The organism is Streptomyces sp. NPDC052064 (assembly GCF_055585925.1).
In genome coordinates this window covers 687611-742683 of the sequence record NZ_JBVJJE010000002.1, presented here as the reverse complement: position 1 = coordinate 742683, position 55073 = coordinate 687611, and the positions used below count along the sequence as shown (strand labels likewise).

Below are 55073 nucleotides of genomic sequence, written 5' to 3'. Positions count from 1 at the left end.
GCGGGTGCGGGTGCTGTTCACGTTCCATCATGTGCTGCTGGACGGATGGAGTCTGGCCCGGGTGCTGTCCCTCGTCCTGGACCACCACACCGCCCAGGACGGCGAACGGCTTCCCCTCCCCACCGGCGGACTGCTGGCCGACCAGGCACGCTGGCACCTGCGCCAGGACGTTCCGGTCGCCGAGGAGTACTGGCGAGCCGCGCTGGCCGGCTTCGACGAGCCGGTGGCGCTGCCCGCGGACCACCCCGTCGAGCACTCCCGTCACACCCGCTCCTCCGAGCGCGTCGAAGTGGAGCTGAGCCCCGAACTGTCGGCGGGCATCGAGGCGTTCGCGCGGCGGCATCGGCTGACGGTGAACGCGGTCGTGCAGGGCGTGTGGGCGCTGATGCTGGCCGGGCGCAGCGGCCGCGAGGACGTCGTCTTCGGAGCCACGACCTCCGGCCGGCCCACCGATCTGCCGGGCGCGGAGGAGATGATCGGCCTGTTCATCAACTCCCTCCCGGTGCGCGTCCGCCTCGACCCCCGTGAGCGCGTCGTGGACTGGCTGCGCGCCCTCCAGGAGGAGCAGCTCCAGGCCCGCCGCTACGACTACCTGCCGCTGACCCGCATCCAGGCCCTGAGCGAACTCGACGCCGACCAACGCCTGTTCGACAGCCTCGTCATCTTCGCCAACTACCCCGTCGACACCGACGCGGCAGCCGGCCGGGGCCTGGCCGTCAGCGACGTCACTGCGGTCGAGGCCACCAACTACCCGCTCAACCTGGCCGCGTACACGGGGGACACGCTCAACCTGACCCTGCTCTATGATCCGGAGGTCTTCGACGAGGACACGGTGCGGGCGCTGCGCGACGACCTGCTGCTGCACGCCACCGCCGTCACCCAGGCCGGCCCCGAGCACACCCTCGGCAAGCTGCCCCTGGTCGACACCGACCGCCGCCGGCGCCTCCTCGACGACTGGGGCCGCGGCGCCCCCGGCGATGCCGGCACGACCCTCACCGCGGTCTTCGCCGACCAGGTCGCCCGGGTGCCCGAGCGCACCGCGCTCACCGTCGACGGCCGGGACATCAGCTACGCCGAACTCGACGCGAGGGCCAACCGTCTGGCCCACCGGCTCGTCGACGCCGGCGTCCGCCCCGACACCCGCGTGGGCGTCTGCCTCGGGCGCCGGGCCGAGCTGTTCGTGACCCTGCTGGCCGTGCTCAAGGCGGGCGGCGGTTATGTGCCGCTCGACCCTTCGTACCCGGCCGACCGCCTGGCGTTCATGGTCACGGACTCGGGAGCGGAACTCGTGGTCACCGACCACGAGTGCGTGTCGGCTCTGCCGCCCACCGACGCGCGGCTGCTGCTCCTCGACGACGCCGCTGAGGCCGCCGACATCGCGTCCCGGCCCTTGTCCGCGCCCGAGGTGAGGGTGCACCCCGACAACCTGGCCCACGTCATCTACACCTCCGGCTCCACGGGCCGCCCCAAGGGAGCCGTCCTCGCGCACCGAGGCGTGCTGCGGGTGGCCCGGGACCCCAAGCTCGCCCTGACCGAGCAGGACGTCGTCGGGCAGCTCGCCACCATCTCCTTCGACGCCGGGACCCTGGAGGTCTGGAGCGCCTGGCTCAACGGCGCCGCGCTGGCGGTCAGCCCCTCCCGCACGATGTCCGCCGTCGAACTCGGCAAGTTCCTCCAGGAAGCCGGGGTGTCCGCGGTCTGGATCACAGCCGGGTTGTTCCACGAGATCGTCGACACGGACGTACAGGTTCTGGCCGGGCTCCGGCTGGTGATGTCCGGCGGCGACACCCTCTCTCCGGCCCACTGCCTCAAGGTGGTGTCCGAACTCCCCGGCGTCCGAGTGATCAACGGATACGGCCCCACGGAAGGCACCGTCTTCACCACCCTGTTCGTGGTGAACGGCAACTACGGCGGTACCGGACCGATGCCGATCGGCACCCCCATCGCCGGCACCCGGCTGCGGGTGCTCGACCACGCGCTGCGCCCGGTGCCGCCCGGCGTGCCCGGCGAGCTGTACGTCTGCGGTGACGGCCTCGGACGCGGCTATGTGAACCGGCCCGGCATCACCGCTGAGCGGTTCGTGGCCGACCCGTTCGGCGGCCCCGGCGAGCGCATGTACCGCACCGGTGACCTCGTGCGCTGGCTGCCCGACGGCAGCCTGGACTTCGTCTCCCGCACCGACTTCCAGGTGAAGATCCGGGGACTGCGCATCGAACTCGGCGAGATCGAGGCGGCCCTGACCGCCCACCCGGAGGTGGCCCAGGCCCTGGTGCTGGCCCGCGAGGACCAGCCCGGCAGCAAGCGGCTGGTCGCCTACGTCGTATCGGACACCGAGGACCGGGCGCCGTCGCCGCAGGAACTGAAGGAGACCGTCGGCCGCCGACTGCCGGCCTACATGGTGCCGTCGGCCGTGGTCGTCCTGCCCGCCTTCCCCCTCAACCCCAACGGCAAGGTCGACCGGCGGGCGCTGCCCTCTCCGGAGGAGGCCCGGGGCGAGCGGCCGGAGACGGTCGCGCCCCGCACCCCGGCCGAGGAACTGCTCGCCGGCGTCTGGGGCGAGGTACTGGGTGTGGAGCGGTTCGGCGTCGAGGACAACTTCTTCGACCTCGGCGGCGACTCGATCCGCAGCATCCAGGTGATCTCACGCATCCGTGAGCTGTTCGTCATCGATCTGCCCGCCCGAGCACTGTTCGACAACCCCACCGTCGCCGACCTGGCGGCGGCCATCGAGGCACAGGTGATCGCCGAGGCCGAGGGCAGCGCCCCGTCCCCGGCCGGTCCCGGCGAGGGTTCCGGACCGACCGGCTGACCCAGCGTCACACCTCGTCATCGCCTGCCGGGCCACGACCCCCGGCAGGCCCACTTGGCAACCCCCGTGGAGGAGACACCCATGGACGCGGCGGCATCGCGCGAGAGCTGGATCGAGTCCCTGCCCGCGCATGTGCGAGACAGCCTGCGCGCACGCCTCGCAGGCGGCACCGCGCAGACACCCGGCGGACGGATCGAACCGGTGGGCCGGGACGGGAGACCGCCCCTCTCGTACGCGCAGCAACGCCTCTGGTTCCTCGACGAGTTCGACCCCGGCAGCGCCGAGTACAACTCCTGCCTCTCGCTGCGCCTGGTCGGCGGCCTCGATGTCGCCGCCCTCGCGGCGGCGCTGTCCGCCCTGGTCGCCCGGCACGAGTCGTTACGCACCACCTTCGACGCCGTCGACGGGGAGGGCTTCCAGGTCGTCGGGCAGCCGTTCACCGTTCCGGTGCCCGTGACCACGATCCCCGGGCCCGCCGACGCGGAACGGGACGCCGTCCTGGCCAACCTGCTGCGTGCGGAGGCGGCACGTCCCTTCGACCTGCGCCGAGGCCCCCTGCTGCGGCCCCTGCTGGTCCGGCTGTCCGCCCATGAGCACGTCCTGGCGATCACGATGCACCACATCATCACCGACGGCTGGTCGATGGGCGTCCTCGGCCGTGAGCTGGCCGCGCTGTACGACCGGGCCACCATGACCGGCACGTACGCCCCCGATCAGCTGCTCACCGAGAGCGGACTGCCGCCCCTGCCCGTGCAGTACGCCGACTTCGCCGCGTGGCAGCGCGCCACACTCACCGGGCCGGCGCTGGAGCGGCGGCTGTCGTACTGGACGTCGAAACTCGACGGCATCGTCCCCCTGGAGCTGCCGACGGACCGCCCTCGGCCCGCGGTACGCACCTCCGCGGGCGCCCAGCACCGCTTCACCCTGTCCGCCGATACCGCCCGCCGCCTCGCGGAGGTGGCCCGCGCCCACGGCGCCACGCTGTTCATGGCCGTGACCGCGCTCAGCCAGCTGGCCTTTTCGCGCTGGTCGGGGCAGAGCGACATCGCCGTCGGCACGACGGTGTCGGGACGGGACCGGGCCGAGACCGAGGGGCTGATCGGCTTCTTCGTCAACACTCTCGTGCTGCGCACGGAGGTCGACGAGACCCGCTCCTTCGGGCGGTTCCTGGAGTCGGTGAGGGAGACGGTGCTGGAGGCGTTCGCGCACGCGGACGTGCCGTTCGAGCGTGTGGTGGACGCCGTGGTCACCGAACGGGACCTGAGCCGGCCGCCCCTCGCCCAGGCCATGGTGTCCCTGCAGAACACGCCCTCCGAACCGATGGCCCTGCACGGCCTGCTGTCGGAGGAGTACATCTTCGAACGCGATCAGGCGCTGTGCGACATCGACATCGACTTCTGGGAGCGGGACGGTGCCCTGCTGGGAGCCGTCCAGTACAACACGGATCTGTTCGACGCGGCCACGGTCGAGCGGCTCTGCCGCCACATACGCGTCCTCGCCGAGCGTCTCACCCAGCAGCCCGACCGCCCCATGGCGGGCGTGTCCATGCTCACCGAGGAGGAGTACGACCTGGCCGTACGCGGCCTGGGCGGCGTCTCCCGCCCGATGACCGCGACAACCCTGCCCGAGGTGTTCGCCGCACAGGCCGCCCGCACCCCCGACGAGGTGGCGCTCGTCTGCGGCACCACCTCCCTCACCTTCGCCGAGCTGGAGGAGCGCGCGAACCGGCTGGCGCACCACCTCGCCGCCCGCTCCATCGGCCCGGAGGACCTCGTCGCGCTCGCCCTGCCGCGCACCGAGCACATGGTCGTCGGCATCCTCGCGGTCCTCAAGGCGGGCGCCGCCTACCTGCCGCTCGACCTCGACCTGCCCGCCGACCGCATCGCCTTCATGATCGATGACGCGGTGCCCGCCCTGGCGCTGGTCCACACGGACGCCACGGCCGGCCGGGCGGACGCGTTCGCCCGGGTACCGGTCCTCGACCTCGCCGCCCCGGACACCGGCGACCTCCTCGCCGCCTGCCCGGCCCACATCCCCACGGACGCCGATCGGGTGCGCCCGCTGCGCCCGGCCAACCCGGCGCACCTCATCTACACGTCAGGCTCCACCGGCCTGCCCAAGGGCGTGCTGACCGACCACGCCGGCCTGTTCAACCTCTACCGCAACCACCTGACGGAGTTCATTCAGCCGGAGGTCCGGGCGGCCGGCGGACGCCGCTTCCGGGTCGCCCTCACCGCGGTCTTCTCCTTCGACACCTCCTGGGAGGGCCTGCTGTGGATGGTCGCCGGACATGAACTCCACGTCCTGGACGACGAGATCCGCCGCGATCCCGAGGGGATCGTCGCCTACGTCGGCAAGGAACGCGTCGACCTGCTCGACCTGACGCCCACCTACGCCGAGCAGGTCGTCGCCGCCGGACTGCTCACCGGTGAGCACCGGCCGGCGGTGCTGATGCTCGGCGGCGAGGCCGTCGGCGAGACCCTGTGGCGTACCCTGCGCGAGGCCGGGGACAGCACCACGGGATACAACTTCTACGGCCCCACCGAGGCCACCGTCGACACTCTGTGGTGCCGGCTCGACGCCAGTGAGCGGCCCGTGATCGGCCGGCCCGTGCACAACACCGGGGTGTACGTCCTGGACCGGCTGCTGCGGCCGGTGCCCGCCGGAGTGCCCGGCGAACTCCACCTGGCCGGACCGCAGTTGGCGCGCGGCTATCTCAACCGGGTCGCACTGACCGCCGAGCGGTTCGTGGCCGACCCCTTCGGGCCTCCCGGCTCCCGCATGTACCGCACGGGTGACCTGGTGCGCCGTACCGCCGACGGAGTCGTCGAATACCTGGGGCGCACCGACGACCAGGTCAAGATCCGCGGCTTCCGCATCGAACTGGGCGAGGTGGAGTCGGCCCTCGCGGCGCATCCGGACGTCGCTCAGGCCGTCGCGGTCGCCCGGGAGGGCCGTACCGGCGGCATGCAGCTCGTCGGTTACGTCGTCCCGCGTCCCGGCGCCACCGCGCCCGGCACCGCCGAACTGCGTCAACTGCTGTCCCGCAGCCTGCCCGACTACATGGTGCCGACCGCTGTGGTCGCTCTGGACACACTGCCGATGACCAGCAGCCGCAAGGTCGACCGCAAGGCCCTGCCCGCCCCGGATCCCGCCGCCTTCGCCGCCGCCGCGACGCGGGTGCTGCCCCGCACCGCCGTGGAGGAGGTGCTGGCCGGCATCTGGACCCAGGTGCTCGGTCTCGACGGCGTCGGCGTCACCGACAACTTCTTCGAACTGGGCGGCAACTCGATCCTGAGCATCCAGGTGATCTCCCGGGTCCGGAAGACCTTCGGCATCGAGCTGTCCGCGCGGGCCCTCTTCGACCGGCCCACCATCGCCGGCCTCGCCCACCTGGTGTCCGAGGGCCGGGCCGCCGCGCACACCGGCCGTATCGTCCCGGCCGGCCGCGACCGGCGGCTGCCGCTGTCCTTCGCCCAGGCCCGGCTGTGGTTCCTCGACGAGTTCGAGCCCGGCAACGCCGCCTACAACGCCGGCGGCGTGCTGCGCCTCACGGGCGAGCTGGACACCGGCGCGCTGTCGGCCGCGCTGTCCGCCCTGGTGCTGCGCCACGAGGTGCTGCGCACGACCTTCGACGTCATCGACGGCGAAGCAGTGCAGGTCGTCGGCCAGCCGTACGAGGTGCGGCTGCGTGTCACCTTCGTGGCGGCCTCCGAGGGTGTGGAGCGGGAGGCACAACTCGACGACGTCCTCCGTACGGAGATCGCCGTCCCCTTCGACCTGCGGCGCGGACCCCTCCTGCGCACCCTGCTGGTCCGGCTGGCACCCGACGAGCACGTGCTGGCCCTGACCCTGCATCACATCGTGACCGACGGATGGTCCATGGGCGTCGTGGCCCGGGAACTCGGCGCGCTGTACGGCGCTGCCCACGAAACCGGCGCGCGCGACGCCCGCGACGTACTGGACCACGCGGGCCTGGAGCCGCTGCCGGTGCAGTACGCCGACTACGCGGTGTGGCAGCGCGAACGGCTCGCCGAGTCCGAGCTCGAACGCCAACTCGCCTTCTGGCGGAACCGCCTGGACGGCATCGCCCCCTTGGAGTTGCCCACCGACCGTCCCCGCCCCGCCGTGCGCGGTTACGCCGGCGCGCTGCACCCCTTCCGTCTGACGCCCGCAGCCACCGCGGCCCTGACCGGCGCCGCCCGCGCCCACGGCGCCTCCCTGTTCATGGCGGTGACGGCGCTGACCCGGCTGGTGCTCGCGCGTTGGTCCGGGCAGCGGGACATCGCGCTGGGCACGCTCAGCTCGGGCCGCGACCGGGCCGAGACGGAGGGGCTGATCGGCTTCTTCGTCAATACGCTGGTGCTGCGCGGCGAGGTCGACGAGTCCGCCACCTTCGGGCAGTCGCTCCAGGCGGTGCGCGAGACCGTGCTGGAGGCGTTCGCCCACGCGGACGTGCCGTTCGAGCGCGTGGTGGACGCCGTGGTCACCGAACGGGACCTGAGCCGTCCCCCGCTCGTCCAGGCGCTGATCGCCTTCCAGAACACCCCCGACGAGCCGATGGTCCTGCCCGGACTGAGGCTGTCCGAGCAGCCCATGTCACGGGACTTCTCCCTCTTCGACCTCACCTTCAACTTCTGGGAGGAGGGCGACACGCTGTGCGGCTCGGTGGAGTACAGCACCGAACTGTTCGACGAGAGCACCGTGCGGCGGCTGGCCGGCCATCTGGCCGGGCTGGCCGACGCACTCGACGGCGGCGTGGACGACCTGCCGATGTTCCGGCTGCCCATGCTCACCCCGGCGGAGCAGGAGCGGGCCGAACACGACCTGACCGGTGAGCGGCACCCCGCGCGCGCGGCGACGGCCGCCGAGCGCTTCGAGCGGCAGGCGGCCCGCACCCCCGACGCGCCCGCTGTGGTCTGGGACGGCGGCCGGCTCACCTACGCCGAACTCAACGAGCGCGCCAACCGGCTCGCCCGCCACCTGGTGTCGCTCGGCGTGGGCCCCGAGGACGTGGTGGCCGTCTCCCTGCCCCGGTCGAGCGAGCTGCTGACCGCCCTGTACGCGGTGCACAAGGCCGGAGCGGCGTACCTGCCGATCGACACCGCCTACCCGGCGGAACGCGTCGCCGCGCTGCTGGCCGACGCCCGCCCGGTGTGCCTGCTCACACACGGGGACCAGCCCGAACCGGTCATGACGGCGTCGGTGCCCACCGTGTCCCTGGACGCGCCCGGCACCGTCGACCGGCTTGCCGCGCTGCTCGGCACCGACCTCGGCGATCAGGACCGGCGGGCGGCGCCGCGCGGGGAGAACGCCGCGTACGTCATCTACACCTCCGGCTCCACGGGCCGCCCCAAGGGCGTCGTCGTCTCCCAGGGCAACCTCGCCCACTACGTGGACTGGTGCGTCGGCAACTACCCAGGGATCGCGGGCGGCGCCGTCCTGCACTCGTCCGTCTCCTTCGACCTGACGGTCACCACGCTGTTCGCCCCGCTCGCCGTCGGCGGCACCGTCTACGTCACCGCCCTGGACGAGGCCACGCCGGCCTTGTGGGCCGACCTCCCCGCCCCCACCTTCGTCAAGGCCACCCCGAGCCACCTCCCCCTGCTGGAGTCCCTCCCCAAGGAGGTGCTGGCCGACGGGGACCTGGTCGTCGGCGGTGAACAGCTGCTGGGCGAGACACTGGCCGCCTGGCGGTCCCACCACCCCCGAGCCCGCGTCGTGAACGAGTACGGCCCCACCGAGGCGACCGTCGGTTGTGTGGTCCATACCGTGTCTCCCGAGGACCCCGACACCCCGGGTGCCGTGCCCATCGGCGGACCGTCGTGGAACATGCGGGTCCATGTCCTCGACCGGCATCTGCGCCCCGTCCCGGCCGGTGTGCACGGCGAGCTCTACCTGGCCGGCGAGCAGCTGGCCCGCGGCTATCTGCGGCAGCCCGCGCTGACCGCCGACCGTTTCGTCGCCGACCCGTTCGGCACACCGGGCGCCCGCATGTACCGCACCGGCGACCTGGTACGCCGGCGTGCGGACGGCGTGCTCGAGTACCTGGGGCGTACCGACGACCAGGTCAAGATCCGCGCGCACCGCATCGAACCGGGCGAGGTGGAGGCTGCCCTGGCCGGCTGCCCCGGCCTCGGCCAGGTGTGCGTGGTGGCCGCCGACGGCCCCTCGGGCCGGCGGCTGGTCGCCTACGCCGCCCCGCGCGCCGACGGCCCCGGCTGTGACGCGGACGCTCTGCGGGCCTACGCCGCCCGGGTGCTGCCCGAGTACATGGTGCCGTCCGTCTTCGTCCTTCTCGAGGTGCTGCCGCTCACCGTCAACGGCAAGGTCGACCGCGCCGCGCTCCCGGACCCCGAGGCGGCCCGTGCCCCGCAGACGTCCTGGGCGCAGCCGCGCACAGAGACCGAGCGGATCATCGCCGACGTATTCGCCGAACTCCTGGGGCTGGAGCAGGTGTCCGTCGACGACAGCTTCTTCGAGCTGGGCGGCGACTCGATCCTGAGCATCCAGCTCCTTGCCCGCTGCCGGCGGGCCGGAGTGACTCTGACGTCCAAGGACGTCTTCCGCGGCGGCTCGGTGCGGGCGCTGGCCGAGCTGGTCGACGGCGCCGCACAGTCCGGCGAGACGCCGCGCCCGCGGGAGAAGGCCGGTGCCGAGGAGGGCCGCCCGGTGCCGCTGTCGCCCGTCCAGCGGTGGTTCTTCGACTCCTACGGAGCCGCCTCCTACTACAACATGTCCGTCCGGCTCGCCCTCGCCCCCGGCACCGACCTCGATGCCGTCACCGACGCGGCGGAGGCCGTCCTGGCCCACCACACCACCCTGCGGCTGCGGTTCGCCGGGCAGGGCGAGGAGCGGCGGCAGAGCGTGGCGCCGACGAGTGAGGCGGTCCGCGTGGAACGCGACGACCTGGGTGCGGTCGACCCCGAGCAGTGGGAGGACGTCGTCACCGCTCGGGTGGCGCGGGCCCAGGAGTCGCTCGACCTGGAGCGGGGCCCGGTCGCCCGCTGCGTCCTCCTCGACGGTGGGGAGCACAACCCGCCGACGCTGATCCTGGTGATGCATCACCTCGTCGTCGACGCCGTTTCGCTGCGCATTCTCGTGGACGATTTCGTCGCCGCCTGCGAACAGCGCGCGGGGGGTGCGGAAATACAACTCGATCCGGTCGGAACATCGTTCCCGGATTGGATCGATGAATTGTCCTCCCGTGCCGCAACCGGCGTATGGGACGCGGAAATTCCGTATTGGCGGGAGACGGTCTCCCGTGAATTCCCGGAAATACCTCTGGATAGGACCGGCGAGAATCTGGTAGCGTCCGAGGCGGAATACACGGTGGAACTCGACGCGGCGGAGACGGAATCCGTTCTCCGTACCGCTCCGGGCCGGTATCGGGTCCGGACCGAGGAAATACTGCTCACCGCGCTGGGCGCGGCTGTCCAGTCCTGGGCAGGCCCCGGCGGCCTCACCCTGGACCTGGAGGGCCACGGCCGCGACGAGGCCGTCGGCGAGACGGATCTGTCCCGCACCGTCGGCTGGTTCACCACGCTCCACCCGCTGCATCTGACCGTCCCGACCGAGGGCGACGCCCGCAGCAGACTGCGTGCGGTGGCCCGTCAGGTGCGCGCGGTCCCCGGCCGTGGCCTCGGCTACGGCGTGCTGCGCCACCTGCGGGGAGTCGGGGAGCTGTCCCCCGTGACACCGCCCCAGCTCCTGTTCAACTACCTCGGCCGGTTCGAGTCCGGCGACCGGACACCGGGCGGCTCGCTCGTCCGGTCGGTCGCCGCGGCGGACCGCCAGCACGACGGCTCCCTGCCGCGTCCCCACCTGCTCGACGTCACGGCGGCCGTGGCGGACGGCCGACTCCGTATCGCCGTGCGCTACTCCCGCGACCTCCACGACCCGCAGACCATCGCCCGGTTCGCCACCCGCCTCGCGGAGGAGCTGCGCACGCTCACCGCCGGCCGGTGACAGTGCCCCGCCTTCCCTGACCGACGAACACCCCGGAGAAGAAGAGACCCTCATGACGAACCCCTTCGAGAACGACGACGCCTCCTACCGCGTGCTGGTCAACGCCGAAGGCCAGCACTCCCTGTGGCCGGACTTCGCCGACGTGCCGGCCGGCTGGGACGCCGCCTTCGGCCCTGCCCCGCGGCAGGAGTGCCTGGAGTACGTCGAAGAGCACTGGACGGACATGCGGCCCAAGAGCCTGATCGAGGCCATGGGCTCCTGACTCCGCCCCTCCGCCGACTCCCTGAGCCCCACCCCCTGACGAAAGGCAGAACGGCATGAGCGGGCCCGTGCCCGAGCCGCCTGCCGTGCTCGGTGACTGCCGAGGACGGCTGGACGGCACCTCCCTGACCGCGCTCGCGGTCTACGAACCCGACACCGACGACCTGGACGTCGTGCGCTGGGTCACCGACCACCGCACCCGGCTGATGGAGATGCTCGCCGCCCACGGCGCCGTCCTCGTCCGGCGCGCCGTGTACGACGCGGAGACACTGAACGCGGTGGCCGCGCGCGTCGGCGGGGAACTGCTCACCTACACCGAGCGGTCCACCCCGCGCAGCCAGGTCAGCGGCAACGTGTACACGTCCACCGAGTACCCCGCGAACCAGACCATCGTCCAGCACAACGAGAGCGCCTACTCGGCCAGTTACCCCCAGTGGCTGTTCTTCGCCTCGACCCTGCCCGCCGAGACCGGCGGCGAGACCCCGCTGGCGGACAGCCGGTCGGTGGTGGAGCAGCTGCCCGCGGACCTGGTGGCCCGCTTCCGGGACAAGGGCGTCCGCTACACCCGCGCCTACCGCGAGGGAATGGGCCTGACCTGGCAGGAGTCCTTCCAGACGGAGGACCGGCGGCAGGTCGAGGAGTACTGCGCGGCGCGCGGCATCGAGTACACCTGGACCGACGACGGGCTGCGCACCCGGCACCACAGGCCCGCCCTGATCACCGACCCGGTCAGCGGCCGGGAGAGCTGGTTCAACCAGGCCCACCTCTTCCACACCAGTAACCTGCCGCCCGCCACCCGCGAGGCGCTCCTCGAGATGTTCGACGAGGAGGACATGCCGCGCGCTGCCTACTACGGCGACGGGACACCCATCGCCGACGAGGAGATGGAGCTGATCCGCGGAGCCCTGGAGAAGTGCGTCCACGCCTTCCCCTGGGAGCGGGGCGACCTGCTGATGGTCAACAACCTGCTCGTCTCGCACGGCCGTAGGCCCTACACCGGGCAGCGCCAGACCCTGGTGGCCATGGCCGGCAAGGGAGGTGTCGTCCAGTGACCACGGAGCCCCGCGAACCGGCGGGCGAGCGCGATGCCGTGGCCCGGGTGCGTGAGTACTACCGGCGGGTGGACGCGTCCGACGTGCCCGGTCTGGTAGGCCTCTTCGCCACCGACGCCGTCTACCGGCGCCCCGGCTACCCGCCGATCCGCGGCCATGCGGGCCTGGAGTCCTTCTACCGCGGCGAGCGCGTCATCGAGCGCGGGCGGCACACCCTCGACACCGTCGTGGCCGACGGCCTCAGGGTCGCCGTCACGGGTGCGTTCGAGGGCGACCTCAAGGACGGTCGCCATGTGTCGCTGGAGTTCGCCGACGTGTTCGTGCTCGACGCGGACCAGCGCTTCGTGCGCCGGGACACCTACTTCCACACCCCGCTGGTCTGAACGGTGCCGCGTCCGCGGCGTCATGACCCGCCACCGAGGAGTCCGTTGTGAAACTCGTCAGGAATCCGGCGGCCCTGCCGGTGCCGGCCGACGAACGGGCGCGGCGCACCGCCGCCCCCGCCTTCGGCACGGTGCTCACCGAGCACATGGTGTCCGCCCGCCATGACATCGAGCATGGCTGGCACGACGCGCGACTGGAGCCGTACGCCCCGCTGTCGCTCGACCCCGCCACCGTGGGGCTGCACTACGGACAGGTGGTGTTCGAGGGGCTCAAGGCCTTCCGCACGCAGGACGGCTCGCTGGCCGTCTTCCGCCCCGAGGCCCACGCTCGCAGGCTGCGGCAGTCCGCCCGCCGTCTGATGGTGCCGGAACTGCCCGAGGAACTGTTCCTCGCCAGTGTCGAAGCCCTCGTGGAGCAGGACCAGGCGTGGCTGCCGGACGACCCCGACATGAGCCTGTACCTGCGCCCCGTCGTCTTCGCGAGCGAGGCGACGCTGGCGCTGCGGCCGGCCCAGGAGTACCGCTATCTGCTTCTGGCCTGCGTCACCGAGGGTTACTTCGGCCGGGCGCAGCGGCCGGTCCGGGTGTGGGTCACCGAGGAGTTCAGCCGGGCCGCACCCGGCGGCACCGGGGCGGCCAAGTGCGCCGGTAACTACGCGGCCGGCCTGCTCGCCCAGGAGACCGCCCGCGAGCACGGCTGTGACCAGGTCGTCTGGCTCGACGCGGCCGAGCACCGCTGGGTCGAGGAAATGGGCGGCATGAACCTGTTCTTCGTGTTCGGTGAGGGCGGCGACGCCCGCCTGGTCACACCGCCGCTGGGCGGGACCATCCTGCCGGGCATCACCCGCGACAGCGTCCTGCGGCTCGCCCCGGAACTCGGCCTGCCCGTGGCCGAGGCGCAACTGAGCGTCGAGGAGTGGCGCAAGGGATGCGAGAGCGGCGAGATCACCGAGGTCTTCGCCTGCGGTACGGCCGCCCGCATCAGCCCGGTCAACGAGGTGTGCACGGCGGACACGACCTGGACCGTCGGCGACGGCACCATGGGAGCGGTGACGGCACAGCTGTCGCGCGAACTGTTCGCCATCCAGCGCGGATCCGTCCCGGACCGCCGGGGATGGCTGCATCCGGTGCCGGGCACCTCGGCCGCGCCGGCGGGTGCGGCGTGAGCGGTCCCACGGCCCCCGTCGCCACACCGTTGTCCGGACGGCTCCTCGGGCTGCTCGACGCTTCCGGCGTCCGCTACGAAGTGCTCGCGCACAAGGCCGAGGGCCGGACGGACCGGGCGAGCGAGCTGCGCGGGCACCACCTGGCGGCCGCCGCGAAGTCCATGGTCGTCACCGTGCTGGGCGGCGACCGCACCGAGCAGCACGTCCTCGTGGTCGTCCCCGGCGACCGGCGAGTGGACCTGACCCGCGTGGCCCTGCTCTACGGAGGGCGCAAGGCCCGGCTCACGGACCGAGCCCTGGCCGAGCGGCTGGCCGGCACCGTCAGCGGCAGCATCATCCCGCTCGCCCTGCACGAGGACATCGACGTGCTGGCCGACCCGGCCCTGTTCCGCGAACCCGTCCTCTACTTCAACGCCGCACGCCTCGACCTGTCCGTCGCCCTGCGCGTCGAGGACTACCGGGCGCTGGCGAACCCGACCGTCGTGGCGATCACCGAGTAGCGGCGGCACCCGGCACCGCGCGGTGCGTGTGCCGGACCACATCTGTCAGAAGAACCACCACATGAACGGCTCGCAGCGGAGGAAACCCGTGCTCTCAAATGTAGTGATCGTCGGCGGCGGCACATCCGGCTGGATGACGGCCGCGTATCTGCGGGCCGCTCTCGGCGACGGCATCAACGTCACCGTGGTCGAATCCCGGCGTATCAAAACCATCGGCGTCGGCGAGGCGACGTTCAGCACCGTACGCCACTTCTTCGACTACCTCGGGCTCCCCGAAACGGAGTGGATGCCCAAGTGCAACGCCACCTACAAGCTCGGCATTCGGTTCGAGAACTGGCGTGAGAAGGGCCACTATTTCTACCACCCCTTCGAGCGGCTGCGGGTCGTCGACGGATTCCCGCTCACCGACTGGTGGCTGGAGAAGAAGCCCAGTGACCGCTTCGACCGCGACGTCTTCCTGATGTCCGCGATCTGCGACGCCGAACGCTCTCCGCGCTACATGGACGGCAGGCTGTTCGAGCAGGACTTCGTCGAGCAGCGGGAGGGGCAGCTGGAGCGGACCACCCTCTCCGAGCAGAACACGCAGTTCCCCTACGCCTACCAGTTCGACGCCTCGCTGCTCGCCGACTTGCTCACCGAGTACGCCACCGAGCGCGGTGCCCGGCACATCGAGGACGACGTGCTGGAGGTCGTCCGCGACAACCGCGGATGGATCAGCCATCTCAGGACGCGTGAGCACGGCGACATAGCCGGCGACCTCTTCATCGACTGCACCGGGTTCCGCGGCCTGCTGCTCAACCAGGCGCTGGAGGAGCCGTTCATCTCCTATCAGGACACGCTGCCCAACGACAGCGCTGTCGCCCTGCGCGTACCGGTGGACATGAAGGTCAGGGGCCTGCGCCCGTGCACGACCGCCACCGCCCAGGAGGCCGGCTGGATCTGGACGATCCCGCTCTACGGCCGCGTCGGCACCGGCTATGTGTACGCCGGCGACTACATCACGCCGGACGAGGCCGAGCGCACGCTGCGCGAGTTCGTCGGACCCGAGGCCGACGACCTGGAGGCCAACCACATCCGTATGCGGGTCGGCCGCAGCCGCAACTCGTGGGTGAACAACTGCGTCGCCATCGGCCTGTCCAGCGGTTTCGTCGAGCCCCTGGAGTCCACCGGGATCTTCTTCATCCAGCACGGCATCGAGGAACTCGTCAAGCACTTCCCCGACGCCACCTGGGACCCCGGGCTGCGCGACACCTACAACCGTGCCGTGGCCAACGTCATGGACGGCGTACGCGAGTTCCTCGTCCTGCACTACCGGTGCGCCGGGCGCAGCGACAACGCCTACTGGCGCGACGCGAAGACCCGCGCGGTCCCCGACGGCCTGGCCGCCCGCATGGAGGAGTGGCAGAGCAAGCTCCCCACCCAGGAGACGGTCTTCCCGCACTACCACGGGTTCGAGTCCTACTCCTACCTGTCCATGCTGCTCGGCCTGGGCGGCCTCGACCTGAAGCCCCCGCGGGCGCTGGCGCTGATGGACGACACACGCGCCCTCAAGGAGTTCCAGCTCATCAAGGACCAGGCGCGCGAGCTCGTACAGCGTCTGCCCAGCCAGTACGAGTACCTCGCCCAGATGCACTGACCTGCCTGCGATCAGAACGCGGACGGCCCCCCGGCGGCGGACGCGCAACCGCGCACGTCGCGCTCCGCCGCCCCGCCGCGCCTTCGTCCGCACGGCGGGGACGGACGCCCACTCCACTCACCAGCCGAACGGGGCACGCCCTTGACCTCTCTGTCCTCCAGTGTCCAGCCCGGTACACCGACGGCCTTCCGCTCCCTCATGTCCGGATTCCCGACCGGCGTGGCCGTGATCACCGCCCTGGACGAGCACGACGCCCCCTGGGGCATGACGTGCTCCGCGTTGTGCAGTGTCACCGTGGACCCCCCCACCCTTGTCGTCGGCATGCGGGCCGAGAGCCCGACCCTGGCCGCCGCTCTGCACCGCGGCCGGTTCACCGTCAACCTGTTGCACACCGAGGGCCGCAGCAGCGCGGAACTGTTCGCCTCCGGCGACCCCGACCGCTTCGCCGCCGTCGACTGGGCCCTGCCCGAAGGCGCCGGCGGCCCTCACCTGACCCGGGCCGCGCACGCCGTCGCCGACTGCCGCGTCGTGCACTCCGTACGGATCGGCGGGCAGCGCATGGTCTTCGGCGAGGTGTTCCGCATCACCGAACAGGCCGAACCGCGCCCCCTGCTGTACGGGATGCGCACCTACGGTTCCTGGCCCGTCGACTGAGCGCCTCTCCCACCCCGCCGCCCGGGGAACCCCTGTCCACCCACCTCACCGTCTGGAGCGACATGTCCGCAGCCAGCGTGCACTCCGGCAGCAGCCGGCCCGCCACCAGAACGGCGCGGCCCCGGCGCTACCTGATGTGCCGGCCCAGTGCCTTCGACGTCACCTACGCGATCAACCCCTGGATGGACCCTGCCAAACCGGTCGACACCGCCCTCGCGGTCGCGCAGTGGGAGCGGCTGCGCTCCCTCTACCGCGATCTCGGGCACACGGTGGAGCTCATCGACCCGCTGCCGGGGCTGCCCGACATGGTCTACGCGGCCAACGGCGCCACCGTCGTCGACGGCAAGGTGCTCGGTGCCCGGTTCCGCAACACCGAACGCGTCCCCGAGGGTCCCGCCTACCTCGCCTGGTTCCGGGCGAACGGCTACCTGGACTGCCACGACCCCCGGTACGTCAACGAAGGCGAGGGCGACTTCCTCGTCACCGACAGCTGGGTCCTGGCCGGCCACGGGTTCCGCAGCTCCCGCGACGCCCACACGGAGGCACAGGAGTTCTTCGGCCGCCCGGTCGTCGGCCTGCGGCTCGTCGACCCCGCCTACTACCACCTCGACACCGCACTGGCGGTGCTCGACGGCGACGAGGTCATGTACAACCCGGCCGCGTTCTCGCCGGGCAGCAGGGAGGTGCTGCGGCGGATGTTCCCCGACGCCCTGCTCGTCTCCCCGGCCGACGCCGCGGTCTTCGGACTGAACGCGGTGAGCGACGGACGCCATGTCGTTCTGCCCGAGGCCGCCACCGGGCTGACGCACCAGCTTCGCGAGCGGGGCTTCGAACCCGTTGGCGTCGACCTGTCCGAACTCCTGAAGGGGGGCGGCAGCGTGAAGTGCTGCACCCTCGAACTCCGCGACTGACGGCCGAACCGTCCCCTGATCCGGAAGCGCCGTGCGGCTCCCTCTTGTCCCGCACGGCGCTTTTCGTTCCCCACGAAAGATCAACGGAAAGGTGGCACAGTGCACATGGACACCAGCGAACCAGCGAGAGACCGGGGAGTACAGCGCTCGAGTCCCATGCCGGTCGCCAAGTACCCGCCCTACCGGCCCATCGGCCTGCCGGACCGGACTTGGCCGGACCGGGTGGCCCAGCGGGCGCCGCTGTGGTGCAGCGTGGACCTGCGCGACGGCAACCAGGCACTCATCGACCCCATGGACGTCGACCGCAAGCGCAGGATGTTCGACCTCCTCGTGGCCATGGGGTTCAAGGAGATCGAGGTCGGCTATCCGACGGCGTCGCGCGACGACCACGACTTCGTGCGTCACCTCATCGAGGACGACGCCATCCCCGACGACGTCGTCATCCAGGTCATGGCGCCGATCCGGCAGGACTTCATCGAGCGCACCGCGCACTGTCTGCGAGGCGCCCGCAGGGCGGTGCTGCAGGTGTTCAACCCCACCTCGGAGGTGCAGCGCCGACTGGTGCTGCGGACCGGCCGCGAGGAGGTGCGCGCCCTCGCCCTCGACGGCGCGCAGCAGGCACTGCGCCTGCAGGACTCCCTGCCCGGTACCGAGCTGTACCTGCAGTACGCCCCCGAGTCCTACACCCAGACCGAACCCGACTACGCCCTGGACGTGTGCAACGACGTCCTGGACTTCTGGGTGCCCCGAGCGCGGTCCACGCTGCGTATCAACCTGCCCGCCACGGTCGAGGTCTTCCCGCCCCAGGAGTTCGCCGACCGTATCGAGTACATGCACCGCAACCTCGCCCACCGCGAGCGCGTCCTGCTCTCGGTCCATCCGCACAACGACCGGGGCAGCGGGGTCGCGGCGGCGGAGCTGGCGGTCCTCGCCGGCGCCGACCGCGTGGAGGGCACGCTCTTCGGCAACGGCGAGCGCACCGGCAACGTCTGTCTGATCACGCTCGCCATGAACCTCCTCACCCAGGGCGTCGACCCGATGCTCGACCTCCGGGAGATCGACCGGGTGCGCCGCATCGCGGAGGACTGCACCCACATGCCGGTCGGCCCCCGTCACCCCTGGGCCGGCGACTTCGTGTACACGTCCTTCGCCGGAACCCACCAGGACGCCATCAGCAAGGGCCTGCGGGCCAGACAGGAGGCAGGCGACGACCCCACCGCGATCTGGGACGTGCCGTATCTGCCGGTCGACCCGCGGGACATCGGGCGCGACTACCAGGCCCTCATCCGCATCAACACCCAGTCCGGCAAGGGTGGCATCGCCCATCTGCTGCGCTGTGAGCGCGGTCTCGACCTGCCGCGGCGCCTGCAGATCGACTTCGCCGCCGAGATGCAGCGGGTGTGCGAGCAGGTCGGCGGCGAGGTGTCGGCACATCAGCTCTGGATGCTCTTCCAAGAGACGTACGTCCTGCCCGGCCTGGCGGGCGCGGGCGGACCCGAGTCCGTCGCCGCTCTCCTGCCGGGCGCCGCGTCCGGCGACTGGTCCGAGTGGGCCCGGTGCGCGCTGGCCGAAGCCCACATGCAGGGCAGCGTACGGGACTTCGTGGTGTCCCCCGCGGGCCGACGGGGCGAGCAGTTCGCCGCATACTGCGAGCTCGCTCTCGGCGACCTGACCGTCTGGGGCGTGGGCGTCGACCCGAGCGTCGACGAGGCGGCCCGCCATGCCCTGGGCGCCGCCGTCCAGCGGGCCAGGCTCGGATGTCTCGAGGCGGAGCCGCGCCGCACGCCCCGGGCGACCGCTGTTCCGGCCGGAGGCTGACCGGGACGGTTCACCTCTCCCGCCCGGTACCGCCGCGGGGTTCCGGCCGAGTCGCAGTCGGCCGGAACTCCGCGGCGGAGTCTTTCCCGCACCATCGCCCACGGTGTCCCTCACCCGTACAGCGCGTACACGGCGAACCCGACGGACAGGGCGGCCATGACGGTACGCGCGGCGTGTGCCATGCCCGTCCAGGGCCGTTCGAAGCGTCGGGCGGCGAGCGTGATCAGGAGCAGCACCGCCGCGAACACCGGCAGCCACAGGAGCCGGGCCGAGATCCACCCCACCGTGTCCGGCGGGCTGATCAGCCCGGGGACCGCGCCGATCCGCGAGGCCGGCAGGGCGACCGCGAGCATCGCTGACTGGTGCCAGCACAGCACCGTCATGGCGCACAGGTTCACCACCGCCGTCACCGCCCACAGCCCCGGCCGGGCCAGCGCCCGCGCCAGCCGTTCGCGGACCAGGACCGCCGCACCGCACTGGGCGGCGGCCAGCGCGAGCACCAGCAGCGAGGGTGGATGGGAGTTGGTGCGCTCAGCGCCGGGCACGCCGACCATGCTGGCCGGATAACCGAACACCGTCAGCAGTGCGGCGAACACCCCGACCCCGCCCACAAGGAGCACGATCGCCTGGCGCCGGCCCAGTCCGCCCTCGGCCCAGCCGATGCCCAGTTGATAGGGGAAGAGCCAGCCCGGCAGCACGGTGAGCAGCCCGACCCAGCCGGGCACCGTGGCGGACCACGGTCCGTAGCGCAGGAAGTCCACCACCACGACCGCCGCGAACAGCACGGCCGTCGGCCGCAGCCCGAATCGCCGGGCCGCGCGCAGACACAGCGGGGTCAGGGCCGTCAGCACGAGGTACACCCCGACGAACCAGAGCGGCTGGACCACCAGGGTCGCCGCGCTGCGCAGCGTGTCGGCGGAGAACCCGGCCGCGTGCAACGCCATCAGCAGCGCGGCCCAGAACGCGGTGACCGCCACCACCGGACGGCCCAGCCGCGCCACCCGGCGGCCCAGCCACGCCCGGTCGCTCAGCCCGCGCTCCCGGGCCCGGCGCAGCGACAGCACGGAGGCATGGCCGCCGACCAGGAAGAAGATGCCGAGCATCTGCAGGATCCAGCTCACGGGGGCCAGGCCGCCGAACGTGGCGAGCGGGCTGGCGTTGCGCAGCGAGCCGGCCGCGTCCAGGGTGAAGCCGCCGAGCAGCCAGTGGCCGAGGGGCACCGCGAGCAGCGCCAGTGCGCGTAATCCGTCCAGGGCGCGGTCGCGGTGGGTGGGGGTGCGCTCTTCCACAGAGCGCACCGTGCGGCGCAGCATGTCGCGCTGCGTGGTGAGCACGGTGAACCGAGCACGGGTCATGGGATGACGTCCTTGGGGTGAAGGTCAGCAGGGGTGGACCGGGCGGCCGAGGACGATGGCGGAGAACGCGCGCAGCGCATCGCTGTCCGGCCTGAAGTAACCGCCGTGGTCATCCACGTTCCGGGCGCAGAAGAGGCGGGCGCCGAAGGAGGGATCCACCGGATCGGTGCCGTGCCCGAGGTCCAGGAAGCGCAGGCCCGCAACGCCACGCACCCAGTCGGAGGGCGCCCGGGCCGCCCAGACCGGGGCGGCCGTGCCCAGGTCCGCCGCCGAGTCGGCGCGTACCCCGGGCGAGCCGACCAGCACCAGGTCCGAGAAGGCGTCTCGGTCGGCCCGGGGGGCGGCCAGGCCGCACACCACGGAGCCGTAGCTGTGGCAGAGCACGGTCGGGGAGGGAGCGCCGATGGCGGCCAGGCCGGCCAGTAAGCGGTTCAGCCGTGGCGCACCGGCCTCGGCGAGACGGTCGGTCGCCGCGTCCACCCCCAGACCGACGGGCGTCGTGTAGCCCACCCACGCGACGACCGCCACGGGCGTGCCGGGTGCGTCGGCCGTCAGCCGCTCGTACAGCGACCGCGCCCGCCCGGACCAGCCGACGTACGGACCGGGGGCGTCGGCGTCCTCACCGTCGTACAACAACAGGTCGGAGTCAGAACCGGGGACGACGACGGCGACATGCCGGGCCCGCGTCAGGTCCCCGAAGACCTCGGCGATCTGGCCCCGGCCGCGCGGATCGAAGGCGAGAATGCGGCGTCCCCCGGCCAGCAACCTGTGGACGCGGTCGGCCCGCTCGGCGGCGAGCGTGCGCTCCCGCGCGAGCAGCGACATGTCGGTGGAGCGCCGCAGCTGTGCGGCGTACTCCGCGCGCAGTGCACGCTCGTTGGCCCGGTAGCGCAGTTCGACCGGAGCCCCGTCCAGGTTGCCCACGGTGAGCGGGTGGCGGCGCAGCAGTACCTCCCGCTCCGGTGCGTCGAGGCCGGCGAAGAACCGGGCGACGTCGGACGGCGCGGCCGTGGCCGGGTCGGGCATGGGCACGCCCGGCAGGCGGTCCGCGTGCCACGCCGCTGCCCCCGGCACCGGGCCGGTGACTGCGGTCTGCGGCACGCCCGCGGTCCAGCTTCCGACGCCGAGGACCGCGACGGCGCTCAGCACGACCGAGATCGCGGTGCGCCTCCAGCGTGCCGTACGCATCATTTTCGGTCCCCCGTCCCACGGACTTTCTCCGTCATGCCGCCATCGTGCCGACGGGAGCGGGGAAAAACAGTGAGGACAGAGCCCCGGTCCAGGTGACACAGAATGAACGTGAAGGCTGCGGCAAGCTGTACCGACCGTCCACGGAAGGCCCGTTGAGCAGCAATTTTCGAGCTGCGCTAAATATCCTCCCCGGGCATTCGCACCGATGTGAGGCTGAGAGGAATTCTCAAGTCCGGTGCGGAGGCAGAATGAACGCGGTGCAGGGGCCGAGAACGCTGGCCGAAAAGCTATGGGATAGCCATGCCGTGTACCAGGCGGACGACGAACCGGACCTTCTCTACGTGGATTTACATCTGACACACGAGGCGACCTCGCCGCAGGCGTTCGACGGCCTGCGGCTCGCCGGGCGGACGGTGCGCCGGGCCGACCTCACCCTGGCCCTGGAGGACCACAACGTGCCCACCGACTCCGACCGGCTCGACGACCCCGTCAGCCGACGGCAGTTGGAGGTGCTGCGCGCCAACTGCGCCCAGCACGGCATCGAGCTGTACTCGATGGGGCACGACCGTCAGGGCATCGTGCATGTCGTCGGCCCGCAACTGGGCCTGGTCCAGCCCGGGATGACCGTCGTCTGCGGCGACAGCCACACCTCGACGCACGGGGCGTTCGGTGCTCTCGCCTTCGGCGTGGGCACCAGCGACGTCGAGCACGTCCTGGCCACTCAGTGCCTCGCTATCGACCGGCCGCGGACGATGGCCGTGGAGTTCACCGGCCGGCTGCCGGCCGGCGTCGGGGCCAAGGACCTGGTGCTCGCGCTGATCGGGAAGATCGGCACCAACGGCGGCGAGGGCCATCTCGTGGAGTACCGCGGAGAGGTGGTGCGCGCCCTGTCCATGGAGGCGCGCATGACGCTGTGCAACATGACGATCGAGGCAGGCGCCCGGGCCGGAATGATCGCGCCGGACGACACCACCTTCGCCTATCTCGCCGGTCGGCCGCACGCGCCGTCCGGAGACCGGTGGGAGCGGGCCGTGGCGCACTGGCGCACCCTGCGCACCGACGACGGTGCCGTCTTCGACCGGACGGTGACGCTGGATGTGTCGGAGCTGACGCCCCTGGTGACGTGGGGCACGAACCCCAGCCAGGTGGTCCCGCTCGGGGGAGCGGTCCCCGACCCCGAGGCGATGGCCGACCCGGCGAGGCGGGTGGCGGCCCGGCGGGCGCTGGAGTACATGAAGCTCAGCCCCGGCACCCGGCTGCGGGACGTCCCCATCGACGTGGTCTTCCTCGGCTCGTGCACCAACGGGCGCATCGAGGACCTGCGCGCCGCCGCCGGAGTGCTGCGCGGCCGCTCCGTCGCCTCCGGGACCAGGCTGCTGGTGGTGCCGGGCTCGGCACAGGTGCGCCGCCAGGCCGAGGACGAGGGCCTGCACGAGGTGTTCCGGCGGGCCGGGGCCGAGTGGCGGCTGCCCGGCTGCTCGATGTGCCTCGGCATGAACGCCGACCGGCTCCGGGGCGCCGAACGCTGCGCCTCGACGTCCAACCGCAACTACGAGGGCCGGCAGGGAGCGGGAGCCCGTACCCACCTGGTCTCGCCCGAGGTGGCGGCGGCGACCGCCGTGGCAGGCCGCCTTGCCGCCCCGTCCGACATCGGCTGACGTCGTATCGATATCCGTTCAGGAGGAATTGTGGAGCCGTTCACCCTTCATGTGGGCCGTGCTGTGGCGTTGCCCCGGGACAACGTGGACACCGACCAGATCGTGCCGGGCGAGTTCTGCAAGCGCGTGACGAAGACGGGATACGAGGACGCGCTCTTCGCCCGATGGCGCAAGGAAGACGGCTTCGTGCTCGACCGGCCGGAGCACCGGGGGGCCAGCATCTTGCTGGCCGGCCGTGATTTCGGTATAGGAAGCTCCCGGGAACATGCCGTTTGGGCGCTGCGGGACGGTGGTATAGCGGTTGTCGTCGCGTCCGGTTTCGGCGATATCTTCCGACGTAACGCCACCAATAACGGGTTGCTTCTGGTCGATCTCCCCGAACCGGCGGTGCGGTCCCTCATGGAGCTGACCGAAAAGGACCCGGGGACGGAGGTCAGCGTGGACCTGCGGCAGTGCCGGATCGCGGCGGCCGGCCAGGACTGGCCCTTCGCAATCGAACCGCGGGCGCGGCAGCGGCTGCTGGCCGGGGAGGACCCGATCGCGGCGACCCTTCGGCATACCGAACGGATAGCGGCTTACGAGAGGGCCCGAGCCGACTGGTTGCCGCTGGTCAAGCGCACCGCTCGGGCCCGGTGACGATCATTTGCAGACCGACATGAAGGCGGCGCTGAACTGTCGGGGTACAGCCAGCTGTACCCCGACAGTGTCGCGGTCGGCACTGTACTCGTCCGGAAACGGGTGCATGATTAAGGACAGTAAAGACGTGAGCTATGTCCCGTGTTTCTCGCGTGGGATCGTGATAGCGTCCCGGACAATTGCGAGTAATTAAAGCGTCACCAAGGGTGCGTAGCGACTGCAGATTTACGGAAGTGTTCACGGGGGAGGTGGAGGTCGTGCGTCGCGTTCATCTCACGGTGGATGGTCTGGCGAGAGTCAGATTGCTCCCGGAGGTCAGCCTCAAGCGAGAAGCGCTCTTCGCGCTAGAAATGTTGAGTTTAGGCTCGGGCGGCCCGTCATTCAAGTTGTGGCGCCGTCGACTGGGTGGTTCGGAAGATGTCAAGGAACTCATCAGGTTGGCGCGAAGTGTGCGACCGCTGACCGATATCGGGCAGCTCGTCATGCAGGATGAGGACCCGGAGTCCGGAGCCGACGTCGACTTATTACGGAGTCGCTCCCATATCGCCCGAGATTTCGAACGGTTCTGCCGCGCCGCGGTACTGCCGTACTGGGAAGGAATCAGCCGTCGGCTGAGCGCCGACCGGACCGCACGTGGCCAGATCATGCTGGGCCACGGCGTCGGCAGGATGCTGGCCACCCTCCACCCGGCCGTCTGCTGGAAGCCGCCCCTGCTGGAGGTCCCGGGCCGCGGCCACGACGTGGGTTCGGGTATCACGCTCGTCCTGGCACCGTCCGTCTTCCTCGCCGGACGACCACCGATCCTGACCGGACTCGGAGCCGAGAGCCGCCAGTTGATCCTTTCTTACCCCGTCCCGATCGACCCGAAGTGGGCGGACTCGCTGTGGCAGACCTCCGAGGGTGCCGGCAGCGCGCTCAGCGCCCTGATGGGGCGCACCCGGGCGGCGGTCCTGCTGGCGCTGACCCGTAGCGGCACCACCACCGAGATAGGAGAACGCGCCGGCGTCTCCTCGGCGACCGTCAGCCAGCACACGTCGGTGCTGCGCACCGCGGGCCTCATCACCACCGTCCGGAACGCCAACAGCGTGCAGCACGCACTCACTCCGCTGGGTGACGCCCTGGTCCACAAGCGCCTGGACGGCCAGGAGCCCGACGTCCACCCCGGCTCCGCGCTGGTGCTCACCGACCGCGCCGGCTGACCCGCCGCCCCACGCACGACACGCCGGTCCCCTCTCTCCGGCGTGCCCCGCTGCCGTACGACGCACCGCGCACCGCGCCCCGCCCCCGTGGGCGGCCGCTGCCCCGACGCAGTCCCGTGTGCGTGTTTCCGCTGAGGCTTAAAGGCCTGGTCCGCGCCGCCGCCGCCGAGAAGGATGATGTTCGGTCCGGATTCGCGGGGCGCACCGGGTCGATCGGCCGCCCCGCACCGGACCGGGCTCTCGGGCAACTCCCCGGCCGGGGAGTGCCCGTGCCGACGCTCCGCGTCGCATCGCGGCACCGCCGCGTCGTTTCGCTGACGCGAGGCTACTCCCCTGCCGTGCGACCTGGGCCCGACCCCCGGGGCCCAGGTCGCCACCGCCCGGCCGTACGGACGCCGCGTCCGGCACGCTCCGTACCGAGAACGCACGAGTCCGTCGGCCGGGCGGCATCCCGAGAGAGGAAGGCCCGTGGACGGCCTCTCGTACGTTCCCGCCGCGGCGACGCTCGCGCTGCTCGTCCCCACGGCCCTGCTCGGCCGCCGACTGGCGCGATGGCTGCGGCAACCCGAGATCGTCGGCGAGATCATGGCATGCCTGCTGCTCGGCTGGGTCCTGGCCGCGCACCTCGACTGGCGCCCGCACGACTTCGCCGGATGGGCCCTCCTGGAGAAGGCGGGCCATCTCGGACTGGCCCTGTTCCTCGTGGGCGCCGTCCACGAGATCCGCTCCGGTGCCGGACACCTGCGCGGCCGTACGGTCGCGTCCATCGCCGCGGGGTCCGCGCTGCTCCCGCTCGCCTGCGGCACGCTGCTGGCCGCCTGGGTGCTCGGTTACGGCGGTCCGCAGCTGCGCGGCGACGCCCCCGCCAGCGCCCTGGTGCTCATGCTCGCCGTCTCCCTGGCGGTGACCGCCGTCCCGGTCCTGGCCGGCATCCTGGCGGACCGCGGACTGCTGCGAACTCCGGTCGGGCAGCTCGCCATGGCGGTCGCCGTCTCCATCGACGCGGTCACCTGGCTGCTGCTCGCCGCCGCCGTGGGGCTGGCCTCCGGCAGCGGTGGCGAGGCCGGCCCGTACGTCGCCCTGTCCGTCGGACTGCTGCTCGCCTGGGCCGTGCGCCGCGCGGGCGGCACGGTCGCCGCCCGGGACTGGGCGGCCCGCGTGCCCTCCGCGCTGCCGGTCGCGCTGACCGCTGCGGCGGCGGTCGCGGCGGCCCTCATCACCGCACGGCTCGGCCTGACCGACGTGATCGGCGCCGTCCTGATCGCCATCGCCCTGCCGGCCGACGGCGGCCGGGGCGCCTGGACGAGGGCCGCGCACACCGTGGGCGGCTGGGGCCGTGTCGTGCTGCCGCTGCTCTTCGCCGTGACCGGCATGTCCCTGGGGGCGGCGCCGCTCGATGACTTCTCCTGGCAGACCGTCACCCTGGCCCTGGTGCTCGCGATCGGCGGCAAGCTGGTGGGCAGCTACCTCGGCGCCCGGGCCGCGGGCCGGCCGCCCGTGACCAGCATGTGGCTCGCCGCCCTGCTCAACACGCGCGGACTGACCGAGATCGCGGTGCTGCAGACGGGATACCAGGCCGGCATCCTCACGCCGCCGCTCTTCCTCGCCCTCTTTGTCATGGCACTCGTCACCACCGCGCTCAGCGGCCCGCTGCTGTGGCTCATCGAGCGGTTCGCCCCCGACGCGGACATCGCCGACGTCACCGCGCCGTCCCCCGCCGGCCTGTCCGACGCCACCCCCGGGCCACGCCGCCTCAAGGCCTTGTGAACCCCCACGCACGACCGAGGCCGTCCGTCCGGGACGCGCCCGGCACCCCCGCCGCCGGACCCGCCCCGACGGCGGCCCCGTGCACCGAGAGGAGATCCGACATGAACGTGCTCCAGGACATCGTGGCCGGCGCCCGCGAGGACGCCGCCCGCAGACAGCGGGAGAGGGGGCTCGAGCACCTCGTCGACCTGTCGCACCGCGCCGCACCCCCGCTGGACGCGGGCGCTGCGCTGCGCCACCCAGGCAGCGTCCGGGTCATCGCGGAGGTGAAACGCAGGAGCCCCTCCAAGGGATCCCTCGCCGAGATACCCGATCCGGCCGCGCTCGCCGCCCAGTACGAGGCCGGCGGCGCGGCGGCCGTCAGCGTGCTGACCGAGCGTCGGCGTTTCGGGGGCTCGCAAGCGGACCTGCGGGAGGTGCGGGCAGCGGTCCGTATGCCGGTGCTGTGCAAGGACTTCCTCGTCACGCCGTACCAGCTGTGGGAGGCCCGAGCACACGGCGCCGACCTGGTCCTGCTCATCGTGGCGGCGCTGCGCCAGCCCGAACTCACCGACCTCGTCGAGCGGACCGTGTCCCTGGGGATGACCCCGCTGGTGGAGGTGCACACGGCGTGGGAGCTGGACCGGGCGCTGTCCGCCGGGGCCCGTGTCGTCGGCATCAACGCCAGGGACCTGCGTACCCTCGACGTCGACCGCTCGCTGTTCGCCCGGCTGGTCCCCAAGGTTCCGGCCGATGTCGTCACGGTCGCGGAGTCGGGGGTGCGAGGCCCGGACGACGTCGCGCGGCTGGCCGATCTCGGTGCCGATGCCGTGCTGGTCGGCGAGAGCCTGGTCACGGACGGCCGGCCGGCCGCCGCCGTGGCCGCGCTTGTCGACGCGGGCCGTGCGGTGCCGGTGGGCGGTGGGCGGCCGGCCGACTCCCTCAGCCGGTAGCCGACGCCAGCTTTCCGGCGACGGTGACCCAGCGGTCCAGAACGCCTGCGGCGCTCCCCGAGTCCACCGCCCGCGCCGCCCGAACCAGGCCGGCCCCGATGCGTTCGGTGACAGTCCCGGCGACCGGCCGGTGCGCTGCCGCCGAGGCGTCCAGCGCGGCGAGTCCCGCCGCGGCCGACAACAGCACCGCGTCACGTACCGCGCCCCGCTCACCCCCCAGCACCACCCGTACGACATCGGCGTTGTGCCGCGGACCGCCGCCGCGCAGCGCCTGAGCCGGGGCGAGGGGGATGCCGAGGTCCCGCGGATCGAAGGACTCGGCACGTACCTCGCCGCCATGCACCGACCACACCCGGGAGGTAGTGGTGACCGTCAGTTCGTCCATGCCGTCGTCGCCCCGGAACACCAGCGCCGACACCCCGCGCAGAGCCAGGGTGCGCGCGACGACCTCTGCCAGCGTGGGATCCGCGACCCCGACCGCCAGGGCCGTGGGGGCCGCCGGATTGGTCAGCGGCCCCAGGCAGTTGAATATCGTCCGTACGCCCAGTTCCCGCCGGACGGGCGCCGCGTGACGGACCGCCGGATGGAACGCGGGCGCGAAGCAGAAGGTGATGCCGACCTCGGTGGCGACCTGGGCCACCATGTCCGGCGAGAGGTGCAGCGGCACCCCCAACTCCTCGAGTACGTCTGCGGAACCGCAGGCGGAGGAGGCGGAGCGGTTGCCGTGCTTGACGACCCGCGCGCCCGCACCCGCCGCCACGATCGACGCCATGGTCGAGATGTTGACGCTGTCGGAGCCGTCGCCGCCGGTGCCCACGATGTCGAGCGTCGGACCGGGTATGTCGACGGGCACCGCGTGGTCGTGCATGGACCGCACCAGGCCCAGCACTTCCTCCGGGGTCTCTCCCTTCGCCCGCAGCGCCACCAGCAGGCCGGCGAGGCGTGCGGGGGAGGCCAGGCCGCGCATCACCTGGTCCATGGCCCAGGCCGTGCTCTCGGCGGCGAGTGCACGGCCGTCGAGCAGGGACGTGAGAAGGCCGGGCCAGTCGACCGGATCCGTCTGCTCCGTCACGGGACGTCTCCTCTGTGTGTTCCTCGGACTCGAACGTGACCGGGTCCCAGTCTCGTGCCGGAAAACACCTGTCTGAAGACCAGTTGGCAGCGCGATCCCCGGACCAGTTCCCGGGGTGTCACGCGCGCACATTCTGGAAGAGAGCCCAAGAATGCCGTGGAACACGCTCATCGACGTGAACCGGGAGCACGTTCTCCCGCTGACCGTGCAGATTCAGGAGAACATCAAGAGGGAGATATCCGAAGGCGCCCTGCACCGCGGCACCAAGCTGCCGTCGAGCAGGCAGCTCGCCGAGGACCTGGGCGTCTCCCGCAGCGTCGTGGTCGAGGCGTACGGCCAACTCGTCGCGGAGGGTTACCTGGAGGCCGCCCAGGGCTCGGGCACCCGGGTCGCGGCCCACCTCGCGGGGTCGCCCCAGCCTCCGACGCTGCTGGCCGACTCCCGCCCTGCCCCGGTGGCCCGCTGGGACCTGCGCGCCCACAACACGGACGCGGGAGCCTTCCCGCAGCGGGAATGGCTCGCCGTGTACCAGCGGGCCGTACGGTGCATGGAACCGCGGGAGCTGGGCTACCCGCCGCTGTCCGGGCTCACGGCGCTGCGGGCTGAGCTGGCCGGCTACCTCGGGCGGGCGCGCGGGGTGCACACCACACATGACCACGTCATGGTCGTCGCGGGGTTCGCGCAGGCCCTCGGGCTCGTGTGCGAGGTGCTGCCCCGGCTGGGGATCGGCGCGCTGGCCGTCGAGGACCCCTGTCACCGCCAACAGCGCCAGTTCATCGGCGAGTCGGGCCTGGAGTGCCGGCCGGTGCCCGTCGACGAGGACGGCATCGACGTGGCGGCGCTGGCCCGCAGCGGCGCCCGGGCCGTGCTCGTCACCCCCACTCACCAGTTCCCCACAGGCGTGGTTCTCTCCGCCGAACGCCGGGCCGCGCTCGTGCGCTGGGCGCGGGAGGTGGACGGCTGGATCATCGAGGACGACTACGACGGCGACCTGTGGCTGGCGCACGGCCGACGACCCATGGCCCTGCAGCGACTGGAGCCCTCCCGCGTCCTGTACGCCGGCACCGCCAGCAAGTCCCTCGCGCCCGGCATGCGGCTCGGCTGGCTGGCTGTCCCGCCGACGCTGCGCGGGCCGCTGGAGGAGGCGCGGGCCCGCCGTGACCTGGGGTGCGAGGTGTTCACCCAGCTCGCGTTCACCGAGTTCCTCGCCACCGGACTCTTCGACCGTCATCTGCGCCGCCGGCGCGCCCGGTTACGGGCCCGGGCGGAGATCTTCCAGCAGGCGGTTCACCGGCATCTGCCCGGGGCGCGGATCACCGGCACGGTGTCCGGGCTGCACGCCTGCGTCCAGCTTCCGCACCGCGTCGACGAGTCGTCGCTCGTCGCGCAGGCCCTGCGCCGCTCGGTCCTGGTACGCGGCGGCCGCACCTACCACCACCGTCCCTGGCTGGCCCGCCCCAGCCTGGTCGTCGGCTACGCGGCACCGGCCCGCAGCGCACTCGCCGAGGCGGTCCGCGAACTCGGCGAGGCCTGCGCCGACCTGGCCGACGGACGGCGGCTCCGTACGGCGTGACGGGGCGTCGGGCGCAGGGGCGTGGACCTGGCCCGGACGCCCCTGCGGATCACCCGGCGGCGACTCCCGCCGACCGGGCGAGGAAGTTCTCGAAGAACGTCAGTCCCGTCTCCGTCGTGATGCTCTCGGGATGGAACTGCACGCCCTCAACCGGCAGTTCGCGGTGGGCCAGACCCATCACGTAGCCGTCGTCGGCCGAGGACGCCGTCTCCCGCAGGCTGGGCGGTAACGGCCGGTCCACGATCAGCGAGTGGTACCGCGTGACGACCGTCCGCTCCGGCAGGCCCTCGAACACACCCGACCCGTCGTGCACGATCGTGCTGGTGCGCCCGTGCATGAGATGGGTGGCCACGCTCACCTGGCCGCCGAAGGCCAGTGCGATGGCCTGGTGTCCCAGGCACACCCCGAGCAGCGGCACCCGGCCCGCGAAGTGCCGGACCAGCTCGACGTGACCGCTGGCTTCCGGGTGCCCCGGACCGGGACCGAGCACCACGGCGTCGGGTGCCAGGTCCGCCAGCTGCGCGGGAGTCCGCGACCGCGACCGGACGACCTCCGTCCGCGCACCCAGCGTGCGCAGATACTGGTCGATGATGTGGACAAAACTGTCGTAGGCGTCCACCAGCAGCACCCTCACCGCAACTCCTCACCCGTCAGCGCCCAGTAGGCGGCGCCCATTTTGGCCCGCGTCTCGTTCCACTCGGCCTCCGGCAACGACTGCGCGACGATCCCGGCCGAACTCTGCGTCGAGTACTCCCCGTCGGTGTGCACGATGGTGCGGATGCACAGGGCGAGCTCGCTCCACCCGCGGACGTCGACCAGCCCCACGGCGCCCGCGTAAATGCCGCGCGGCTCCCGCTCCAGCCCGTCGATGATCTCCATGGCCCGCAGCTTCGGTGCGCCCGTCATCGTGCCCGCCGGGAAGGTGGCGGCCAGCGCCTGCCACACCGTCACGCCCGGCTCCAGACGTCCGCTGACGGTGGAGACCAGATGGAAGACGTGGGAGTACTCCTCCACCGTCATCAGCGCGTCCTCGGACAGGGTGCCCGGGCGGCACACCCGGCCGATGTCGTTGCGGCACAGGTCCACCAGCATCACGTGCTCTGCCTGTTCCTTGGAACTGCTCAGCAGTTCCTTCACCCGGCGTTCGTTCTCCTGAGAGTCCTCGCAGCGCCGCGCCGTCCCGGCTATGGGCCGCATCGCGATCCGGTCGTCCTCGATCCGGAAGTGCAGCTCGGGGCTGGCGCCGATCAGAGTGCTGTCCCCCCGCGGGCACAGGTACATGTACGGCGACGGGTTGCGCGAGCGCAGCCGTGCGTACACCTCCTCGGGCTGTAGCTCCGTCGTCACGTCGAGGCGGTGACCGATCTGGATCTGGTAGATGTCACCGACCCGGATGTGCTCCAGGCATCTGGCCGCCCACCGCAGAAACGTCTCGCGGTCCACGGAGTCGCGCACGGTCACGGGGGCCGGGGCCGGCGGGCACGGTCGCGGGGGCAGGCCGGCTGCGCGCGTGGCCAGGGCGGGCACGTCCGGCCCGGCCGGCGGCGGGAGGTCCGGGCCGGTGGCGGCGACATGGCGCACCTCACCGGAGCCACGGTCGTACCAGAGGGTCTCACGGAAGAGGGTCAGGGTGAGGTCCGGTCCGTCGCGGTCCGGGTCCTCGCGCGGCGGCAGCGGCTCCATGTGCCAGGCGGCCGCGTACCCGACCGTGGTGAGGAACCCGAACGCGAACGCCGAGGACGGCAGGTCCGTCTCCACGGCGAACAGCGCCTGGGACCGGGCCAGGAAGTCCCACATCGGCGCCGGGCCGTCGAACTCGTACCGGTCGGGGCCGCGGCCACCGGTGCCCGGCGCGGGGCGCAGACCCGCGGCCTGCGCCGCTCGCCCCAGGGCTGCGCGCAGCTCGCCCGTGCCCTCCACTTGGACGTGGTCGGCGAAAACGTGGATCTCGGCGAGTCTGCCGTGGCCGACCACGGACGAGTGGCTGTCGGTTTCCGGTCCGGGCGGGTTCTCCAGCAGGAAGACCTCGCGCCGCCCGGACGCGGCGACGAGCGCACCGTAGAGCGTCAGCGGGTCGTGCGTGGGCAGCGGGGCGGAGGTGAGGCGGACACGAAGCCGCGTATCCGCCGCGCGGGACGGGACGTCTGGCATCTCATTCCTCTCGTTCCTCGGGGGATTGCCTCGGGAAGGGGCTCGTAGATGCCGGGATGCTAGGCAGCGGCGGCCAGCCGACCCCGAACCGCAGGCCACTCGCACGGCGGGACTGCGGACCACTTCCCGCCTCCATTGCTCAGCCGCCCGCCGGGTGGATTGCATGTCCCGGGCGTCCCGTGCGCCGTTGTGTGTTCCTCCGTGTCCATGTGTCAGATGTCCCAGTGAGGGCGGGAGTCAAGATGACCAACGCTGCCGTGGAAGGCGCTGTCGACCGCTGGCGGTCCCTTCCTGCCGCGCAACAGCCCGTGTGGCCCGACGAGAGCCGGCTGCGCGAGGTGACCGCGCGCCTGGCCGCCGCGCCCCCGTTGGTCTTCGCCGAGGAGTGCGACCGGCTGCGCGAGCGGCTGGCCGCTGTAGCCCATGGCGAGGCGTTCCTGCTGCATGGCGGCGACTGCGCCGAGACGTTCGACGGTGTCTCCGCCGCTGCGATCGAGGCGAAGCTGCGCACGCTGCTGCAGATGGCGGTCGTGCTGACGTACGCCGCCGCCGTGCCCGTCGTCAAGATCGGCAGGATGGCGGGGCAGTTCGCCAAGCCCCGTTCCAGCCCCACCGAGACCCGCGATGGCGTCACCCTGCCGGCCTACCGGGGCGATGCCGTCAATGGCGTGGCGTTCACAGCGGCTGCCCGCCGTCCCGATCCCGGTCGGCTGCTGCGGACGTACGACGCCTCGGCCAGCACACTCAACCTCGTCCGTGCGCTCACCCAGGGCGGGTACGCCGACCTGCACCAGGTGCATGCCTGGAACCGCGGCTTTGTGGGTTCCTCGCCCGCCCGCCTGCGGTACGAGGTCCTGGCCGACGAGATAGAACGGTCACTGTTGTTCATGCGTGCCTGCGGAGCCGACCCGGGCGGGTTGCGTGCGACGGAGTTCTTCGCCGGCCACGAAGGGCTGCTGCTTGACTATGAGTCGGCACTGGTCCGCACTGATCCGCGCACCGGCCGCCGCTACGCCACCAGCGGGCACCTGCTGTGGATCGGCGAGCGCACCCGCGCCCTGGACGGTGCCCACGTGGAGTTCTTCGCCGGCATCGCCAACCCCGTCGCGGTCAAGATCGGTCCGGGCACGGAACCCGACGAGATCCTCGACTACGCGCGCCGGCTCGACCCGCTGGGCGAACCGGGCCGTCTCTCCTTCGTGGTGCGCATGGGCGCCGACCGGGTGCGCGACCGGCTGCCCGCCCTGGTGGAGAAGGCCGTGGCCGACGGCATCCGGGCGGTCTGGGTGTGCGACCCGATGCACGGCAACACCTTCACGGCGCCGGACGGCCGTAAGACGCGCCGGTTCGACGACATCCTGGATGAGGTGTGCGGCTTCTTCGAGGTCCACCGCGCGCTCGGCACCCATCCGGGCGGCATCCACGTGGAACTCACCGGCTCCGACGTCACCGAGTGCGTCGGCGGCGGCAGCGAACTGGGCTTGCATGACCTTCCCCTGCGCTACGAGACGGTGTGCGACCCCCGGCTCAATCACGGGCAGTCGGTCGACCTCGCCTTCCGCATCGCCGAACTGCTCCGGGCGGGCGGTGGTGCAGCTGGCTGAACCCCGGTCCTACAGCAGGGGTGCTGTCGCCCGGGCACGGCCCTTTCCTAGCGTTGTGCTCCAGGGGACCGGCCGGAGCGCCGGTCGAGAGGGGGACAGGGATGGACCTGTTGTCCGGGTCGGCCGCCGCCCACGGCACCTGGTACTACCTGGTACTGGTAGCAGCGCTGACCATCCCACTCGTACCCAACGCGGCCCTGGTGGTCGTCGGCGGAGCGCTCGCCGCACGGGGTGAGCTGCTGCTGCCTGCGGTGTGGACCGCCGTCTTCACGGGCGGGCTCGGTGGCGATCTGCTGCTCTACGCGGCGGCCCGCCGACTCCCTCTGGGACGGCGGTCAGCAATGGCCCGCTCGGTCGCGGCGCGGCTGAAGAGGCGTGGGTTGCTCCTGCTGGTGCTGCGCTACCTGCCGGGGGGCAGGTTCACCGGCACGGTGGGCGCGGCCCTGGGCGGTATGCGTATCGGCGGTTTCGTCCGCGCCATGGTCCTGGCCGAGGCCTCCTGGACCACGCTGTACGTGGCCCTCGGCTACGGCGGGATGACGGCCCTGTCCTGCGGACCGCTGCCCACTGTCGCGGTTGCCGCGGCCGCGTGCGTGGTGCTTGGGGCACCACTCGGGGTGCGCCTCGTCGGAGGCCTTTCCCGCCGCCGGGCGGTCCACTCGTGCGTCTCGGGCACTGTCCAGTCCAGGAATCCTTGTCCGGCTTGCCCGAGGCGGCTACCCGGACGGCACTCGGATCATCGTCCACCGTGAGCGCTCGCACCCCGGTGCCCACTGTCCCTGTTCGACCTGGACGAGGACATGCGAGCGGCGGCCCGACCACTGGAACAGTCTCCCGGACCCCGAGATCCTCGACAAGATCGAGGCTGCCTCGGTGTTCGCCGCAGGCATGCGCCATGCGAAACGCCCCGAGCACGCGTCCAGAGCAGAAGCGCTCTTCAACGGACACCCACAGGCAGGCGACGCAGGGGGCGGCGCATGAACGGGCCTGGGCTCCGCACCGCCCAAAAGCAACGGTGTCCGTGGTGAGTCCGGCGATCTGGCCTGGCTGCTCGCCGCAGCGCGGCGAGTCCCGCCGCGGATGAGTCCGCTCTCACCGGCACCGGCACCGGCACCGGCACCGGACCCGTCCCGGCCGGCAGCCCCGTCACGAGCGGAGCCGTGGAACCCGGCACCCACCCCACGCGACAGCCGGGCCCGCCGCCTGCCCCATCAACAGTCCGACAAGCTGAAACGGCCTGACAGTTGAACCGGCGACCATGACGGAAAGTTCAATTTAAGGGGCTCTTTAGCGCCCCACGCTAGCGTTGTTGCACGCATGAGCTTGCCGATGAGCGTACGTTTTCAGTCAATGGGGAGGACTGAATTGAAAATCACTCGACAGGCCGGTGAAAAGATGGGGGCAGTGGTCGAGGGCTTCGACCTGGTCACTGCTTCGGCCGAGGACTTCGAGGAGCTCAAGACTCGGACCTACCGCGACAAGATCCTGGTGCTCAAGAACCAGGACCTTTCGCCCCAGAAATTCCTCGAACTCGGCAGGAGGCTCGGTACTCCCGAGACCTACTACGAGCCGATGTACCAGCACCCCGAGGTAAAGGAAGTCTTCGTCTCCTCCAACGTGAGCGACGGGGAAAAGCAGATCGGGGTCCCGAAAACGGGCAAGTTCTGGCATGCCGACTACATGTTTATGCCGAACCCCTTCGGACTCACGCTGATCTACCCTCAGGTCATACCGACGAAGAATCGCGGAACCTACTTCATCGACATGGGGAAGGCCTACGAGAGTCTCTCCGCCGAGCTGAAGGCCGCCCTCGCCGGCGCGGTGGCGGTGCAGACCGTGCGCCGGTACTTCAAGATCCGTCCGACCGACGTGTACCGCCCGATCTCCGAAATCCTCGACGAGATCGAGACCAAGACGCCGGCGTCGCCGCACCCGGCGGTCTTCAAGCACCCCGGGACCGGCGAGCAGATCCTCTACATCAGCGAGGGGTTCACCGCCGAACTGCAGGACGCCGACGGCAACCGGCTGGACGACTCGGTCCTGAAGGACGCGCTGGAGGCCGTGGGCCAGCTGGACCCGGCGTGCGAGCACGAGAACATCCACCTTCAGACCTTCGAGCAGGGCGACCTTCTGCTCTGGGACAACCGCAGCCTCGTGCACCGTGCGTTGCACACCGCGACGCCGGAGCCTGCCGTCTCGTACCGCGTCACCGTGCACGACCACCTCCCGTTCTACGAGGGCATCTCCGCCTGACCAGCCCCGTCCTGCACCTCACGACCGAGAAAGAGTCGTCATGACCACAGCGCAGCCGGCCCCCCAGCATCCGAATCCGTTCGACGAGGCGTTCTTCAAGGACCCGTATCCGACCTACGCCGAGTTGCACAAGACAGGCGCGCCCCTGCACCGCGTGTCCCTGTCGGACGGCAACGACGTCTGGCTCATCACCGGCTACGAGGAGGCCAGCGAGGCGCTCAAGGACCGCCGACTGGTCCGTAACCGTCGGCATGCCGGCCCCGACTACCGGAGCGAGATCCTGCCCGAGATCGTCCGCTCCGGGAACCTGCACATGGAGGACGGCCAGATCCACACCCGCCTCCGCCGCTTCATGAACTTCGCGTTCACCCCGAAGCGGGTCGAGGCCATGGTGCCCCGGATCCAGAAGATCACCGGGGAACTGCTCGACGCCATGGAGGCCAACGGCGGCGGCGACATCATGGACGGCCTGGCCGCTCCGCTCCCGATCGCGATGACCACGGGCATCCTCGGTGTGCCGGACGACCAGCGGGGCGACTTCCGCTACTGGAGCGACGAGCTCCTCGGCGGCTCGCCCGAGCGTGCCCGCCAGGCCGCCGAGCAGCTGCTCCTCTATGTCCAGGGGCTCATCGACCTCAAGCGCCGTGAGCCGGCCGACGACCTGATTTCGTACTGGGTCTCGGTCAAGGACGACGAGGGCCAGCCGCTGACCGATCAGGAAATGATCGGCATGACCTTCTTCCTGCTGCTCGGCGGCTACGACACGACGGTCGGCCAGATCGGTGCCTCCGTGATCGCACTGCTCAAGCACCCGGAGAAGGCCGAGCAGATGCGAACCAATCCGGAGATCATCCCGGACGCGGTCGAGGAGCTGATGCGCTGGGACGGCTCGACCCACAGCGGCATCCGGCGGTTCGCGGCCGAGGATGTGGTGATCGGCGGCGAGACCATCGCCGCCGGCGACTGCGTGCTGATCTCGCTCGGCGCGGCCAACCGCTGCCCGATGCGCTTCGCCGACCCCGACAAGCTGGACTTCGAGCGCGAGGAGAACTGGCAGCTCGGTTTCGGCCGGGGTCCGCACCACTGCCCGGGCAAGGAGCTCGCCCGCCACGAGCTGCGCATCGCGCTGGGCGAACTGGTCCGTCGTTTTCCGAAGATGCGGCTGGCCGTGCCCGAGGAGGAGGTCGTCTGGCGCCCGTCGTACCTGATCCGGGTACCGCACGAGCTGCCGGTGACGTTCTGACATGACGACGACGCCGGATGCTCCGGGGTCACCTCGCTGTCCGTACAGCGAGGTGAAGACCCCCTTCGACGCCGCCTACTTCGCAGACCCGTACGCCACGTACCGTCGCCTCCACACCGAGGGGCCGGTCCACCGGATCAAGACGCCTGAGGGCTACGACGCCTGGCTGGTCACCCGCTACGCCGACGTGCACCAGTTACTGGGCGACCACCGGCTGGTGCGCCATGTGCGGCACGCCAAGGGCGACCACTACCGCTTCCCGCTGCCCGTCGAGTTCTCCAGGTCGCTGGTCCGCGAGGACCCGCCCGTGCACACGCGGCTGCGCCGGTACATGAACCTGGCGTTCGCGCCGAAGCGGGTGCGCCCCCTGCGGCCCCGTATCGAGGCGGTGACGGACGAGCTCGTCACCGCGCTCGGTGACAGCGGCGAGACGGACCTGATGGCCAGTCTCGCCATGCCGCTGCCCATCACGATCATCGCGGAGATGCTGGACGTCTCGGTGGAGGAGCAAGCGGACTTCCGGCGCTGGGCCGACGCGCTCGTGGGCCTGGACCAGGAGGAGCTGCGCAAGGGCGGCATCAGCATGCTGCACTGCCTCTCCCGGCTGGTCGAGCTGAAGCGCAAGGAACCGAGCGACGACATCTGGAACGACTGGATCCGGGGACTCCAGGGGCAGGAAGAGCCACTGGAGACCGATGAGCTGCTGGGCCTTGGCTTCATGGTGTTGCTCGGCGGTTACGACCCCACCGCCGGCGTCATCGGCTCGGCCGTCCTGCGGCTGCTGCAGGAACCGGACCTGGCGCAGCGGCTGCGCGAGCAGCCGGAACTGATGCCGTCGGCCGTGGAGGAGTTCCTGCGGCTGCACGGCGCCAGCCACACCGCCGCCCGGCGGTTCGCCGCCGAGGACATCGAGGTGGGCGGCGAGACCATTCCGGCCGGAGCCGCCGTGTTCCTGTCGCTCAGTGCCGCCAACCGCGATCCGGAGAAGTTCGAGCTCGCCGAGGTCTTCCAACCGGAGCGGTCGCCCAACCGCCACGTCTCCCTCGGGCAGGGGCCGCACTTCTGTGCCGGCGCCGAACTCGCCCGCATGGAGATCACGGCGGTGCTGGAGGCCGTGCTGCACCGCCTCCCGAACCTCCGGCTGGCGGTACCGGCGGAAGAACTCAGGCTGCGGCCCGGGTATTCCATCCGGTCCCTCGAAAAGCTGCCCGTCACGTACTGAGCTCATCCTGGGGGTAATGAGATGCTGGCCCTGTCCCAGCCATCGGCGCGGGCAATCGAATTCGCCACCGACGAGGTACTGCTTGAGCAGGTGCTGAAGCCATACCGGCTCAACTGCAAATATCTCAAGTCCGCCGTGGTGAAGCTGGCCGACCGCCCTGGAGAGGCGGGACGGGTGTCGGCGTCCTGCGAGTTCGAGATCCCGGAGTCGTGCTACATCGACGATACCGGGCACTTCAACTCGGTCGAATTCAACATCTGCTACAACCAGATGATGTATTACGTGATCGCCAAAGTGGTGAAGGAGCGGCTCCTGGAGCCGCTCTCTTCCTGGAGCATGGCGGATTACTGGTCGCGTCAGCTTGCCGACTTCCTCATCACCGATTTCCGCAGCGCCTTCCGGCGTGCGATGCGGGGTGGGAAGTTCTCCGGTGAGATCGAGATCCTCGATCTCACCGAATGGGAAGGCGACGACCTCCACGAGGCACTGCTGGTCGCGCAGACCTCCTGCCGTTACTGGGACGAGAACGGCGGAAACTGCCATGGCGAAGTCCGGGTAGCCATCACCAATCCGATCAGCAACCAGAATCGATCCTGAGGCATTCATGACGAAGACCACGCCACTGGTGGAACAGCTGCGCGGACTTTCCCGGCCGGAGCGGCGTTCCCGGGTCGAGGAGCTGGCGCGCACCGAGTTCCGGACCGCGCTGCTCATGTCCGAGGGCGAAGAGGTTCCGCTGGACCAGAACTACTTCGATCTGGGCCTGACCTCACTCCGTGTCACCGAGATCAAGCAGCGTCTGGAGGCGCAGCTCGGCTGTGCCATCGACACGGCGGTTCTCTTCGCGGCACCGACGCTGGGCCGCCTCGTCGAATACCTGCAGAACGAGATCCTCCCGAAGCTGACCGGGGAGTCGACGGCATGGGAAGGAAGGGGCGCCAGCACCGTTCCCGCCGGCCGCAAGGCACTGGTCACCGACATGCTGAACGACCTGTACAAGGACTGAACGCACACCTGGCCTGACCAACGAACTATTCCGGGGGGCGCAGCGCTGCCTCTGGAGCGGAGGAACCACCATGTCCAATCGGCGCCCAGATGTGCAGGAAGAGCTGGACGCTGCTCGCGAAGCACTTCAGCAGCAGCGGCAAGTGCTCAGGGAGTTGCTGCTCGAAAAGCACGAGCCCATTGCGATCGTGGGCGTCGGGATGCGCTTTCCCGGTGGGAACTCCTCGCTTCCGGGCTTCGCTGAATTTCTTGAGCAGGGCCGGTCGGGCACGGGGCCGATCCCCGTGGACCGTTGGGACGTGGAGGGTTTCTCCTCGGGCGGTCAGGATGTGAAGGGGAAGATCCGCACGTTCGCCGGCGGATTCCTGGACCGGGTGGACCAGTTCGACCCGCAGTTCTTCAACATCTCGCCGAAGGAAGCGCAGTACATCGATCCGCAGCAGCGGCTCGCGCTGGAGACCGCGTGGGAGGCCCTGGAAGAAGCGGGAATCGACCCGAACAGCCTGCGGAACGGCAACGGCGGTGTCTACGTCGGCGTCTCCACCGTCGACTACACCATCGAGGCGGACGCCCTCGCGTACGAGGAGCTGGACGCCAACATAGGTACCGGGACGGCGCACTCCGCGGTGCCCGGCCGGATCTCGTACTTCCTCGGCTGGCGCGGACCGAGCATGGCTGTGGACACCGCGTGCTCGGCCTCCCTGGTGACCCTGCACCTGGCCGCCGAGGGCCTGCGCCGCGGCGAGTGCGACATCGCGCTGGCCGGCGGGGTGAACGTGATCCACCACCCGCGCAACCACATCGTCTTCTCGCAGGCGAACATGCTTTCCGTCGACGGCGAGTGCAAGACCTTCGACTCCTCCGCCGACGGATACAGCCGCAGCGAGGGCTGCGGCATGGTCCTGCTCAAGCGGCTCACGGACGCCAAGCGCGACGGGGACCGCGTGCTGGCGCTGGTACGTGGTTCGGCCGTGCGCCAGGACGGCGAGAGCGGCGGCCTGACCGTGCCCAACGGCTCCGCCCAGGAAATGGTCATCCGCGCTGCGCTCGACAACGCGGTGCTGGACCCCGCGGACATCCAGTACGTCGAGGCGCACGGCACCGGTACCTCGCTGGGTGACCCCATCGAGATGGGAGCCATCCACTCCGTCTTCGCCGAGTCGCACTCCAGGGCGGCACCGATCGTCGTCGGCTCGCTGAAGACCAACGTCGGCCACATGGAAGCGGCGGCCGGCATCGGCGGTGTGATCAAGGCGGCGCTACAGCTGCACAGCGGGCGGATCTACCCGCACCTGAACATGGCGACCCCCTCGGAGCACATCCCGTGGGACGACTACTCCGTCGAGGTGCCGGTCGGCGGACGGCCTTGGAAGGCGGACACCCGCCGCGCCGTCGTCAACTCCTTCGGCTTCGCGGGCACCATCGCCTGCGCGGTACTGGAACAGGCCCCCGCCTTCTCCCCGGCCGAACCGTCGGTGACCGACGGGGGGCACATCTTCACCCTCTCGGCGAAGAACGACAAGGCCCTGGCGCTCCAGATGGAGCGCCACCGTGCGTACCTCGCCGAGCACCAGGACCTGAGCCTGGCCGACGTCTGCTACACCAGCAACGTCGCCCGGGCTCACTTCGGCAGCCGGCTCGTGGGCGTGGTACGCGACACCGAAGAGCTGACCGCGCTGCTCGGTCGCACCCCCACCGCCGGCCCCGACCTGAGCAGGACCGCCTTCCTCTTCACCGGCCAGGGCTCTCAGTACGCGGGCATGGGCAGGCCGCTCTACGACGCCTACCCGGTGTTCCGGGAGCACCTGGACGCCTGTGACCGGCTCTTCGAGGCGCGTATCGGCCGGTCCGTCAAGGCACTCGTCCTCGGTGACGCCGAGGACCCGGAGGCGATCGACCAGACCTGCTTCACCCAGCCCGCGCTGTTCTCCCTGGAGTACGCCACCGCCCAGCTGTGGCTGAGCTGGGGCGTCCAGCCGAGCGTCCTGATCGGCCACAGCATCGGCGAAGTGGTCGCGGCGACCGTGGCCGGACTCTTCTCGCTTCAGGACGCGGTCCGGCTGGTCGCGGCCAGGGGCCGGCTGATGCAGTCCGTCACCGCACCCGGCGCGATGGTCGCCGTGGAAGCCGCGGTGAACGAGGTCGCCCCCCTCCTCGAAGCGTACGAGGACGTCACCTTCGGCGCCTTCAACGCCCCCGGTCACTGCGTCGTCTCAGGCGGGGAGGCCTCCGTCGCGGCCATCACCGGCCTGCTCGAGGAGCGCGGTCTGCGCACCAAGCGGCTCGCGGTCTCGCACGCATTCCACTCGCCGCTGATGGCAGAGGTCTTCGACGCCTTCCGCGAGGAGATCCAGGACATCACCTTCCGCGAGCCCGAATTCACCCTGATCTCCAACATCTCCGGCCGGGTCGCCGACGTCGCCGAGATGTCCACCCCCGAGTACTGGGTGCGGCACATCGCGGAGCCCGTCAACTTCCAGGCCGGCCTCGCCGCCATCGGCGCCCGCGGCCGCCACGTCTTCATCGAGGTGGGCCCCTCGGGCACCCTGCTGGGACTGGGCAAGCGCATCCTGGACGCCAAGGAGCACGTCTGGCTGCGGAGTTCGGCGAAGGGCGACACGGACTCCTCGGTCATCCGGGCCTCGGTGGCGGAGTGCTACGCCGCCGGCCTGCGGATCGACTGGACGGGCTACCACCAGGGGCGCGGCGGGCGGCGGACCGCACTGCCGACGTACGCCTTCGACACCAAGCGGTACTGGCTGCCCATCACCGGCGACCGGCACTCCAAGGAGCGCGTGGTCGACGCCTCGCGGGCGCACCACCCGCTGCTCGGTGCCGAGGCGAGCACCGCCGCGCAGATCCAGGACGGCGTGCGCGAGTTCGCGGCCGAGATCGGTCCCGACCAGCCGTCCTACCTGGTCGACCACGTCATCATGGGACAGACGGTGTTCCCCGGCGCCGGCTACGTCGAGATCCTGCTCGCCCTGCAGGACGCGGTCTACGGCGAGAGCGGCCGCATCCTGGAGGACGTGGCGATCCAGGAGCCGCTCATCCTCTCGGACGAGCAGCGCACCGAGATCCGTACCCGGCTGCGGGAGCTCCCCGGCGGCGGCGCGGAGGTCGAGATCTTCAGCCGGACACCAGGAGCCGACAACGCCATCGAGCGCTGCCACGTCACCGCCCGCATCGGCACGGACCACACACTCCTTCCGGAGCTGCGCAAGGTCGCGGCGGAGCTGGAGACCAAGGCGGCGGCCGAGGGCCATCCGTTGCTGCCCCGCCGCCCTGACGACCTGTACGCGGAGTTCGCCGACCTCGGGCTCGAATACGGCCCGGAGTTCCGGCGCATCGAGCACATCGCACGCCAGGGCGACAGCGTCTCCGTCGCCCGGCTGCGCGGCCGGGTGGCCCATGCGCTGGAGCACCTGCCGCCGGTCGTGCTCGACAACGTCACCCAGTCGCTGGGCGGGGTGCTGGACAACGGCAATACCTACCTCCCGGTCGGCTTCGGCCGCTTCCAGCTGCTGAAGAAGCCCAAGAGCGACGAGCTGCGCAGCTACGTGCGGCTCACCAGTGAGGAGAACGCCGACGGCGAGATGACCGCGGACATGCTCCTGACGGAGCACGACCGGCCGGTGTTCGTCGTGAACGGCTTCCGGCTGAAGAAGGTCACCGCTGCCGCGGGCTCTCCGCGCCGGCAGCTCTTCCACGAGCCGCGCTGGGTGAAGCGCTCCCTGGTACGCCAGGGCGGCGGCGAACGCGAGCGGCGCATTGTGGTGGTCAATCGGGGCGCGGCGGACTTCGAGTCCGTACGCGAGCACCTCGACGCGGGCGGCGCCTCGCTGACGTTCGCGCCGGACGCGAGCGGGGCCGTCGGTCTGCTGGGCGAGCGGCCCACCGACGTCTGCTGGTTCTGGAAGAGCGCACCGGGCCCGGTGACCGCCGAGCGCCTGCGGTCGGAGTGCGAGGCCAACTACCGCGAGCTGCTGGACCTCCTGGCGGCGCTGGAGAAGGCGGCGTTCGGGCGCGACCAGCGGCTGTGGCTGGTCACCGAGGGGGCCCAGCGGCTGCCCGGTGACCTCCCCGGCCGGCCGGGCCGGCCCTCGGAGGTCTCGCCCGCCGCGACCCTGTGGGGCCTGGGCCTCACGCTGTGGAACGAGTACCCCACCTACCAGGCCACGCTGATCGACCTCCCCGTCGGCGGTGACGGCAAGGCCCTGGCCGACGAGCTGCTGATCTCCGAGCCGGACGAGTACCAGGTCGCCTTCCGGGACGGCAACCGGCACGTGCGCCGCATCCACCGCGCGGACCCGGCCGGTACGGACGACGCCAACTTCGAACTCGCCATCACCGAGTTCGGCGAGTTCTCCAACGTCCGGCCCGTGCCCATCGAGGACGTGGCACCCGAGGGGGACCAGATCCAGGTCCAGGTGCACGCGGCGGGCCTGAACTTCAAGGACGTCCTCAACGTACTGGGGCTGCTCAAGGCCCACGCGGAGGACCACGGCATCGAGTACCAGCCGCTCGACCTCGGCTTCGAGGGCGCCGGCACGGTGGTCGCGGCCGGCCCCGACGCCGAGTTCCAGCCCGGCGAGGAGGTGCTGCTCAGCCACCTCGGCTGCATGAAGCGGCGCGTCACCGTGCCGTCGGCGATGGCGGTGCGCAAGCCCGCCAACATCGGGTTCGCCGAGGCAGCCGGACTGGCCACCGCCTATGTCACCGCCCACTACGCGCTGCACGACCTGGCCGGCATCAAGCAGGGTGACAAGATCTTGATCCACGCGGCGGCCGGCGGCGTGGGCCAGGCCGCGGTGCAGCTGGCCAAGCTCGCGGGCGCCGAGATCATCGCCACCGCCAGCCCCCGCAAGCAGGAGCTGCTGCGCGCCCAGGGCATCGAGCACGTCTTCAACTCGCGCACCCTGGAGTTCGCCGACCAGGTACTTGAGGTCACCGGCGGCAAGGGCGTCGACATCGTCCTGAACAGTTTGAACAAGGACTACATCCCGGCCGGCATGAAGGCGCTCGGCGAGGGCGGCCGGTTCGTGGAACTCGGCAAGATCGGCATCTGGTCGGCCGAGCAGGCGCACGCGGCACGGCCCGACGTGAAGTACGACAACTTCGACCTCAGCGAGTTCGCGGAGGAGGAGCTGCAGAAGGTCAACAAGGGCATCCTCCAGACGGTGGCGGGGCTGCTCTCCGAAGGCGCGGTTCAGCCGCTCCCGACGACCGCTTACACCCTGGACGAGATCGAGGAGGCATTCGCGGTCCTCAGCCGGGGAGCGAACGTCGGCAAGCTGGTGATCAGCTTCGAGCAGGAGAACGGCTTCCGCGAGCGTCCGGTCACCATCACGGCCGACCGCTCGTACGTGATCACCGGTGGCATGGGCGCCCTGGGGCTGGTGATGGCGCAGAAGCTCGTCGACCTCGGCGCCCGGGACCTCGTCCTGGTCGGTCGGCGGGCCGTCCCCGAGGCGGATACCGCAGCGCTCGCCGCCGAGCTGGGCGAGGGGGTGCGGGTCAGCACGCTGCAGTGCGACGTGGCCTCGGCCGACGACGTCCGGCGGCTCGTCGACTTCGTGGCGGCCGGACCGCACCCGCTGGGCGGCGTTCTGCACACGGCCGGCGTCCTCGCGGACATGCCCATCTCCTCCCTCTCCTGGGAGAGCATCGACAAGGTCTTCCAGCCGAAGGTGTACGGGACCTGGCACCTGCACCAGGCGCTGCGCGACCTCCCGGACACGCCGTTCTTCGTCGGCTTCTCCTCGATCGCCTCGGTGGTCGGGTCCGCCGCACAGGGCAACTACGCGGCGGGCAACGCGTTCATCGACGCGCTCATGCAGTGGCGCGCAGCGCGGGACCTGCCGGGCCTGAGCGTCAGCTGGGGCCCGTGGGCCGAGGTGGGCATGGCCGCGGAGCTGAGCGAGCAGCTGGTCCGCGGCATCGAGTCCCAGGGGATGAAGTTCCTCAAGCCGGCCGACGGCACCCGCTCGATGTTCAAGGCGCTCGGGAAGCCCGCCGCGCACCTGATGATCGGCGAGTTCGACTGGGACCGCTTCGTCTCGGCCCGGCCGGCCGCCAACGCCTTCTACCGTGAGGTGGCGGGAGCCGGCGGCGCCGGTGTCCGAACCGTCGACCTGGACGCGCTGCGCGCCCTGCCGAAGTCCGAACGGCTCTCCTCCGTCAACGAACTGGTCCGTGCCCGGATCGCGGGACTGCTCCACTTCGAGGGGCCCGACGACGTCGGCGTCAACGCGAAGTTCCTCGAACTGGGCCTGGACTCGCTCAGCGCGGTGGAACTGAAGAACGGGCTCGAAGCGGCCTTCCAGGTGCCGCTGTCCTCCGCGATCGTCTTCGACTACCCGTCGATCGGGCTGCTCACCGAGTACCTGGAGCAGCAGCTCGTACCGCAGGTGGCGGCCGAGGAGGAGCAGTCCGCGGACGACGTGGCGGTGCTCTCCGACGCCGAGGCCGACGCCGAGCTCGCCGCGATGATGGAGCTGTGACCCGGTGAAGGAGTACATCGAGTCGTTGCAGGGGCTGTCCAAGTCCCAGTTGGTGCTGCTGCTGGCGCGTCAGCGCCGGCAGGAGACCGAGCGGATCGCCGTCGTCGGCATGGCGTGCCGGTTCCCCGGCGGCATCGACAGCCCTCGGCAGTACTGGGACGTGCTGCACACGGGCCGCAGCGTCCTCGCTGAACGGGGTGGGATCCCCAAGGACTCCACCGGGCGTCCCCGGTGGAACGTGTCGGCGCCGGACCTGGCGCCGCTGGCCGGTCTGCTCTCCCAGGGCGCCTACCTGGACGCCGTCGACCTCTTCGACGCCGAGCGCTTCGGCATCCCGGACGAGGAGGCGCGGCACATGGACCCGCAGCAGCGGCTGCTGCTGACCTGTGCCGCCGAGGCGCTGGAGGACGCGGCGCCGTTCGACCGCGCAGAGGCCCGGGTGGGCGTCTTCGCCGGGGTGAGCACGGTGGAGTACAACTTCGCCGCGCTCCGCAACGGCCTGGGTGCCGAGGGGCTCTCCCCGTACATGGGCACCGGCGGAGCGCTCAGCGCGACGGCCGCACGGGTCGCCACCGGACTCGGCCTGAACGGCCCCGTGCTGACCGTCGACACGGCGTGCTCCTCCGCCCTGACAGCGACCCACCTGGCCTCATCGGCGCTGCGCCGCGGCGAGTGCGACGTGGCCGTCGTCGGCGCCTGCCACCTGACGCTCGCGCCCTTCACGGCGGGCGTCTTCGAGCAGGCGGGGATGCTCTCACCCACCGGACGCAGCCGCCCCTTCGACAGCGAGGCGGACGGCCACGTCCGGGGCGAGGGCTGCGGGGTGCTGGTGCTCAAGCGCGAGCGCGACGCGCAGGCCGCCGGTGACCGGCCGTACGCGCTGATCAAGGGCAGCAGCATCTACCAGCACGGCGACCGGCCGACGATGGCGGCCGTCTCGTCCGTGGCGCAGCGCCGAGTGATGGCGCAGGCGCTGCGGGACGCCGCCGTCGACCCGCATCAGGTGCAGTACGTCGAGGCCCAGGCCAACGGCTCCAAGCTGGGCGGGGTCATCGAGGCGGAGGCGATCGCCGAGACGTACCGGCGTGCCGGGAGCGACGCGCCGCCGCTGTACCTGGGCTCGGCCAAGGCCAACCTCGGTTACCTGGAGACGGCCTCCGGGGCCGCCGGGCTGATCAAGACCGCGCTGGCCCTCAGGAGCCGTGTCATTCCGCCACAGCCGGGGATCGACACCCCTGACCCGGCGGTGCCGTGGGACCGCACCAGCCTCCGGCTGCCCCGCACGGCCGTGCCGTGGCCCGAGACCGAATCCCCGACGGCCGCGGTGAGTTCGTTCGGCTTCACCGGCACCAACGCACATGTGCTGATGGAAGGGGGCGAGGACCTGGAGCCCCGGCCCGCGCCGCACAGCACGGCGGGCCAGGGACGCCGCCACTGGCCCGACGACAACATCTGGGGCTGACACGGCACCGCAGCGAGGTCTGGGAACGAGGAACCGAGGAGCAGCGATGTACTTTCCGAACCTGCGGACACTCGACGCGAGCGTGGCATTCCACGCCGGGCGCCGTCCGCACCACCCGGCCGTGCTGTGTGAGGGGCGGACCGTCACGTACGGCGAGCTGCACCGGCGCAGCAACCGCATGGCGCACGCGCTGCGTGCGGCCGGTGTGTCGGATCAGGCCAGGATCGGCTATCTCGGCAAGGAGTCGGAGCACTACTACGAGGTGCTCTTCGCCTGTGCCAAGACCGGCACGGTTCTGGTGCCCATCAACTGGCGGCTGACCGTCGGTGAGGTGGACCACATCCTGCGGGACTCCCGGGCGGAACTCCTCTTCGTGGAGGAGGAGTTCCGCGCGCTCGCCGAAAAGGCGGTCGCGGCCCTGGCCCACCGGGTCCAGGTCGTCGTCGTGGACCACGAGGGCGACGCGGGCGCGGGCATCCTCGGCTGGGCCGCCGGCCACCCGGACACGGACCTGGCACGGTCCGTGCAGGAGGACGACCCGGTCGCGCAGCTGTACACCAGCGGAACGACCGGGCTGCCCAAGGGAGTCGTGCTCGCCCACCGCAGCTTCTTCAAGGTCCGGGACGCGCTGGCGGCCGAGGGGCTTGACTGGATCGACTGGCAGGAAGGCGACGTGAGCCTCATCGGCATCCCCGGCTTCCACGTCGGCGGGCTGTGGTGGGCCACCCAGGGTTTCCACGCCGGCATCACCAACGTCGCCATGCGGATGTTCATCAGCGGTGAAGCGGTGCGGCGGATCCGTGAGCTCGGCATCACCACGGCGTGCGTGGTGCCCTCGATGCTGCAGATGGTGCTCAGCGAACCGGAGGCGAGCGACGAGGACTTCGCGTCGCTGCGCAAGGTGGTCTATGGCGGTTCCCCGATCTCCGAGAGACTCCTGGAACAGGCCGTCGAACGGATCGGCTGCGACTTCGCGCAGATCTACGGGCTCACCGAGACGGGCAACACCGCGGTGTGCCTGCCGCCCCACGAGCACGTGGTCGGCGGACCGCGGATGCAGGCGGCGGGCCGGCCGTACCCCGGCTTCGAGATCAAGATCGTGGACCGCGACGGCACCCGCCTCGAGGGGCGTTCCGTGGGCGAGGTGTGTCTCCGCACGCCCGCGCACATGGTCGAGTACTGGGGGCTGCCCGAGGCCACCGCGAGCACCCTGGTGGATGGCTGGATCATGACGGGCGACGCCGGCTACGTCGACGAAGAGGGGTATCTGTTCGTCTGTGACCGGATCAAGGACACGATCATCGTCGCGGGGGAGAACGTCTATCCGGCGGAGATCGAGAACGCGCTGACCAAGCACGAGGCGGTGCTGGAGGCCGCGGTGATCGGCGTGCCCGACGAGCGGTGGGGGGAGGCGGTCCGGGCGTTCGTGGTACTGCGTCCCGGGACGACCGCGACGCCGCGGGAACTGATGATGTCGCTGAAAGGGAGGATCGCGGACTTCAAGATCCCGACAGGGTACGAGTTCATCGGCACGCTCCCCAGAAACCCCAGCGGCAAGATTCTCCGCCGAGAGCTGCGCGACAGGTTCTGGCAGGGTCACCAGCGTAAGGTCAACTAGGCGTGTACAGGCGGGAGTTCGCGGTTCGCAGGTTCGCGACGAACACCCGCCGGTACGTGGTCCGGCCGCTCCCGCTCCCGGGTCCGGCTGCCCCCTCGACGCCGGCCGCCCGTTGGCCGCCGGCAGGAATTCCAGGTGATTTGATGAGTTCGTCCTTCACTGCCGTGCGCACGGTGCTGAACGCCGCCTCGTACGTCTCCCCCCGGCTGCTCGGCGGTTACGTGTGGCGGTTGTTCTGCGAGCCGGTCGCGCGTGACAAGGTGCGCGGCGCCCAGCAGCCGGTCCACGACCAGGCCGTGGCGGAGAAGATCACCGTGAACGGCCAGGACGTGGTGACCTACCGCTGGGGCGACGGCGGCAACCCGGTGCTGCTCATCCATGGCTTCGGCGGCCGGGCTGCCAACTTCGCGGGGTTCGTCCACGGGCTCCAGCAACTCGGCGTCTCCGCAGTGGCGTACGACGCCTTCGGCCACGGCGACTCCGGGGGCAAGGGCGTCACGATCCTGGACCACCTGGCCGTGCTGCGGCAGTTGCAGGACCGCCACGGGCCCTTCCGCGCAATCATCGGGCACTCGTTCGGCGGCACCACGGGGTACCTCGCGCTGCGGCGCGGCATCAAGGCCGACCGACTGGTCTCCATCGCCTCCGTGGGCGAATTCGCTTCCCTGCCGAGCACGTTCTGCAAGCAGCTGGGCCTGCGGCCGGTGTACGCGCGGGAGTTGCGGCGCCGCACCGAGCTGCTCTTCGCGTCCGAGCCGGACCTGTGGAACGCCTTCTCGCCCGTGCACCGCCCGGAGGAGATCGAGCAGCCGGTTCTCGTGGTGCACGACCAGAACGACCGCGAAGTCGGCGTGGAGCAGGGCCGCCGCATCGCCGCCGCGTACGGGGACCGGGCCGAGTTCCTGCTGACGGAGGGGCTCGGGCACCGCCGGATCCTGGGCGACAGCACGGTGATCACCAAGGTGCTGACGTTCGCCGTGGGCGACAAGTGACACCTGACGAGTGGCGCCCGGACTCGTCAGCAACAAGTAATCACAGACCTAGGTGAGAGCGATGACCAGCCAGTCCGAATCCACTGGACGCACCGTGCTGAGACCCGGGAGTGAACCGGTCGCCGTCGTCGGCATGGCCTGCCGGCTGCCCGGCGCAGCAGGGCCGACGAGCTTCTGGGAGCTGCTCCACGAGGGCCGGGACGGCATCACCGAGGTGCCCTCCGACCGTTGGACGGCGGGCGGGCCGTCCGCGCCGCAGCCCGGCAACACGGGCCGGGGTGGATTCGCGGACGGCATCGGCGAGTTCGACGCGGGCTTCTTCGGCGTATCGCCGCGGGAGGCCGCGTCGATGGACCCGCAGCAGCGGCTGATGCTGGAGCTGAGCTGGGAGGCCGTCGAGGACGCCAACATACCCGCGCAGGACGTTCAGGGCACCCCTGCCGGTGTCTTCTTCGGCGCCATCGCCGGTGACTACGAGGCGCTGCTGAACCAGTACGGAGCGGACAGCATCACGCGGCACTCCTTCACCGGGCTGCAGCGCGGCCTGATCGCGAACCGGGTCTCGCACCTGTTCGGTCTGGAGGGCCCCAGCCTCACCCTCGACTCCGGGCAGTCCTCCTCGCTGGTCGCGGTCCACATGGCCTGCGAGAGCCTGCGCTCCGGCGAGTCCGAACTCGCGCTCGCGGGCGGGGTGCATCTCAACCTCGTCCAGGAGTCGGCGCTGCGCGCCGACCGGTTCGGGGTGCTTTCGCCCGACGGCCGGTGTTACGCGTTCGACTCCCGGGCCAACGGGTTCGTCCGCGGCGAGGGTGGCGTGGTGTTCGTCTTGAAGCCGCTGTTCCGGGCGGTCGCCGACGGCGACGACATCATCTGCCTGATCCTCGGCAGCGCGGTCAACAACGACGGCCGGGGCGAGGCCGTCGGCGTGCCCAATCCGGCGGCCCAGGGCGCGGTCATCAGGGGGGCCCAGCGCCGCGCGCAGGTCCAGCCCGGCGACATCCAGTACGTCGAGCTGCACGGCACCGGCACGACACGCGGCGACGAGCTGGAGGCGTCCGCCCTCGCCTCCGTGTTCGCCGGATCGCGGGAGCCGGGCTCTCCCCTGCTCGTCGGGTCGGCGAAGACCAACGTGGGGCACCTGGAAGGCGCCGCCGGCGCCGTCGGACTGCTGAAGGTCGCCCTGAGCATCAAGAACGGTGAGATACCCGGGAGCCTGAACTACGCGTCCCCCGGGCCCCGCCCGCTCCACGGGGAGGCGGACCTCAAGGTCCAGCGCAGCCGCGGACCCTGGCCGCGTTCCGACCAGCGGCTGCTGGCCGGCGTCAGTTCCTTCGGCATCGGCGGGACCAACTGCCACGTCGTCCTGGGGCCGGCCCCCGAGGCTCCCGGGCAGGACGCGCGGCGGGCGGCGCCGGAGGCCATGGCCTGGCCGCTCAGCGCCCAAAGCCGGCCGGCGCTCGAGGCCAAGGCCCGTGACCTCGCCGAGCGGCTGGCCCGCTTCCCGGACCTCCGGCCCGAGGATGTCGGCCTCTCGCTGGCCACGACGCGCTCGGCGATGGACCACCGGGCAGTGGTCGTCGCCGGTGACCGTACCGAGTTCGGCGCGGCGCTCGACGCGCTCGCGGCGGGTGAGGCGGGCGCCACCACGGCGCGCGGCGTCGCGCGGCGCCCGGCCAAGGTCGTGTTCGTCTTCCCCGGCCAGGGGTCGCAGTGGCCCGGCATGGCCCTCGGCCTGCTGGAGAGCTCCCAGGTCTTCCGGGAGGAACTGGAGGCGTGTGGACGGGCGCTGGCCCCGTACGTCGACTGGTCCCCGGCCGACGTGCTGCGCGGCGCCCCCGGAGCGCCGGGGCTGGACCAGGTGGAAGTCGTCCAGCCCCTGCTGTTCTCGGTCATGGTCTCGCTGGCCGCCGTCTGGCGCGCGCACGGCGTCGAACCCGACGCCGTCGTGGGCCACTCACAGGGTGAACTGGCCGCCGCCTACGTCTGCGGTTCCCTGACCCTGGAGGAAGCCGCCCGCGCGGTCGCCCTGCGCAGCCGGGCCATCGCCAGGATCGCCGGGACAGGCGGGCTGCTGTCCATCGCCCTGCCGGCCGACCGTGTCATGCCGTATCTGGAGCGCTCTGCGGACGAACTGTCCGTGGCGGTGGTCAACAGCCCTCGGTCGACAGCCGTCGGCGGAGCTCCCGAAGCGCTGGCCGCGCTGGCCGCCGCCTGCGAGCGGGACGGGGTGCGCAGCCGCCTGATCCTGATCGACTACGCCTCGCACTCGCCTCAGGTCGAGGCCATCCGCGACGAGGTGCTTGACGCGCTGAAGGACGTCTCTCCCCGCCGTTCGGACGTCCCGTTCTACTCCAGCACCGACGGCGGGCCGCTGGACACGCTCCGTCTGGACGCCGGGTACTGGTTCAGGAACCTGCGCGAGGCCGTGCAGTTCGAGCGCGCGACCAGGGCGCTGCTGGACTCGGGACACAACGTCTTCATCGAGGTGAGCCCGCATCCGGTGCTGGTGGCCGGGATGCTGGACACCATCGAGGACGCGGCGCAGGCGTCCCCCGAGGAGCCCGTCGAAGCCGCCGTCGTCGGCACCCTGCAGCGGCATGAGGGCGGCGCCGGGCGCTTCCTGCGGTCCGCCGCCGAGGCCTATGCGCACGGCGTCCCGGTCGACTGGGCGAAGGGGTACGCCGGAACCGGCGCCCGCCGGGTCAAGCTGCCCGGTTATCCCTTCCAGCGCCGCCGGCACTGGCTGGCGGCCCCCGGGACACCAGCCCCCGGCACCCCCGCTCCCGCGGCTCTCCCCGCCTCATCCGCCGAAGCAGTACCGGAGGAGGAGCAGCAGCAGGCCGCCGAGCGGCCGCAGCCGGGTCCGCTCGGCGAGCAGGAGGCGCTGGACCTCGTCCGCAGGCACGCCGCGCTGCTGCTCGGACACGACGGTGCCGAGGCGGTCGACGGCCGGCTGGCTTTCCGAGACCTGGGATTCGACTCGCTCAGCTCCGTCCGGCTTCGCCAGCGGCTCGTCGAGGCCACCGGCCTGAAGCTGCCCGTCAGCACGGTCTACGACCACCCGACGCCGCTCGCACTGGCCCGCAGGATCCGGCACCTGCTCTCGTCGTCCGCCGACAGCGAAGCCGCCACGCCGACTGCCGCGGAGACCGAGGACGACCCGGTCGTCATCGTCGGCATGGCCTGCCGCTATCCCGGCGGAGTGGCCTCCCCCGAGGACCTGTGGCGCCTCGTGGCGGAGGGCGAGGACGCCGTCGCGGACTTCCCGGCCGACCGCGGCTGGGACCTCGAGGGCCTCTACCACCCCTCACCGGAGCACCGGAAGACCACGTACGCGCGCTTCGGCGGATTCCTGTACGACGCCACCCGGTTCGACGCGGCGTTCTTCGGCATCAGCCCGCGGGAGGCGCTGGGCATGGACCCGCAGCAGCGCATTCTGCTGGAGACCGGCTGGGAGGCGTTCGAGCGGGCCGGCATCGTCCCCGAGACGGTACGCGGCACGCGCACGGGCGTCTTCATCGGGGCGATGCCCTCCGGGTACGGACCGCCGCTCGGCGAGGCACCGGAGGACCTGGAGGGGTATCTGCTGACGGGTTCGAGCCCGAGCGTGCTCTCCGGCCGGCTCTCCTACACCTTCGGGCTGGAGGGGCCGGCGGTGACGGTCGACACCGCCTGCTCGTCCTCGCTGGTCGCGCTCCACCTGGCAGCCCAGGCCCTGCGGCGCGGTGAGTGCTCGATGGCGCTGGCCGGCGGGGTGACCGTGATGGCGACGCCCGGCATGTTCCTGGAGTTCAGCCGCCAGCGCGGCCTGTCGCCCGACGGCCGGTGCAAGGCCTTCTCCGCCGACGCGGACGGCACGGGGTGGGGCGAGGGCGCCGGCGTCCTGCTGCTGGAACGGCTCTCCGAGGCCCGCCGCCGCGGCCACCGCGTGCTTGCCGTGGTCCGTGGCACGGCGACGAACCAGGACGGCGCGAGCAACGGACTGACGGCACCGAACGGCCCCGCGCAGGAGCGGGTCATCCTGGACGCCCTGGCCGCGGCCCGGCTCGCCCCCGGCCAGGTCGACGTCGTGGAGGCGCACGGCACGGGCACGGTCCTGGGCGATCCCATCGAAGCGGGCGCGCTGTTCGCCACGTACGGGAAGGACCGCCCCGACGGCCGTCCGCTGTGGCTGGGCTCGCTGAAGTCCAACACCGGCCACTCCCAGGCCGCGGCCGGCGTGGGCGGCATCATCAAGATGGTCATGGCGATGCGGCACGGCGTCATGCCGCGCTCGTTGCACAGCGACCGCCCCTCCCCCCACGTCGACTGGTCTGCGGGGAACGTACGGCTGCTGCAGGAGGCGACGCCCTGGGAGCGGGCCGACGGCCCCCGCCGGGCCGGTGTGTCGTCCTTCGGTATCAGCGGCACCAATGCCCACGTGGTGATCGAGGAGGCGCCGGAACCCGGGCCCGGGGCCGGTGCCCCGGCCCCGGAGTC

34 protein-coding genes (1 of these 34 cut by a window edge) are annotated in these 55073 nt (G+C 71.3%); 29 read left to right on the top strand and 5 right to left on the bottom strand.

From position 1 onward, the window contains the following. The 11 genes from ACZ6TU_RS07870 to ACZ6TU_RS07820 all read left to right on the top strand — a co-directional run. A partial coding sequence (locus ACZ6TU_RS07870) for a non-ribosomal peptide synthetase (protein ID WP_469547350.1) occupies window positions 1-2809 on the top strand: 2809 nt, incomplete at its 5' end. Between the two features lie 81 nt (window positions 2810-2890). Beyond that, complete coding sequence (locus ACZ6TU_RS07865; protein WP_469547348.1) at window positions 2891-10777, top strand: amino acid adenylation domain-containing protein; 7887 nt, start codon at window positions 2891-2893, stop codon at window positions 10775-10777. A gap of 52 nt (window positions 10778-10829) precedes the next feature. Next, entirely contained in the window at window positions 10830-11039 is a 210-nt protein-coding gene (locus tag ACZ6TU_RS07860; RefSeq protein WP_467679432.1) for an MbtH family protein, read from the top strand. A 55-nt stretch (window positions 11040-11094) separates the two neighbouring features. Next, a complete protein-coding gene (locus ACZ6TU_RS07855; RefSeq protein WP_467679430.1) occupies window positions 11095-12090 on the top strand; it encodes a TauD/TfdA family dioxygenase in 996 nt (331 codons plus the stop codon). Next, window positions 12087-12473 carry a nuclear transport factor 2 family protein gene (locus ACZ6TU_RS07850; protein WP_467679428.1) on the top strand — a complete coding sequence of 129 codons (387 nt, stop codon included), beginning with the start codon at window positions 12087-12089 and terminating at the stop codon, window positions 12471-12473. The genes ACZ6TU_RS07855 and ACZ6TU_RS07850 overlap by 4 nt, the downstream gene beginning before the upstream one ends. 47 nt (window positions 12474-12520) lie before the next feature. After that, a complete protein-coding gene (locus tag ACZ6TU_RS07845) occupies window positions 12521-13639 on the top strand; it encodes a branched-chain amino acid aminotransferase (protein ID WP_469547345.1) in 1119 nt (372 codons plus the stop codon). Continuing rightward, window positions 13636-14139: a YbaK/EbsC family protein gene (locus ACZ6TU_RS07840; RefSeq protein WP_469547343.1), complete on the top strand. Its 504-nt coding sequence runs from the start codon at window positions 13636-13638 to the stop codon at window positions 14137-14139. The genes ACZ6TU_RS07845 and ACZ6TU_RS07840 overlap by 4 nt, the downstream gene beginning before the upstream one ends. Window positions 14140-14227: 88 nt before the next feature. Then, complete coding sequence (locus tag ACZ6TU_RS07835) at window positions 14228-15775, top strand: tryptophan halogenase family protein (RefSeq protein WP_467679422.1); 1548 nt, start codon at window positions 14228-14230, stop codon at window positions 15773-15775. 141 nt (window positions 15776-15916) lie between these two features. Beyond that, window positions 15917-16429 carry a flavin reductase family protein gene (locus tag ACZ6TU_RS07830; protein WP_467679420.1) on the top strand — a complete coding sequence of 171 codons (513 nt, stop codon included), beginning with the start codon at window positions 15917-15919 and terminating at the stop codon, window positions 16427-16429. Between the two features lie 62 nt (window positions 16430-16491). Continuing rightward, entirely contained in the window at window positions 16492-17340 is an 849-nt protein-coding gene (gene ddaH / locus ACZ6TU_RS07825) for a dimethylargininase (RefSeq protein ID WP_467679418.1), read from the top strand. 105 nt (window positions 17341-17445) lie between these two features. Then, window positions 17446-19158: a 2-isopropylmalate synthase gene (locus tag ACZ6TU_RS07820; RefSeq protein WP_469547340.1), complete on the top strand. Its 1713-nt coding sequence runs from the start codon at window positions 17446-17448 to the stop codon at window positions 19156-19158. A 110-nt stretch (window positions 19159-19268) separates the two neighbouring features. Here the strand turns inward: ACZ6TU_RS07820 and ACZ6TU_RS07815 are convergent, their stop codons facing one another. Then, on the bottom strand, window positions 19269-20513 hold the full coding sequence (locus ACZ6TU_RS07815) for an acyltransferase family protein (protein WP_469547338.1): 1245 nt from the start codon (window positions 20511-20513) through the stop codon (window positions 19269-19271). A 24-nt stretch (window positions 20514-20537) separates the two neighbouring features. Continuing rightward, complete coding sequence (locus ACZ6TU_RS07810) at window positions 20538-21701, bottom strand: alpha/beta hydrolase (protein ID WP_469547385.1); 1164 nt, start codon at window positions 21699-21701, stop codon at window positions 20538-20540. A 251-nt stretch (window positions 21702-21952) separates the two neighbouring features. On the opposite strand from ACZ6TU_RS07810, the gene leuC reads away from it, so the two are divergent. The 5 genes from leuC to trpC all read left to right on the top strand — a co-directional run bounded on the left by leuC (window position 21953) and on the right by trpC (window position 27896). After that, window positions 21953-23362, top strand: coding sequence for a 3-isopropylmalate dehydratase large subunit (gene leuC, locus ACZ6TU_RS07805; protein WP_467679413.1), 1410 nt, complete (start codon window positions 21953-21955; stop codon window positions 23360-23362). Between the two features lie 30 nt (window positions 23363-23392). Continuing rightward, on the top strand, window positions 23393-23998 hold the full coding sequence (leuD, locus tag ACZ6TU_RS07800; RefSeq protein WP_467679411.1) for a 3-isopropylmalate dehydratase small subunit: 606 nt from the start codon (window positions 23393-23395) through the stop codon (window positions 23996-23998). Between the two features lie 482 nt (window positions 23999-24480). Continuing rightward, complete coding sequence (locus ACZ6TU_RS07795) at window positions 24481-25197, top strand: ArsR/SmtB family transcription factor (protein WP_467679410.1); 717 nt, start codon at window positions 24481-24483, stop codon at window positions 25195-25197. A gap of 468 nt (window positions 25198-25665) precedes the next feature. Continuing rightward, window positions 25666-26964 carry a cation:proton antiporter gene (locus ACZ6TU_RS07790; protein WP_467679409.1) on the top strand — a complete coding sequence of 433 codons (1299 nt, stop codon included), beginning with the start codon at window positions 25666-25668 and terminating at the stop codon, window positions 26962-26964. Between the two features lie 101 nt (window positions 26965-27065). Next, on the top strand, window positions 27066-27896 hold the full coding sequence (gene trpC / locus ACZ6TU_RS07785; protein ID WP_467679407.1) for an indole-3-glycerol phosphate synthase TrpC: 831 nt from the start codon (window positions 27066-27068) through the stop codon (window positions 27894-27896). Here the strand turns inward: trpC and trpD are convergent. Continuing rightward, the gene (trpD, locus tag ACZ6TU_RS07780) at window positions 27886-28968 is read right to left on the bottom strand and encodes an anthranilate phosphoribosyltransferase (RefSeq protein ID WP_467679406.1); all 1083 of its coding nucleotides are present in this window, start codon (window positions 28966-28968) and stop codon (window positions 27886-27888) included. The genes trpC and trpD overlap by 11 nt on opposite strands. Window positions 28969-29119: 151 nt before the next feature. On the opposite strand from trpD, the gene pdxR reads away from it, so the two are divergent. Beyond that, window positions 29120-30541, top strand: coding sequence for a MocR-like pyridoxine biosynthesis transcription factor PdxR (gene pdxR, locus ACZ6TU_RS07775; RefSeq protein WP_467679404.1), 1422 nt, complete (start codon window positions 29120-29122; stop codon window positions 30539-30541). Window positions 30542-30590: 49 nt separating this feature from the next. Here pdxR and ACZ6TU_RS07770 read toward each other — a convergent pair whose 3' ends face one another. Continuing rightward, window positions 30591-31175 carry an anthranilate synthase component II gene (locus ACZ6TU_RS07770; RefSeq protein ID WP_467679402.1) on the bottom strand — a complete coding sequence of 195 codons (585 nt, stop codon included), beginning with the start codon at window positions 31173-31175 and terminating at the stop codon, window positions 30591-30593. Beyond that, window positions 31172-32692 (bottom strand): anthranilate synthase component I family protein, encoded by a 1521-nt coding sequence (locus ACZ6TU_RS07765; protein ID WP_467679400.1) that lies wholly within the window; start codon window positions 32690-32692, stop codon window positions 31172-31174. Before ACZ6TU_RS07765 ends, ACZ6TU_RS07770 begins: the two co-directional genes overlap by 4 nt. A 242-nt stretch (window positions 32693-32934) precedes the next feature. Between ACZ6TU_RS07765 and ACZ6TU_RS07760 the strand changes: the two genes are divergently transcribed. From ACZ6TU_RS07760 to ACZ6TU_RS07705, 12 genes are all read left to right on the top strand, one after another. Further along, window positions 32935-34296 carry a class II 3-deoxy-7-phosphoheptulonate synthase gene (locus ACZ6TU_RS07760; RefSeq protein ID WP_467679398.1) on the top strand — a complete coding sequence of 454 codons (1362 nt, stop codon included), beginning with the start codon at window positions 32935-32937 and terminating at the stop codon, window positions 34294-34296. A gap of 101 nt (window positions 34297-34397) precedes the next feature. Beyond that, window positions 34398-35048: a hypothetical protein gene (locus ACZ6TU_RS07755; RefSeq protein ID WP_467679396.1), complete on the top strand. Its 651-nt coding sequence runs from the start codon at window positions 34398-34400 to the stop codon at window positions 35046-35048. A 613-nt stretch (window positions 35049-35661) separates the two neighbouring features. Continuing rightward, window positions 35662-36549, top strand: coding sequence for a (3R)-3-[(carboxymethyl)amino]fatty acid oxygenase/decarboxylase (gene scoE, locus ACZ6TU_RS07750; RefSeq protein WP_467679453.1), 888 nt, complete (start codon window positions 35662-35664; stop codon window positions 36547-36549). A gap of 40 nt (window positions 36550-36589) precedes the next feature. Further along, window positions 36590-37792, top strand: a complete 1203-nt coding sequence (locus ACZ6TU_RS07745) for a cytochrome P450 family protein (RefSeq protein ID WP_467679394.1) — start codon at window positions 36590-36592, stop codon at window positions 37790-37792. Between the two features lie 52 nt (window positions 37793-37844). Beyond that, a complete protein-coding gene (locus ACZ6TU_RS07740; RefSeq protein ID WP_467679392.1) occupies window positions 37845-39014 on the top strand; it encodes a cytochrome P450 family protein in 1170 nt (389 codons plus the stop codon). 21 nt (window positions 39015-39035) lie between these two features. Further along, on the top strand, window positions 39036-39611 hold the full coding sequence (locus tag ACZ6TU_RS07735) for an FcoT family thioesterase (RefSeq protein ID WP_467679390.1): 576 nt from the start codon (window positions 39036-39038) through the stop codon (window positions 39609-39611). A gap of 7 nt (window positions 39612-39618) precedes the next feature. Then, the gene (locus ACZ6TU_RS07730) at window positions 39619-40020 is read left to right on the top strand and encodes an acyl carrier protein (RefSeq protein WP_467679388.1); all 402 of its coding nucleotides are present in this window, start codon (window positions 39619-39621) and stop codon (window positions 40018-40020) included. 70 nt (window positions 40021-40090) lie between these two features. Further along, complete coding sequence (locus tag ACZ6TU_RS07725) at window positions 40091-46522, top strand: SDR family NAD(P)-dependent oxidoreductase (RefSeq protein ID WP_469547331.1); 6432 nt, start codon at window positions 40091-40093, stop codon at window positions 46520-46522. Between the two features lie 4 nt (window positions 46523-46526). Continuing rightward, window positions 46527-47984 carry a beta-ketoacyl [acyl carrier protein] synthase domain-containing protein gene (locus ACZ6TU_RS07720; protein ID WP_467679384.1) on the top strand — a complete coding sequence of 486 codons (1458 nt, stop codon included), beginning with the start codon at window positions 46527-46529 and terminating at the stop codon, window positions 47982-47984. A gap of 46 nt (window positions 47985-48030) precedes the next feature. After that, complete coding sequence (locus ACZ6TU_RS07715) at window positions 48031-49602, top strand: fatty acid--CoA ligase (RefSeq protein ID WP_467679382.1); 1572 nt, start codon at window positions 48031-48033, stop codon at window positions 49600-49602. A gap of 143 nt (window positions 49603-49745) precedes the next feature. After that, on the top strand, window positions 49746-50594 hold the full coding sequence (locus ACZ6TU_RS07710) for an alpha/beta hydrolase (RefSeq protein ID WP_469547328.1): 849 nt from the start codon (window positions 49746-49748) through the stop codon (window positions 50592-50594). Between the two features lie 61 nt (window positions 50595-50655). Beyond that, a protein-coding gene (locus ACZ6TU_RS07705; RefSeq protein WP_467679378.1) for a type I polyketide synthase crosses the window boundary here: on the top strand, window positions 50656-55073 show its 5' portion. It continues 3946 nt past the right edge of the window; 4418 of the gene's 8364 nt are visible here — the first part of the coding sequence; the start codon lies at window positions 50656-50658; its stop codon lies off the right edge, out of view.

Bases quoted from the DNA above. Each gene is read 5' to 3' on its own strand.
- ACZ6TU_RS07865 (WP_469547348.1), top strand. From the start codon at position 2,891: ATGGACGCGGCGGCATCGCGCGAGAGCTGGATCGAGTCCCTGCCCGCG.
- ACZ6TU_RS07810 (WP_469547385.1), bottom strand. From the start codon at position 21,701: ATGCGTACGGCACGCTGGAGGCGCACCGCGATCTCGGTCGTGCTGAGC.
- ACZ6TU_RS07725 (WP_469547331.1), top strand. From the start codon at position 40,091: ATGTCCAATCGGCGCCCAGATGTGCAGGAAGAGCTGGACGCTGCTCGC.
- ACZ6TU_RS07815 (WP_469547338.1), bottom strand. From the start codon at position 20,513: ATGACCCGTGCTCGGTTCACCGTGCTCACCACGCAGCGCGACATGCTG.
- leuC (WP_467679413.1), top strand. From the start codon at position 21,953: ATGAACGCGGTGCAGGGGCCGAGAACGCTGGCCGAAAAGCTATGGGAT.
- trpC (WP_467679407.1), top strand. From the start codon at position 27,066: ATGAACGTGCTCCAGGACATCGTGGCCGGCGCCCGCGAGGACGCCGCC.
- ACZ6TU_RS07735 (WP_467679390.1), top strand. From the start codon at position 39,036: ATGCTGGCCCTGTCCCAGCCATCGGCGCGGGCAATCGAATTCGCCACC.
- ACZ6TU_RS07755 (WP_467679396.1), top strand. From the start codon at position 34,398: ATGGACCTGTTGTCCGGGTCGGCCGCCGCCCACGGCACCTGGTACTAC.
- ddaH (WP_467679418.1), top strand. From the start codon at position 16,492: ATGTCCGCAGCCAGCGTGCACTCCGGCAGCAGCCGGCCCGCCACCAGA.
- pdxR (WP_467679404.1), top strand. From the start codon at position 29,120: ATGCCGTGGAACACGCTCATCGACGTGAACCGGGAGCACGTTCTCCCG.
- ACZ6TU_RS07820 (WP_469547340.1), top strand. From the start codon at position 17,446: ATGGACACCAGCGAACCAGCGAGAGACCGGGGAGTACAGCGCTCGAGT.
- ACZ6TU_RS07715 (WP_467679382.1), top strand. From the start codon at position 48,031: ATGTACTTTCCGAACCTGCGGACACTCGACGCGAGCGTGGCATTCCAC.
- ACZ6TU_RS07710 (WP_469547328.1), top strand. From the start codon at position 49,746: ATGAGTTCGTCCTTCACTGCCGTGCGCACGGTGCTGAACGCCGCCTCG.
- ACZ6TU_RS07855 (WP_467679430.1), top strand. From the start codon at position 11,095: ATGAGCGGGCCCGTGCCCGAGCCGCCTGCCGTGCTCGGTGACTGCCGA.
- ACZ6TU_RS07765 (WP_467679400.1), bottom strand. From the start codon at position 32,692: ATGCCAGACGTCCCGTCCCGCGCGGCGGATACGCGGCTTCGTGTCCGC.
- ACZ6TU_RS07745 (WP_467679394.1), top strand. From the start codon at position 36,590: ATGACCACAGCGCAGCCGGCCCCCCAGCATCCGAATCCGTTCGACGAG.
- ACZ6TU_RS07860 (WP_467679432.1), top strand. From the start codon at position 10,830: ATGACGAACCCCTTCGAGAACGACGACGCCTCCTACCGCGTGCTGGTC.
- ACZ6TU_RS07795 (WP_467679410.1), top strand. From the start codon at position 24,481: ATGCAGGATGAGGACCCGGAGTCCGGAGCCGACGTCGACTTATTACGG.
- ACZ6TU_RS07760 (WP_467679398.1), top strand. From the start codon at position 32,935: ATGACCAACGCTGCCGTGGAAGGCGCTGTCGACCGCTGGCGGTCCCTT.
- ACZ6TU_RS07730 (WP_467679388.1), top strand. From the start codon at position 39,619: ATGACGAAGACCACGCCACTGGTGGAACAGCTGCGCGGACTTTCCCGG.